Source organism: Idiomarina abyssalis, assembly GCF_019797805.1.
GTDB lineage: Bacteria > Pseudomonadota > Gammaproteobacteria > Enterobacterales > Alteromonadaceae > Idiomarina > Idiomarina abyssalis.
The window spans coordinates 2,476,097-2,533,767 of the sequence record NZ_CP081832.1 but is presented as its reverse complement, the minus strand read 5'-3'; the positions used below and the strand labels follow the sequence as shown (position 1 = coordinate 2,533,767).

General features: G+C 48.6%; 48 protein-coding genes (2 of these 48 running past the window's edge). 26 read left to right on the top strand and 22 right to left on the bottom strand.

Features of this window, described 5'->3' with window-relative positions; all coding sequences use genetic code 11:
• Positions 1-1,263 carry the 3' portion of a DNA helicase II gene (gene uvrD / locus K5X84_RS12155; protein ID WP_222236022.1) on the top strand. Its footprint begins 909 nt before the window's first position, so only the last 1,263 of its 2,172 coding nucleotides appear in the window; its start codon lies off the left edge, out of view; it ends in the stop codon at positions 1,261-1,263.
• A 75-nt stretch (positions 1,264-1,338) separates the two neighbouring features.
• Positions 1,339-1,761: an OsmC family protein gene (locus tag K5X84_RS12150; RefSeq protein WP_054490482.1), complete on the top strand. Its 423-nt coding sequence runs from the start codon at positions 1,339-1,341 to the stop codon at positions 1,759-1,761.
• On the opposite strand, the gene rarD is transcribed toward K5X84_RS12150, so the two are convergent.
• On the bottom strand, positions 1,738-2,673 hold the full coding sequence (gene rarD / locus K5X84_RS12145; protein ID WP_222236021.1) for an EamA family transporter RarD: 936 nt from the start codon (positions 2,671-2,673) through the stop codon (positions 1,738-1,740). The two genes, K5X84_RS12150 and rarD, sit on opposite strands and share 24 nt — an antisense overlap.
• A gap of 25 nt (positions 2,674-2,698) precedes the next feature.
• Positions 2,699-3,163 (bottom strand): thioesterase family protein, encoded by a 465-nt coding sequence (locus tag K5X84_RS12140; RefSeq protein WP_054490478.1) that lies wholly within the window; start codon positions 3,161-3,163, stop codon positions 2,699-2,701.
• 60 nt (positions 3,164-3,223) lie between these two features.
• Between K5X84_RS12140 and recQ the strand changes: the two genes are divergently transcribed.
• Genes recQ through K5X84_RS12125 form a run of 3 tightly spaced genes read left to right on the top strand, consistent with a single transcriptional unit; the run spans position 3,224 to position 8,114 of the window.
• Positions 3,224-5,068, top strand: coding sequence for a DNA helicase RecQ (gene recQ / locus K5X84_RS12135; RefSeq protein ID WP_222236019.1), 1,845 nt, complete (start codon positions 3,224-3,226; stop codon positions 5,066-5,068).
• A 9-nt stretch (positions 5,069-5,077) separates the two neighbouring features.
• Positions 5,078-5,338, top strand: coding sequence for a DUF3630 family protein (locus K5X84_RS12130; protein WP_054490475.1), 261 nt, complete (start codon positions 5,078-5,080; stop codon positions 5,336-5,338).
• Positions 5,331-8,114 (top strand): EAL domain-containing protein, encoded by a 2,784-nt coding sequence (locus K5X84_RS12125; RefSeq protein ID WP_222236018.1) that lies wholly within the window; start codon positions 5,331-5,333, stop codon positions 8,112-8,114. Before K5X84_RS12130 ends, K5X84_RS12125 begins: the two co-directional genes overlap by 8 nt.
• 36 nt (positions 8,115-8,150) lie before the next feature.
• On the opposite strand, the gene K5X84_RS12120 is transcribed toward K5X84_RS12125, so the two are convergent.
• Positions 8,151-8,624 carry an Hsp20 family protein gene (locus K5X84_RS12120; protein WP_199494850.1) on the bottom strand — a complete coding sequence of 158 codons (474 nt, stop codon included), beginning with the start codon at positions 8,622-8,624 and terminating at the stop codon, positions 8,151-8,153.
• Positions 8,625-8,867: 243 nt separating this feature from the next.
• On the opposite strand from K5X84_RS12120, the gene K5X84_RS12115 reads away from it, so the two are divergent.
• Both K5X84_RS12115 and K5X84_RS12110 read left to right on the top strand, forming a co-directional pair.
• Positions 8,868-9,872 (top strand): hypothetical protein, encoded by a 1,005-nt coding sequence (locus tag K5X84_RS12115; protein ID WP_222236016.1) that lies wholly within the window; start codon positions 8,868-8,870, stop codon positions 9,870-9,872.
• Between the two features lie 12 nt (positions 9,873-9,884).
• Complete coding sequence (locus K5X84_RS12110) at positions 9,885-10,709, top strand: mechanosensitive ion channel family protein (RefSeq protein WP_222236015.1); 825 nt, start codon at positions 9,885-9,887, stop codon at positions 10,707-10,709.
• Here the strand turns inward: K5X84_RS12110 and K5X84_RS12105 are convergent.
• On the bottom strand, positions 10,706-12,538 hold the full coding sequence (locus tag K5X84_RS12105; RefSeq protein WP_222236014.1) for an ABC transporter ATP-binding protein: 1,833 nt from the start codon (positions 12,536-12,538) through the stop codon (positions 10,706-10,708). The two genes, K5X84_RS12110 and K5X84_RS12105, sit on opposite strands and share 4 nt — an antisense overlap.
• Positions 12,539-12,652: 114 nt before the next feature.
• Between K5X84_RS12105 and K5X84_RS12100 the strand changes: the two genes are divergently transcribed.
• Complete coding sequence (locus K5X84_RS12100) at positions 12,653-13,078, top strand: DUF6746 family protein (protein ID WP_222236013.1); 426 nt, start codon at positions 12,653-12,655, stop codon at positions 13,076-13,078.
• Between the two features lie 4 nt (positions 13,079-13,082).
• Here K5X84_RS12100 and K5X84_RS12095 read toward each other — a convergent pair whose 3' ends face one another.
• Positions 13,083-14,189 (bottom strand): threonine aldolase family protein, encoded by a 1,107-nt coding sequence (locus tag K5X84_RS12095; RefSeq protein WP_222236012.1) that lies wholly within the window; start codon positions 14,187-14,189, stop codon positions 13,083-13,085.
• 7 nt (positions 14,190-14,196) lie between these two features.
• Positions 14,197-14,448, bottom strand: coding sequence for a hypothetical protein (locus K5X84_RS12090; protein WP_053953456.1), 252 nt, complete (start codon positions 14,446-14,448; stop codon positions 14,197-14,199).
• 94 nt (positions 14,449-14,542) lie between these two features.
• Between K5X84_RS12090 and K5X84_RS12085 the strand changes: the two genes are divergently transcribed.
• A complete protein-coding gene (locus K5X84_RS12085) occupies positions 14,543-16,396 on the top strand; it encodes a DUF885 domain-containing protein (protein WP_222236011.1) in 1,854 nt (617 codons plus the stop codon).
• A gap of 1 nt (position 16,397) precedes the next feature.
• Here the strand turns inward: K5X84_RS12085 and K5X84_RS12080 are convergent, their stop codons facing one another.
• Together K5X84_RS12080 and K5X84_RS12075 are read right to left on the bottom strand one after the other, a co-directional pair.
• Positions 16,398-17,048: a response regulator gene (locus K5X84_RS12080; RefSeq protein ID WP_222236009.1), complete on the bottom strand. Its 651-nt coding sequence runs from the start codon at positions 17,046-17,048 to the stop codon at positions 16,398-16,400.
• A complete protein-coding gene (locus tag K5X84_RS12075) occupies positions 17,045-18,190 on the bottom strand; it encodes a sensor histidine kinase (protein ID WP_222236007.1) in 1,146 nt (381 codons plus the stop codon). The genes K5X84_RS12080 and K5X84_RS12075 overlap by 4 nt, the downstream gene beginning before the upstream one ends.
• Before the next feature lie 126 nt (positions 18,191-18,316).
• Here K5X84_RS12075 and K5X84_RS12070 point away from each other — a divergent pair, with 126 nt between their 5' ends.
• Together K5X84_RS12070 and K5X84_RS12065 are read left to right on the top strand one after the other, a co-directional pair.
• Complete coding sequence (locus tag K5X84_RS12070) at positions 18,317-19,063, top strand: hypothetical protein (protein ID WP_222236006.1); 747 nt, start codon at positions 18,317-18,319, stop codon at positions 19,061-19,063.
• A complete protein-coding gene (locus K5X84_RS12065; RefSeq protein WP_222236004.1) occupies positions 19,060-19,923 on the top strand; it encodes a tetratricopeptide repeat protein in 864 nt (287 codons plus the stop codon). Before K5X84_RS12070 ends, K5X84_RS12065 begins: the two co-directional genes overlap by 4 nt.
• Positions 19,924-19,925: 2 nt before the next feature.
• On the opposite strand, the gene K5X84_RS12060 is transcribed toward K5X84_RS12065, so the two are convergent.
• From K5X84_RS12060 to K5X84_RS12050, 3 genes are all read right to left on the bottom strand, one after another.
• On the bottom strand, positions 19,926-21,035 hold the full coding sequence (locus K5X84_RS12060) for a sensor domain-containing diguanylate cyclase (RefSeq protein WP_222236003.1): 1,110 nt from the start codon (positions 21,033-21,035) through the stop codon (positions 19,926-19,928).
• An 87-nt stretch (positions 21,036-21,122) separates the two neighbouring features.
• Positions 21,123-21,737 (bottom strand): LysE family translocator, encoded by a 615-nt coding sequence (locus K5X84_RS12055; RefSeq protein ID WP_222236001.1) that lies wholly within the window; start codon positions 21,735-21,737, stop codon positions 21,123-21,125.
• Positions 21,738-21,749: 12 nt separating this feature from the next.
• A complete protein-coding gene (locus tag K5X84_RS12050) occupies positions 21,750-22,652 on the bottom strand; it encodes a hypothetical protein (protein WP_222235999.1) in 903 nt (300 codons plus the stop codon).
• A gap of 120 nt (positions 22,653-22,772) precedes the next feature.
• Here K5X84_RS12050 and K5X84_RS12045 point away from each other — a divergent pair, with 120 nt between their 5' ends.
• The 4 genes from K5X84_RS12045 (at position 22,773) to recD (ending at position 32,820) form a co-directional block, all read left to right on the top strand.
• The gene (locus tag K5X84_RS12045; protein WP_054490447.1) at positions 22,773-23,669 is read left to right on the top strand and encodes a glycosyltransferase; all 897 of its coding nucleotides are present in this window, start codon (positions 22,773-22,775) and stop codon (positions 23,667-23,669) included.
• Positions 23,670-23,759: 90 nt separating this feature from the next.
• The gene (gene recC / locus K5X84_RS12040) at positions 23,760-27,227 is read left to right on the top strand and encodes an exodeoxyribonuclease V subunit gamma (RefSeq protein WP_222235997.1); all 3,468 of its coding nucleotides are present in this window, start codon (positions 23,760-23,762) and stop codon (positions 27,225-27,227) included.
• Positions 27,224-30,937: an exodeoxyribonuclease V subunit beta gene (recB, locus tag K5X84_RS12035; protein ID WP_222235995.1), complete on the top strand. Its 3,714-nt coding sequence runs from the start codon at positions 27,224-27,226 to the stop codon at positions 30,935-30,937. The genes recC and recB overlap by 4 nt, the downstream gene beginning before the upstream one ends.
• The gene (recD, locus tag K5X84_RS12030) at positions 30,934-32,820 is read left to right on the top strand and encodes an exodeoxyribonuclease V subunit alpha (RefSeq protein ID WP_222235993.1); all 1,887 of its coding nucleotides are present in this window, start codon (positions 30,934-30,936) and stop codon (positions 32,818-32,820) included. Before recB ends, recD begins: the two co-directional genes overlap by 4 nt.
• A 39-nt stretch (positions 32,821-32,859) precedes the next feature.
• Here the strand turns inward: recD and K5X84_RS12025 are convergent, their stop codons facing one another.
• Both K5X84_RS12025 and K5X84_RS12020 read right to left on the bottom strand, forming a co-directional pair.
• Complete coding sequence (locus K5X84_RS12025; RefSeq protein WP_222235992.1) at positions 32,860-33,792, bottom strand: hypothetical protein; 933 nt, start codon at positions 33,790-33,792, stop codon at positions 32,860-32,862.
• Positions 33,793-33,851: 59 nt separating this feature from the next.
• Positions 33,852-35,012: a DNA cytosine methyltransferase gene (locus K5X84_RS12020; RefSeq protein WP_222235991.1), complete on the bottom strand. Its 1,161-nt coding sequence runs from the start codon at positions 35,010-35,012 to the stop codon at positions 33,852-33,854.
• A gap of 514 nt (positions 35,013-35,526) precedes the next feature.
• On the opposite strand from K5X84_RS12020, the gene K5X84_RS12015 reads away from it, so the two are divergent.
• Positions 35,527-36,585 (top strand): alpha/beta hydrolase, encoded by a 1,059-nt coding sequence (locus K5X84_RS12015; protein ID WP_244994794.1) that lies wholly within the window; start codon positions 35,527-35,529, stop codon positions 36,583-36,585.
• A gap of 22 nt (positions 36,586-36,607) precedes the next feature.
• Here the strand turns inward: K5X84_RS12015 and K5X84_RS12010 are convergent, their stop codons facing one another.
• Both K5X84_RS12010 and K5X84_RS12005 read right to left on the bottom strand, forming a co-directional pair.
• A complete protein-coding gene (locus tag K5X84_RS12010; protein WP_244994793.1) occupies positions 36,608-36,937 on the bottom strand; it encodes a hypothetical protein in 330 nt (109 codons plus the stop codon).
• Between the two features lie 260 nt (positions 36,938-37,197).
• Entirely contained in the window at positions 37,198-38,364 is a 1,167-nt protein-coding gene (locus K5X84_RS12005) for a methyl-accepting chemotaxis protein (protein ID WP_222235988.1), read from the bottom strand.
• 96 nt (positions 38,365-38,460) lie between these two features.
• On the opposite strand from K5X84_RS12005, the gene K5X84_RS12000 reads away from it, so the two are divergent.
• The gene (locus K5X84_RS12000) at positions 38,461-39,765 is read left to right on the top strand and encodes an anti-phage deoxyguanosine triphosphatase (RefSeq protein WP_244994792.1); all 1,305 of its coding nucleotides are present in this window, start codon (positions 38,461-38,463) and stop codon (positions 39,763-39,765) included.
• A 64-nt stretch (positions 39,766-39,829) separates the two neighbouring features.
• On the opposite strand, the gene K5X84_RS11995 is transcribed toward K5X84_RS12000, so the two are convergent.
• On the bottom strand, positions 39,830-41,767 hold the full coding sequence (locus tag K5X84_RS11995) for a S8 family serine peptidase (RefSeq protein ID WP_222235987.1): 1,938 nt from the start codon (positions 41,765-41,767) through the stop codon (positions 39,830-39,832).
• A gap of 336 nt (positions 41,768-42,103) precedes the next feature.
• Here K5X84_RS11995 and K5X84_RS11990 point away from each other — a divergent pair, with 336 nt between their 5' ends.
• Positions 42,104-42,760 (top strand): epoxyqueuosine reductase QueH, encoded by a 657-nt coding sequence (locus K5X84_RS11990; protein WP_054490416.1) that lies wholly within the window; start codon positions 42,104-42,106, stop codon positions 42,758-42,760.
• A 71-nt stretch (positions 42,761-42,831) separates the two neighbouring features.
• Here K5X84_RS11990 and K5X84_RS11985 read toward each other — a convergent pair whose 3' ends face one another.
• The 3 genes from K5X84_RS11985 to K5X84_RS11975 all read right to left on the bottom strand — a co-directional run bounded on the left by K5X84_RS11985 (position 42,832) and on the right by K5X84_RS11975 (position 46,643).
• Entirely contained in the window at positions 42,832-44,955 is a 2,124-nt protein-coding gene (locus K5X84_RS11985) for a TonB-dependent siderophore receptor (RefSeq protein ID WP_222235986.1), read from the bottom strand.
• 72 nt (positions 44,956-45,027) lie between these two features.
• A complete protein-coding gene (locus K5X84_RS11980; protein ID WP_222235985.1) occupies positions 45,028-45,498 on the bottom strand; it encodes a hypothetical protein in 471 nt (156 codons plus the stop codon).
• Positions 45,498-46,643, bottom strand: coding sequence for a PepSY-associated TM helix domain-containing protein (locus K5X84_RS11975; protein WP_222235984.1), 1,146 nt, complete (start codon positions 46,641-46,643; stop codon positions 45,498-45,500). The genes K5X84_RS11980 and K5X84_RS11975 overlap by 1 nt, the downstream gene beginning before the upstream one ends.
• Before the next feature lie 112 nt (positions 46,644-46,755).
• Here K5X84_RS11975 and K5X84_RS11970 point away from each other — a divergent pair, with 112 nt between their 5' ends.
• The 7 genes from K5X84_RS11970 to K5X84_RS11940 all read left to right on the top strand — a co-directional run bounded on the left by K5X84_RS11970 (position 46,756) and on the right by K5X84_RS11940 (position 53,037).
• Positions 46,756-48,894, top strand: a complete 2,139-nt coding sequence (locus K5X84_RS11970) for a TonB-dependent siderophore receptor (RefSeq protein ID WP_222235983.1) — start codon at positions 46,756-46,758, stop codon at positions 48,892-48,894.
• A gap of 106 nt (positions 48,895-49,000) precedes the next feature.
• Positions 49,001-49,921 (top strand): citrulline utilization hydrolase CtlX, encoded by a 921-nt coding sequence (gene ctlX, locus K5X84_RS11965; protein ID WP_244994791.1) that lies wholly within the window; start codon positions 49,001-49,003, stop codon positions 49,919-49,921.
• Positions 49,922-50,159: 238 nt separating this feature from the next.
• Positions 50,160-50,369, top strand: a complete 210-nt coding sequence (locus tag K5X84_RS11960; RefSeq protein WP_054490405.1) for a cold-shock protein — start codon at positions 50,160-50,162, stop codon at positions 50,367-50,369.
• Between the two features lie 128 nt (positions 50,370-50,497).
• Positions 50,498-51,331, top strand: a complete 834-nt coding sequence (locus K5X84_RS11955; RefSeq protein WP_222235982.1) for a putative RNA methyltransferase — start codon at positions 50,498-50,500, stop codon at positions 51,329-51,331.
• Positions 51,332-51,443: 112 nt separating this feature from the next.
• Complete coding sequence (locus K5X84_RS11950) at positions 51,444-51,680, top strand: DUF4160 domain-containing protein (protein WP_054490401.1); 237 nt, start codon at positions 51,444-51,446, stop codon at positions 51,678-51,680.
• A complete protein-coding gene (locus K5X84_RS11945; protein WP_054490399.1) occupies positions 51,661-51,900 on the top strand; it encodes a DUF2442 domain-containing protein in 240 nt (79 codons plus the stop codon). The genes K5X84_RS11950 and K5X84_RS11945 overlap by 20 nt, the downstream gene beginning before the upstream one ends.
• Before the next feature lie 3 nt (positions 51,901-51,903).
• Positions 51,904-53,037, top strand: a complete 1,134-nt coding sequence (locus tag K5X84_RS11940) for a GNAT family N-acetyltransferase (protein WP_222235981.1) — start codon at positions 51,904-51,906, stop codon at positions 53,035-53,037.
• On the opposite strand, the gene K5X84_RS11935 is transcribed toward K5X84_RS11940, so the two are convergent.
• On the bottom strand, positions 53,034-54,809 hold the full coding sequence (locus tag K5X84_RS11935; RefSeq protein WP_222235980.1) for an SLC13 family permease: 1,776 nt from the start codon (positions 54,807-54,809) through the stop codon (positions 53,034-53,036). The two genes, K5X84_RS11940 and K5X84_RS11935, sit on opposite strands and share 4 nt — an antisense overlap.
• Positions 54,810-54,914: 105 nt before the next feature.
• Here K5X84_RS11935 and K5X84_RS11930 point away from each other — a divergent pair, with 105 nt between their 5' ends.
• Positions 54,915-55,940 (top strand): Vgb family protein, encoded by a 1,026-nt coding sequence (locus tag K5X84_RS11930; protein ID WP_222235979.1) that lies wholly within the window; start codon positions 54,915-54,917, stop codon positions 55,938-55,940.
• On the opposite strand, the gene K5X84_RS11925 is transcribed toward K5X84_RS11930, so the two are convergent.
• Together K5X84_RS11925 and K5X84_RS11920 are read right to left on the bottom strand one after the other, a co-directional pair.
• Complete coding sequence (locus tag K5X84_RS11925; RefSeq protein WP_222235978.1) at positions 55,941-56,771, bottom strand: DUF4198 domain-containing protein; 831 nt, start codon at positions 56,769-56,771, stop codon at positions 55,941-55,943.
• Between the two features lie 2 nt (positions 56,772-56,773).
• On the bottom strand, positions 56,774-57,671 hold the 3' portion of the coding sequence (locus K5X84_RS11920) for a PepSY-associated TM helix domain-containing protein (RefSeq protein ID WP_222235977.1). 170 nt of this gene lie beyond the right edge of the window; only the last 898 of its 1,068 coding nucleotides appear in the window; its start codon lies beyond the right edge, outside the window; its stop codon occupies positions 56,774-56,776.

Here is a 57,671-nt window from a genome sequence, read left to right as displayed (position 1 = left end):
GGTAAGGACTTATGGACTGACGGTAACGATGGCGAGCCCATTAGCCTTTATGCCGGTTTCAATGAAATGGATGAAGCCCGGTACATTGTTGCCCGCATTGAAGAATGGAGAGATCAGGGCGGTTCGCTGCAAGACGCGGCTCTTTTGTACCGAAGTAACGCACAATCGCGTATTTTAGAGGAAGCTTTGCTGCACGCACGTATTCCCTATCGTATTTATGGCGGTTTACGTTTCTTCGACCGTCAGGAAATTAAAGATGCACTCGCCTATTTGCGAATTCTGGGTAATCGGGACGATGACGCCGCTATTGAACGAGTGATCAACACACCAACCCGGGGTATCGGAAACCGAACTCTGGAAATGATCCGTCAGGCCGCCCGCGAACGTGGCGAGTCTTTATGGCAGGCTTCAAAGTACATGGTGAATGAAAAGCAGCTGGCCGGTCGTGCGCGCAATGCGGTTGGCTCTTTTCTCGATTTTATGGAAGCTCTGGACGACGAAACCGAAGAGTTTTCGTTAGGTCGCCTGAGCGACGAAGTCATTAAGAAGAGCGGCCTTATGGCCATGTACGAAGCCGAAAAAGGCGAAAAAGCGGAAACCCGGGTAGAAAACTTAAAAGAGCTGGTTACGGCTTGCGAGAACTTTACCCTGGATGACGCCGAAGAGGACATGACCCCTTTGAACGCTTTTCTGGCGCACGCAGCTCTTGAGGCTGGTGAAGAGCAGGCCGATGAATATCAGGACGCGGTGCAGCTAATGACGTTACACAGTGCCAAGGGTCTGGAATTTCCGTTGGTATTTATGACCGGCGTGGAGGAAGGCTTGTTTCCGTCCCAGCAGTCTATGGATGAACCAGGAAGGTTGGAAGAGGAGCGGCGACTTTGCTACGTGGGAATGACCCGCGCCATGCAAAAGTTAGTGCTTACTTACGCTGAGCAGCGCCGTATTTATGGTCAGGAATTGTTTCACAAAGTCAGCCGCTTTATAAGCGAAATTCCGCCGGACACGCTGCACGAAGTGCGCATACAAACCAAAGTTGAAAAGCCCAGTAGTTATAGCCGATTTAATAACGCAGCCAGCCATGAGGCCTTTGAGCAGACCGGGTACTCACTTGGGCAACGTGTACGCCACCCGAAATTTGGCGAGGGTACGGTATTGAACTACGAAGGCACCGGGCCGCAATCCAGAGTCCAGATCAATTTCGATAACGTCGGCAGTAAGTGGCTGGTTGTTTCGTATGCGCGCCTGGATCCCGTCTTCTGAAGTGTAAAGTAGTGATCAAAAAATGCGTTCTTCGACTATGTTTAAAGTACATACATACTATGTCGGAGGCATTTTATGAAACGCTCTGCAAATGCACAGTGGAAAGGCAGTATTAAAGAAGGTTCAGGTGTTGTTTCAACGCCAAGTGGTGTTTTAGACAGTACCCAATACTCATTTAAGAGTCGGTTTGAAGACGGCAAGGGCACTAACCCTGAAGAGCTTCTTGGTGCTGCGCACGCAGGCTGCTACGCCATGGCGTTTTCGTTAATGCTGGGAGAATCTGGCTATGAGCCGGACAGTATTGACGCCAAAGCCGAAGTCTCCTTAGAGGAAGACGGTGATGGCTTCAGCATTGCGAAAATTCACTTAACCGTTAAAGCCAGCATTCCGGATATTGACGAAAGCAAATTCCAGAAACTGGCAGAAAAAGCGAAAGACGGCTGTCCGGTCAGTAAGGTGTTGAACGCTGACATCTCAATGGATGCCAGCCTCAGCTGAAGCTAATCGCTTCTTCGCCTTACGATCCCGCTGGCGCTGTATTATTGAATCGAAACTGTACAGTGCCAGCGCACTCCAAATAATAATGAAGGTAACCAGCTTACTTTCTTCTAAAGGCTCACCGTAAACCGCCACCGCTAATATGAACATTAATGTTGGCGCAATATACTGGAAAAAGCCCAGTGTCGCATAACGTAAGCGTTGTGCTGCCGCCGTAAAACACAGCAGTGGAATAGTTGTTACCAGCCCGGCCGCTACTAAAAGCAGATTTAAGGTCCACGGGTTAGCGGTTAAGTCACTGCTGGCTGACTGTGCGAAGCCAAATAGGTAAATCAGCATAACCGGCAGCAAAATAGCCGTTTCGAGCCACAGCCCGCAAATGGAATCGACCGGCAGACGTTTGCGAATGGCACCATAAATGGCAAAGCTAGAGGCTAAAGCCAGGGCAACCCAGGGCACAGAGCCAAAGGTAATAACCTGAATAGAAACCCCTACCACCGCCATACCAATGGCAATTAACTGTAACCGACGCATACGCTCGGCGAAAAAGGCCATACCAATAGCTACGTTCAATAGTGGGTTAATGTAGTAGCCCAGGCTGGCGTCCAGCATATGGTCGGTGTTTACCGCCCAAATAAACAAAAACCAGTTGCCGCCCAGTAAGCAAGTGGCAAGAGTCAGACGCAGTACCAGTTTGCGGCTTTTCAGAATAGGACGAATGCGATCCAGCCGCTTCATGGCAACGATCAGCACAAACACCATTAAAAACGCCCAAATAATACGGTGGGAGAGTATCTCGAACGCAGGCACCTGCTTTACCAGTTTGAAATAAACCGGTGCAATGCCCCAAAAGGTGTAGGCAGCAAGTGCGAAAAAAACGCCATGCCGCGCCCGAACTGCGTCATCGGACATAGTGGGAATCCTTATTTAATCTGCGTTAGCCGACCAGGTAAGTACCGGTTCCAAACGCTATGTGCGTGCCTTCTTCGTTGTGCAATTCCATCCGCGCTACCGCCACTTTGTTGCCTGAGCGGATAATGGTTGCGCTGGCAATAAACTCAGTGCCACGGCCCGGACGGAGGTAATCAACCCGAAGGTCAATAGTACCACAACGGCTCAGCCGCTCCATTAAATAAGCTTCAGAAGGTGACTCCAGTCTGTCGACCATGCCGGCAATAGCGACCAGTCCTCCGGCGGTATCCAGCGCCGTAGCCGTAACCCCGCCGTGCAACATACGCTGTGGTACATTGCCCATAAGCTGGTCTTGCCATTTAAATCGAATTTCACCACGGGCAGGGTTAAATTCCGTAATTTCCAGGCCAAGCAGTGCCTGGAACGGAACCTGAGTGTTCATAAACTCGGAAACTTTTGTCAGTATTGTTTGTGTATTCATTTTCGGCATGGTGATTAACGAACAGGACGCTTACAATAAGAGCATGTTACTCGGGAAGTCAATATAACCATGCACAGCAGTACCGCCGAAAAAACGCAGTTTGATCCGCTTCAGCAGCAGCTTGAGTCTACCTTTGGCTACCATCAGTTTCGCGATGGTCAGCAGGATATTATGCAGGCCGCTATGCAGGGGCGTGACTCGCTGGTACTGATGCCAACCGGTGGCGGCAAGTCGCTTTGTTACCAGTTGCCGGCCATTTGTGGTGACGGCCTTACTCTGGTTATTTCGCCGTTGCTGTCATTAATGCAGGACCAGGTCGAGGCACTTAAGGCATTAGATATTTCAGCGGCAACGCTGCATTCGGGGGTAACATCACAAGAATCCATGGCAACAATGCAAGGGCTACAGAGCGGTGACATTAAGCTGTTGTACGTAAGCCCTGAGCGAGTTTTGCAGCCCTCCTTTATTGAGCGGCTGCAGTCATTAAAGCTCAATTTTATTGCGGTGGACGAAGCGCACTGTATCAGCCAGTGGGGGCACGACTTCCGGCCTGAATACGGCAAACTCGGAGTACTGCGTAATTACCTGCCCAATGTGCCTTTTATGGCATTAACGGCAACTGCCGACTCTGCAACCCAGCACGACATTATTGAACGACTGTGTTTGCGCGAACCTTTGGTGCACCGCAGTTCATTTGACCGCCCCAACATTCGTTACGTGGTACAGGAAAAGTACAAGCCGCTGAAGCAGGTTCGTGACTACGTTAAAAAGCAAAAAGGCGCCGCCGGTATTATTTATTGCGGTAGCCGCAAGAAAACCGAAGAGCTGTCTGAAAGTCTTCAACAAGCTGGCGTGCGCGCTGCGCCCTACCACGCCGGTATTGAGCATCAGATAAAGGAAAGTACCCTGCGGCAGTTTCTGCGTGACGACATAGACGTTGTTGTGGCAACAGTGGCCTTTGGCATGGGTATTAATAAGCCGAACATTCGTTTTGTCATTCATTTTGATATTCCACGCAGCGTGGAGTCTTATTATCAGGAAACCGGGCGTGCCGGTCGCGACGGCCTGCCGGCAGAAGCGCTTATGCTTTATGACCCGCGCGACGCGCAGTGGATACGGCGGATGATAGAAGAGCAGGAAAATGAGCAGCGACGCCTGGTTGAGGCGCAAAAGTTTTCAGCAATGCAAGCCATGGCAGAAGCCCAGACCTGTCGACGCCTGGTGGTGCTGAATTATTTTAATGAATACTCGGATAAAGAATGTGGAAACTGTGACTTGTGCCTGGATCCGCCGCAACGCTATGACGGTCTGGAAGATGCCCAAAAGGCGCTGAGCTGCGTGTACCGGGTAGGCCAACAGTTTGGTATTAACCATGTGGTTGAGGTTTTACGCGGCTCAAAAGCGCAACGGGTTATCGAGCTCGGACACGACCAACTTAGTACCTATGGCCTGGGCAAATCGGAAACACAGGAGCATTGGTTTTCAGTCTTACGACAGCTGATTCATCGAGGACTTATTCTGCAGGATATACGCCGTTTTGCGGCGCTTCAGCTTACTGACGCAGCGCGTCCGGTGTTAAAGGGTGAAGTTCCGTTGGAACTGGCCAAGCCGAGAATCGAATTAACCGCTACCAAAACCCGTATTACCGACCGTGGCGACTATAATAAAATATTGTTCCGGCGTTTACGTAAATTACGTAAAGACATTGCCGACCGTGACCAAGTGCCACCATTCGTTGTCTTTAGCGATGCAGCATTAGTTGAAATGTGTGTGCACTATCCCACAACAGCCAAAGATATGTTAGAAATCAATGGCGTTGGGGAAGTGAAACTGGCACGTTATGGTGATGACTTTATGCACGCCGTGGAAGCCTTTCTGTCCGGAGCCAGCGAGCGACAATTATTTAACGGGTAATAAACAGCAATGGAAGACAATGTCATTACGTTAAAAAGTACACCACCGGAAGCCGAGCTTGAGCTTTGGGTTGATGAGCTTTGTGAGCGTATTGGAGCCACTGTTCGTGAAAGAGAACAAGCGGCAGATCAGTTTTGCTGGCGCTTAAGTATAAACCAGCGCCACTGGTTATTGTTTTACTCTGAAATTTGCGATGCCACCTGGCTGCAGGCATTGGAAGAGCCGCAGCCTGCGGTACAAGCGAAATTGGCGGAGCATGGCTATGTTTAGATATTGGTTGGTCGGGTTATTATTCGCTTTAGGGTTAAGCCAGTCTGCGGCTGCTCAGGAGCCGCTTACCGTTTCTCCGCAAACTTCCAGACTCATGCTGAATGAATATCTGAACTATCGTGTTGTGGATAAGAGTTTAAATGTTGAAAATATAGCGGTGAATGAACCCCAGCGATGGCTCAGCCCTTCACAACTGCAGGACCATAATTACGCCGGTGAGCGACCAAATGTCTGGGGCGTTATCCCTCTGTTTAACCGCAGTAATGCCCCCCTGACTTTTCATCTTAAGTTCGGCGATCCTTATTTGGAAAAAGTTGGTGTCTACTTACTGGATAAAGAAGGCCAAATAACAAGCCAAAGCATCAGTCGTTTTTCGACGCCAATTTTACAGCGAGAGTATTTATCGCACGAGCAGGTGCTGCCCGTTACCATACCTGCAAACGAAATTGTCTGGCTGGCCGTATCGGTTCAGCAATGGCCAGAGCAAATGCCTTCCGTAAGCTTATGGCAACCCGGAGACTTGCAGCTGCGCCTGCAGCAACAACAAACTGCGCTGGGTGTTAATGCTGGTATCCTAATTTTATTAGCTCTGGCTGCAGCCACCTCGGCGAGGTTATTTGGTAGTCGTCTGTTAATTGCGTTTGGCACACTAACACTAGCCTTTACGTTGTCACTGCTGCTGCATAGCGGTGTCTGGATCACCTATTTTACGCCATACTCGCCGGACATAGCGGCAGTTTTGAAAGGCTACATTAGCCAGCTACTGATTGTTGCACTCAGTTGGTTTATCTGGGAGTGGTCGCGTTTTCGTTTCAAGCTATCGAGGTTTAACCGAATTGGTTACTCGGTAATGTTAATTGCTATCGCTATGACCATTTTATTGCCGTGGCTTCCGGAGCCTTGGCAGTTGGCGCTTATTTCCTGGGAAATTAACGCACTACTACTCTGGGGCGGTGTTGTCGTTGGGCGCAGTTTGCAGAAACAGCCTGTGTCAGGGCATCGCTGGCAAACCGCACTAATGGTACTCACCGTATTATCCGCCTGGTTATTAGTCTCTCCTCGTTATAATCCAATTTGGGAAGGGCTTTCAGGGCTTCTTTTGTATAGTGGTCTGACGCTGGTCACTATTATGTTTTTACTGGCATTAGAGCGTTACCGTCTCAGCCGTTTAATGCAACGTATTAGCCATTTAAAGCAAAACCGAAAAGCCTTGCGGCGCAGGTTATGGCGGCTGTTGAAACGAACCGGGGAAGGTTGGTTTCAGATGAATTCTGACGGCAGTATTAAGCAGGTTAACCGGCAAATGATGAGAATTCTCGCGGCGCACTCCGAAGAACAAATTCGGGCCAACTGGCCTAACGGGTTTAATATTGATGGTCAGCGGCAATTGGTTTCTATTGAACGTCTTGATGGTCGAAAAGTGTGGCTGGATATCGAGCTTTTCACTGATAATACCGGGCGTATAGCAGATGTTACTAAACGCATGGAAGCGGAAGTTCATTTGAATTTCCTGGCGCATCACGACGCCGTTACCGGGCTGCTCAACGTGCGGGAATTTCGGCGTTTATTACAAGACAGGCTGGATAAGAAAAAGACTTCAAGTGTGACTATTATTCGCCTCACAGGCTTGCAGATTATCGCTGACCAAGCGGGCTCCGACGGGCGTGATCAGGCTATATTGCAGTTGACCTTGTCGCTTCAGCAAAAAGCTCCGAAAAGTGCACGGGTTGCCCGTATTAGTGAAACGGAAATTGCCTTGTTAAGCCGTGAGGATGAGCAAGCCGCGTTTGCACAGGCTCATCGTTTGCTTCAGTTTTGCCGTGAGTTCCGTTTCAGCAGTGATAAGCGCATATTTCAGCTTACTGCACACGCCGGTATTTCCTACAGCGCAGATGAGGACGTTGCAGCCAGTACGTTAATGCGACAAGCGCGTGAGGCCGTTCAGCTTGCTATGCAGCAAGGTGACTACCGGGTGCATTCCTACAGTGAAGCCGATCAGAAACGTTTAATAGGCCAGGCCGAGGCGGAATGGGAAACTCGGTTGAAAAAGGCTTTAAGGGAAGAAGACTGGCAATTGTTTTCGCAGCCGCTTATCAGTGCGTCTAAAAGCGAAGACAAACACTGTTTCGAGGTATTGCTGAGGCTACCCGGCTCAGGCTCTGATGAAGCCATTGCACCGCAACAGTTTCTGAGATCAGCATTGCGGGCGGGTGTGATGGGTAAAGCCGACCGCTGGCTAGTTCGCGAAGTTATTGAGCACTTTAACGAACAACCGTTTCAGGCAAACAGAACCTGGCGTTGCCACATAAATTTGTCGGCGCAAAGTCTGGAGGACGTCGACTTCATTCGTTTTCTTGAGCAAATTCTTAAGCAGTCGGTGCTGCAACCGGAACAATTAATGTTTGAAGTGGCTGAGCCCGATGCCGACAAGTATTTTGATGAAACCTACCGTCTGTTCAAAGAGCTTCAGGGGCTGGGGGTTGGTACAGCGCTGGATCAGTTCGGAACGGGCTTTAATTCATTTCGTTTAATGCGGCAGCTGCCGTTAACGCAAATTAAGGTCAATCGCTTTTGGGTGCAGGACATGCTGGTGGACGCTGTTGATGCAGAACTGGTAGCTAGCTGTGTTCGTATCGCTAAAGTGCTTGGTATTGAGGTGTGTGCAGTAGGCGTTGAAAGTGACGAAGCGCGCATTAAGCTCACTCAGCTGGGTGTAGACTATGTCCAGGGGTTCGTCTGTGGGCACCCAGTAGAGTGGCAACGTCAGGAAAAATAGGGCGGCTAATTGCCGCCCCTCATCCAGTGCTTAAGTTTAAGCAGCATTTTCCTTACTTTTGGAACGATCTTCCAGCAGGTCTTTAGTCGAGCTGCCAATGTTGATGCGTTTCGGCTTCATGGCTTCAGGAATGTTTTTCACCAAGCCGACCGTTAACAGACCGTTCTTTAAGGCTGCGCCTGTGACTTCAATGTGCTCAGCCAGGCTGAACTTACGTTCGAAGGCACGGTTTGCAATGCCGCGGTGCAGATACTCGCGTTTTTCGTTTTCTTCGGCTTTCTTGCCGGTCACACGAAGCACGCCGTTCTCTACTTCAATTTCCAGATCATCCTCTTCAAAACCTGCAACCGCCAGGGTAATGGCGTACTGGTTTTCTGCTACCAGTTCAATGTTGTAGGGAGGGTATCCGGTTGCACCAGTATCTGAGCGTAGTGCCGAATCCAGCAAAGATGCCATACGGTCAAAACCTACACTGCTACGATATAGAGGGCTTAAGTCGATAGTTGCCATAATAGTCATTCTCCTAAGAAGCAATAACGTTAATTGTAATAAACAAGTGACACACCATGTGTCGGTTACCATGTGTCGGTTTAAGGCGGCTCTCTCAGAGACACCGGCCTTAACTCTTATATGTGCACTGGTTAAATTGGTTTCAAGAGTCTATTTGCAAATTTTTCATTGGACTCTGCTTCAGGGCACTCTATTATCGTTGTTAAGCACTCACTTATTTTATCCGTGAAAAGGGACCTTAGAATGGCCGAAGAGCCAAAGAAAACGTGGCAATGGGTTACTGTTGATGAATATGAAAAGCCAGCCGTTCCTACCGTCATTAAGGTAAAAAAATGGTGGGGAAAATTTATTCGATGGATAACCCCTGAACAAGAGCAAGAAAGTGAGGATGACCAGTCGAGTGCGCTAGAGCTCAGTTTTGACGACGCAGCAGATGCTTTGGAACAGTGCTTTTCGGACTGGCTGGAGGACGACGAAGATAACAGCTTACGCTGGATAATCGCACCACCTCATTCAGGTGTTGAAGAAGCCGTAAAGAAGTGGGCTGAGAAGCATAGTCTCAGGGAAATGAGCCTGCCCGACAGAGAATCACTTTGCGACCCGGATGATTCTACTCTGCCTGAATTTTTGTCCAAGTCCGATGATAATAAGCCCTGGATAATGCCTCAGTTAGCGCATGGCTTCCTTCGCCAAACCAATGGGTTGCGGTGGGTGCGTGAATTCTTTTCTACTGTGCTTTCAGGCGAAGCAGGCAAAGGCGTTATTGTTTGTGACAGCTGGGCCTGGGCTTTTCTTGAAAAAGTCTGGCCGGTTCCGGTAAGCCAATTGTGGACTTTGCAGGGGCTGGATCAACCGGCGCTGGAGGAGCTTGGTTTGGCTCGTGGCGATGGTCGTTTGCGGGCATTAGCGGCGTTAAGTCGTGGTAACGCAGGTGTGGCTGCTGCCTATTCCGATCGTTACCAGCGCAGTAGCGAGAAACCTTTTGAAACACCCAGCATGCCTTCAGAGATTAACGATGCCACGGCTTTTGTCTGTTATGCTCTGCTGTTACACCGAGGTTTGAATAAAGGGCAGTTGGTTAAAGTGTTGCCAATCGTCTCCGGTAGTCAGCTTGAAATTCAGCTACAGGTTCTGCATCAGAGAGGTTTGATAGAGCTTGAGCAAGAGCTTTGGTATGTCACTGCACGCGGTTACCCGGTTGTCAGAGAATTGTTGGCCTCCAGGGGCTTTTGGTTAGACCGGTTTTAACGGGAGACATTAATGGAAACACGATCAGTAGACGACGTTACCGGACTCTTTAAATCGCTGGACGGCTTTGCGATTTTTGAGATTGCAGTGATTTTCGTTTTTGCACTAGCGATAGTTTGGCTGACTCAGCGTGTTCTACCTTGGGTTGCCTCCCACCTGCATGGTAAGCGCCGACTGTACACTTTGGCCTTAGTACCAATGATTCGCATACTGGTATTGGTTGTTGCTCTGGTTATGATCATGCCCCGGATCATTGAGCCAACGTTGCAGAACATGGTGGCAACACTGGGTGCAGCGGGCCTGGCTATAGGTTTTGCATTAAAAGACTATGTGAGTAGTTTAATTGCCGGAGTAGTGGCTATTCATGAAATGCCCTACCGACCGGGTGACTGGATAGAAGTTGACGGTAGTTATGGCGAAGTTACCCATATAGGCATGCGTACGGTCGAGTTAGTAACCAATGACGACACCGTTATTTGGGTACCACACTTAAAACTCTGGGATAACCTTATTCACAATGCGAACAACGGCGGCCCCAGTTTAATGTGCATTGCTGAATTTTATACTCAGCCAGAAGCCGACGCCTATCAAATACGAGATGCTCTGGAAGAAGTGGCTCTGACCAGCCCGTATTTACAGCTGGGCAAGCCCATAGCGGTAACAGCGGCTGAACAACCCTGGGGCACCAAATACCGCTTAAAAGCCTACCCGATAGACCCCAGACAGCAGTTTCAGTTTATTACTGACATGACAGCCCGGGGTAAAAAACGCTTAATGGAACTGGATGTACGCTTCGCCAAAATCGAATCAGACGAAGCGTACGAGCTAAAGCACTAAGCTTCTTTTGCTAAAAAACCACCCGACTGATGACGCCACAACTTAGCGTATAGACCATCCTGGGCAAGCAGCTGTTCGTGGCTGCCCTGCTCAATAATCTCACCCTGATCCATAACCACCAGCTTATCCATAGCAGCAATAGTCGATAAACGGTGAGCAATGGCAATAACGGTTTTGCCCTGCATCAGTTGGTATAGGTTTTCCTGAATGGCATTTTCTACTTCAGAATCGAGTGCCGAAGTGGCTTCGTCCAGAATCAGAATGGGGGCGTCTTTTAGCATGACGCGGGCTATGGCAATGCGCTGGCGCTGGCCGCCGGAGAGTTTCACGCCACGTTCACCCACGTGGGCATCCAGGCCGGTGCGGTCTTTGCTGTCACTTAAGTCCGCAATGAATTCTTCGCAATGAGCGCGTCGCACCGCATTCATGAGTTCCTCTTCACTGGCTCCCGGGCGACCATACAAAATGTTGTCACGCACTGAACGGTGTAGCAAAGAAGTGTCCTGAGTTACCATACCAATATTGGCGCGCAAACTGTCCTGCTGCACTTTATGGATGGCCTGGTCATCAATACGAACTTCACCGCCTTCAACATCATAAAAACGCAGTAACAAGTTCACCAGAGTGGATTTTCCGGCACCGGAGCGGCCAACAATGCCGACTTTCTCACCGGGTTTAATGTGCAGATTAAAGTCGTCCATTACGCCATGCCCCTTGCCGTAATGGAAACGCACATGATCGAAGGCTATGTCGCCGCATTCTACTTTTAAAGGCGGTGCGTCAGGTTCATCAACAATGCGTTGAGGTACGGCAATAGAGCCTATTCCGTCCTGAACAGTACCTATACTTTCAAACAGGGTCGACATTTGCCACATGACCATTTGTGACATACCAAATAAGCGCAGAACCAGGCCAATAACCACGGCAACAGCCCCCAGAGTGACGGCATTATCCATCCATAACACAATGGCGGTAGCGGCCGAGCTGAACAGCAGTGCGCAGTTAATAAAATAAAGGAAACCATAAAGCTGAGTGACCAGGCGCATTTGCTTGTGCACCGTGCCTAAAAAGGTATCCATACCGTCATGGGCGAAAGCCGCCTCACGCTGAGAATGCGAAAACAGCTTAACGGTTTGTATATTGGTGTAAGAGTCGACTATGCGACCGGTCATATTAGAGCGAGCGTCAGCCTGTTCGGCAGAAACTTTACCCAGCTTAGGCACAAAGAAACGCAGCAGCAGTGCGTAAAGAATAAGCCAGCACGCCAATGGCAGCATCATACGCCAGTCGGCATTGCCAATAATGACAAACATCCCCAGAAAATAGACGACGACATAGTTCACTATTTCAATAAAGGTCATGATGCACTGGCGCAGGGCGAGCGAGGTTTGCATCAACTTGGTGGCGACCCGGCCGGCAAACTCATCCTGGTAGTAGCTCATGGACTGCTTCATCAGGTAGCGGTGGCCCAGCCAGCGGATACGCATAGGGAAGTTGCCAAGCAGTGTCTGGTGGGTCAGTAAGGAGTGGAACCAGACCAGCAGAGGAAGGCCTAACAAAACCAGAGCGCTCATACCTAACAGCGGCCAGAACTGGTCGCTTAACAAGGTCTCTTTGTCCTGAGCGGCAAGCCAGTCGACAATCTGCCCTAAAAAGCCAAATAGCCAGACTTCAGCTACGGCAATGGCAGCCATAAGTAGCGCCGTAACCGCAAGAAAGGGGGTCGCACCTTTCGTATAATGCCAGCAGAAAGCAAAAAAGCCGGTAGGAGCCTGAGTGGGTTCCTCCGCAGGGAAAGGGTTTAATCGGCGCTCGAACCACGAAAACATTGCGTCACTCCTTGATATACATCAAGCTAAGAATATCAGGTTCGCATTCATTCAGCTTGTAAAAAATGGACATTTGAACAATAATGAGAACCATTAACAACTAATGAGGTTTTTATGAAAGCGTTAACAATGATACTAGCAGGCGCAGCACTGTTTTTTAATGTAACCGCAACGGCCAGTGACAATGATGACGAGCAGCGTTACGACCATTTTAAGCCTGAGGCTTCTGAAAATTTAGAACAGGCTATTATGAACCTGACGGAATATAACGCTAAATTACAGGAAATTGTGAATGGCGATTTAGACTCACAGGACATGGTGAAAGTACACGAGCTGACTTACACACTGGAAGTGGCACTGGCCCGTTTAAGTAAAGAGCTCGACGTAGCGGCAAACTCTCTGGAAGAAGTGCATTTAGGCTCTGAGGCAATGAACAAACAACGTGTTAAAGGCTTTGGGAAAAGCTACTTAGACACCCTGAACCACGTGTTAGGCGAGCATAGCAAACACCATGAAGGTGATCACAAAGAGCACCACTAAAAGCCTAAAGCGTTTCTAAAAACGCCTTAAAATGTCGCAGCCAGAAGCTTTGTGGTTGCGACATGGCGTTTCTTCCAATTGAAATCTCACAAATAGCTTCACCATTGATCTCTGCTCTTGGCAGCGGTAATAGCATGACGCCTGTATTGCTGGCGTAGTCTGTTATTTTCTCGCCGAGCGTATTGGCCGGCAGAGCAAAATGAAGGTGAAACATCGCGGCTTGCGGTATTTCCGGATTTACCTTTAGCATTTCTAACTCGTTGAGTGCATCGCCGAGTGCTTTGGCGTAGTTAACCGCGTCCGGCATAATGGGTAAATTCTCTCTTAAGCCGTAACGGGCAGACAAAACCTGCGGGTACTGGGTAATGATATTGCCACCGGCACGGCGAGCCCAGATTTTGGCTTGCTCTATGAAGGCTTCTGAACCCGCCAGAATAGCCCCCGAGATAGCCCCTAAATCCTTATAAAAACTCACATAAACTGAGTCAAATAACTCACAGACTTCGGGCAATGAACAGTCATAAGCGGTTGGTACCTGCCAGAGCCGGGCTCCGTCTAAGTGCATGGCTATATTGTGCTGGCGCGCCCATTGCGACTGCGCGACCAGATCGTCCCAGTCGGGTAATTGCCCCCCAATTTCACGCATGGGCAGTTCCAGTAAAACGGCAGCCAGATCCTGTGTTTGCACGGACTTTAAATCGCTAAGTGTTATCGGTTTATTGGCAAAGCCTGTGGTGGTCCCGTTAAGCTGCCACAAGGCTTCAAACCCCATTTGTTCGTGCAACATCAAGTGTGACGTTGGGTGTAATGCCACGCCATTACGCTGACGCTGGTCGGCATGTATACGCAGGGCCAGTGGCTGCGCCAGAGTTCCCGTAGGTAAAAACAAAGCGGCTGGCTTGCCCAGTAATTTTGCAACGTCGTCTTCAAAGTCGTTAATGAGCGCCCCACTGCCATAGACGTCTCTTTTCTCATTGCCCTGAAGTTGTTCAGACAATAATTTGAGCTCATCCGCCATGCCAGGCTGGGATTGACGCAAAAGAGATGTGCTCGCCTGCTCGGCAGCGTGCTGGTACGCCTGTTTTGTTTTTACCGTTATTGAGGTTGTCATGGTTTTCCTACTTTGAATGGACTTTACCGCCAATAATTTTGTAGGCAGGAGTGCCACGTATCATAGTTTCGCGCGCAAACTCCTGCCCACAACCGGGGCAATGGCACGGCTTAGTAGTGTGGTCTTCAACAATACGCTCAATAAAGCATTTTACCAAAGCGCCTTTGCCACCCTTGCGATATTTAAATATGGGCGTTTTGCACTGCAGACAAGAAATCTGCACGGTGCGAACCGGCCCTTTCTTGTTAGGTTTCGCCATAAAACAGTCGGTTACAATTTAAGCATTTCCATTAGTGTAACAAGCACGCTATAGTTTTTCTTCCTGTATCAAAAGAAGAATAAAGGACACTGCTATGCGTTATTCCATTGTCGCCCTGGCTGTTTTGGGCTTATTAACGGCCTGCGGACAACCGCAGCAAAACAATTCTGAACAAAATTCACAAACGGCGGTTGAGCAAACGGCGCAGTCAGAAACTGAGCGTCTGAATCAGTGGTTTGAAGAAAAGTACGAACAACAGCTTCAACAAAGCCCCATTCAAATGACCTTTCTGGGTCGCAAAGACCGCTACGGTGACATTGACGATATGACCGTCGCTGCTGAGAAAAAGCAGCTGCAGTGGCTGGAAAATAGCGTTGAAGAGCTGAAAGCGAACTTTGACTACGACAAGCTGAACCTTGAAGCTCAGACGTCTTACGACGTTTGGGTTTACCAATACGAACAAGCCAAGCGTAATGCCGAATTCCGTGGCATGGACTACGTATTTGACCAAATGCGTGGCGCACACACCTTCTTGCCGCAGTTTTTAATCAACTTCCATCGGGTTGATGACGCGGAAGATATGGAGGCTTATATTTCTCGTATTAAGGGTGGTGCAACGGCCATTGAGCAATTATTGCAGCGCGCGAAAGAACAAGTAGAGAACGGCGTTCGTGCTCCGCGGTTTGCGTATGAGCAGGTTATTAAAGAGGCAAAAGGCCTGACTTCAGGCGCCCCTTTTGACGAAGAAGGTGACTCAAGCCTGCTTGAAGATGCTAAGAACAAGCTCAGCACGCTTCAGGAAAATGACGCGATCTCCGCCGAACAAGCCGATAAATACGAAAAAGAAGTACGTAAAGCGTTATTGGAGCGTTTCCGCCCGAGTTACGAAGCCTTAATCAGCTTTTTGGAAAGTGACATTGAGAATACCGACGAAGTCGCAACCGGCGTGCATCGTCTGGAAAACGGCGAAGCTTACTATAACGCCCGTTTGGCCAACTACACGACGACTGACTTAACCGCTGATGAAATTCATGAGATAGGCCTGAGTGAAGTCGAACGCCTGACCAATGAGATGATCGCGATTAAAGAGAAAGTTGAATTTGATGGCGATTTGCAGGACTTCTTTGATTATATCCGCACCGACGAGCGCTTCTTCTATCCGAACAACGACGAAGGCGCGGAAATGTATCTGGAAGACTCGCGCGAATATCTGGCGTACATTAATGAGAAGCTGCCGGAATATTTTGGTATTTTGCCAAAAGCCGACTTGGTGGTGAAACGGGTTGAGCCTTTCCGTGAACAAGACGGTGCGGCCCAGCATTATTACCCTGGTTCGCCTGACGGTGAGCGTCCGGGCATTTACTATGCGCATTTGTCGGACATGAGTTCCATGCCGAAAAATGAAATGGAAGCCATTGCCTATCATGAAGGTAACCCGGGTCACCATATGCAAATTTCTATTGCTCAGGAACTGGAGTCGGTACCAGAATTCCGTACTCAGGCTGGCTTTACGGTTTACAGTGAAGGCTGGGGCTTATATTCAGAACAGTTAGCCAAGGAAATGGGGGCCTATGAAGACCCTTACTCTGACTTTGGTCGCTTAACCACCGAAATTTGGCGTGCCGTGCGCTTGGTTGTGGATACCGGCATGCACGCTAAAGGTTGGACTGAAGAGGAAGCGGTTAAGTACTTCCAGCAGCACACGCCGATTGCTGAAGGCGCTGTGCGTTCAGAAGTTCGTCGCTACCTGGTCATGCCGGGTCAGGCAACGGCCTACAAAATTGGCATGATCCGCATTCTGGAACTGCGTGAAGAAGCCAAAGAGGCCTTGGGCGATAAGTTTGATATCCGTGGCTTCCACGACACCGTTTTGGGTGGTGGCGCATTGCCGCTGCATATTCTGGAGCGTCGTGTTGACCAATGGGTTGAAAAGCAGAAGAACGCCTAACTTACAATAAACCTAAATCAATGGCCTTTAACACAGCTCGGGTGCGGTCACGTACCCCGAGCTTGGCCATAAGTGACGACACTTGATTCTTAACGGTCCCGGTCGATTTAAACAAGCTTTCCGCTATTTCATTATTGCTGAGCCCCGCTGCTATTAACCGTAAAACGGCAATTTCTTTATCTGTCAGCGGCTCAACCAGAGTCTGTTCACTATCATTTTCAGGCGCTTTGCTTTCTTTTAAGCCTTGCACGATACGTTCAGTGATAGCGGGCTGAAGCCAGGTTTTACCATCGGCTAAAGCTTCAATGGCGTCCACCAAAACCTCCAGCGACACATCTTTTAATAAGTAGCCTTCAGCGCCGGCTTGAATGGCTTTCATTATAGATTCGTGGTCATCAAAGGTTGTCAGCATTAAAACCGGTGTTTGGAAGCCTTTTTTTCGCAAAAGCTCGACGGCCTCAATACCATTCAAGTCAGGCATGCGAATATCCATGAGAATTACATCAGGTTCACTCTCTGTCGTTAGCCTAACCGCCTCTCTGCCAGAGCTAGCCTGCGCGACAACGGTAACATTGTCGGATAGTGACAAGAGCGAACTCAGACCTTCCCGAACTAATGTTTGGTCATCAACTAACAGAACGTTAATGCTCATACATCACCCTCAAGCGTTAGCTGAATGCTAAAGCCTCTGCCCTTTGTCTGCACGCTCAAATCAGCACCAATTTCATTGGCGCGCTCTCGCATACCGGTCAGTCCATTTCCGCCCTTAAAATGCTGAGTAGACCCATTATCTTCAATAAAAAGGCAGAGTTTATCTCCCTGGCGAGATAAAGAAATACTCTGACGATCACCATTGGAGTGCTTCAGGAAATTGGTCACTGCTTCTTGCGATATTCTCAGAACAGCGTCAGCAATATCGATGGATTGAATACCAAGTTTTTTCTGGCAAACCACCTCAACTCGCTTGTCCGCCGAGTGATAAGAAAGAGACTGTAATGCGTTTTCAATGTCCAGCACGGCCGAATCACGTAAATCGGAAACCGCTTCACGAACATCGGAGAGCAATAACTTGGTAATGCTCTGACTCTTCTCCAAAGTGGGTTTTAGTTCATCATCTGCTTTTCGAGCTGCCACCTGTAGGTTAATTGAAAGCGCCGTTAAGTGATGGCCTATTAAGTCGTGAATATCGCGGGCTATGCGAGTCCGTTCATTCTGTTTACTCGCTTCCTGAAGCAACATTTGTGTTGCGCGAAGTTCTCGATTGATAGCTTGCTCTCGCTCCAGTGCTTTTGTTTCTCTCAGCCGGGTGCCCATGGTCACAATGGAGAACAAATTAAATGCCCAAAACAGAATGGCGGATATCCAAGCATAACTGTCGCCCCAGCCAAACTGGTAAATCAACCACAATGGAACCGATAGCGGAATAGAGAGAAGAACAGAGTTTCGAATACTGGTGTAATAAGGCAGCTGTGCCATGCAAATCGTCATCAATATGGCGACAACACTATAGGGTATTAAGTAATACAAACTGAAAATAGCCACTAATTGAATAAAGACAAGACTAAGGCGTAGCCAAGGCTCGTTTTTGTAAGGCTGCTCCCGTGTGGCTATTGTGAAGCACACAATGAAGACCAAAAAAAGTACCGCGGAAATAATCCAGTACGAACTGAAGAAAGGCGTTTGCTCTCTTTGGCCCAGTAAGTAGAGACAAAACGAGGACAGCAGCACCCAGGCCAGCACTGCAACCCACTGCTCATGATCTAAGTATTTGGAAGTAACAGATTTTATATTCATTAGTTAAGTATGCCCGCAGCTCGGCATTTCGCAATAGGTCAAAAGTCACGTTTCATAAAGTGACTTCTTGCACTAACCGACACCGTTGAACCGCTCTAACCTGTAAAAAAAACAGGAGGGCTTATTATGTTGACGCTGCACAGCTTTTTACTTTATTTACACATCGTGTTTGGTGCCATAGCGATGGCACTATTTTGGGTGCCGGTAGTGACAAAAAAGGGAAGTCTGAACCATCGCCGGTTTGGTAAGGCGTATGTCTGGATCATGAATACGGTTGCTGTTTCGGCCATTATTATGTCGGTTATGGTGCTGGTTGCTCCTGCTTATTTTAAAGCGGACATCATTGCCAATAGCCAAAGACCTGACGCCGTTACAGAGGGGATTCGCTTCTTTTGGACATTGCTGTTGTTCCTTTCCGTGTTTACTTTTGCCTCAGTTCGGAACGCAACCGTTGTTTTGCGGTCGAAACGAAGTCGCGATAACTTGCGCACATTCAGCTACTTATCGATGCCGGTTGGTTTGGCGGTGATGTCTCTGGTGTTGCTATGGCAGAGCATGAATACGCCTGCTATTCAGTTTGTCAGCCCTTGGTTGCACATTATTTTTGGCATTTTAGGGTTAGTAAACGTGTATCAAATGTTGCGTTTTGCATTTTCGCCCTCAGTTAAGAAGAATGCCTGGCTGATAGAACATTTAAGTTCAATGTGTGGTTCAGGCATAGCGGTTTATACAGCGTTCTTTGCTTTTGGCGCGCGTCATGTGCTGGCTCACTTGGGGCAGTGGCAATTGTTATTCTGGGTAGTGCCGGGTGTTGTAGGTACGGTGCTTATATTTTTATGGTCACAAAAATACGAAAAAGGAGAATTCTCGTGAGGTGGCTTTTATTCTTACTTACAACATTAATTTTTGCGCCCGGCGTTTATGCCGAGGTGGAAACGAAGCAGGTTATTCAGCAGCAGTTGGCTGATGGCTCATTGGATAGCGCTGAAAACAGCGTCGAAGAATGGGTTAAAAATGAACCGGGAAACGCTGAAGCATGGCATACCCGTGGGGTGGTGATGGCGCAACAGGCACAAAATGCCTTTTTCAGTGCGATGAGCTACGCCGGCAAGTCAGTGGACTCCTTTGAGAAAGCAGTTGAGCTGGCGCCTGAGAGTATTAAATACCGTAGATCCCTAATGCAGTTTTATTTAATGGCGCCCTCTATAGCCGGCGGTGATGACGAAAAAGCGCTGGCTCAAATTGAGAAAATGATGGCGTTAGACCCGGCACAAGGTGCGCTCGCGAAAGTTGGGTATTTGCGTAAGCATGAAAAGATGACAGAAGCTGAGTCTTTGCTGGAAGAAACCATAGCAGCACACCCAAATAATGCGGACGTTTTGCTGTATTCAGGCTTGCAAAAACAACGCGCAGGAGAATTTGATACGGCTCTCAAGCTGTTTGATAGAGCGGTAAATGGCGTTTCAGATGACGGTTCTGCAGTCAGTATGGCGTTGTATCAGATTGGAAAAACCGCCGTTTTAGCCGAAAACCAAATCGAAGCTGGAATTGCAGCGTTAAATAGCTACTTAGAGGAAGATGTAACATCGGATAATTTGCCTGAGCCGCACTGGGCCCAGTTTAGAAAAGCACAGCTATTGGCGCTAAAAGGCGACACGGAAACTTCGGAGCAACTGCTTGCAGAACTTAAAGGCGTTGACGATAAAGAGCTGCAAAAACAGTTGGCGCAATAAGGTTAGTAATCTAAATACCCTCTGTTACGACCATCAGACTTGGCGCGATAAAGCGCTGAGTCTGCTTTTGAAATCATTCGGCTAATTAAGGCTTCGGTATTTTCGTCAGCAGTCGGTGTGTGCAAGTAGCCGCCAATACTAATACTTAGATAGGGCGCAACCTGCGACTGCTCATGTTCTATTTTGAGATTCCGAACAGCCTCCAGCAATTGCTGAATACTGTCCTCGGTTTTTTGCTCGTCGGTGGCTGAAATTACCGCAACAAACTCTTCTCCGCCATAACGCGCCAGAAAATCTGTATTACGCTGCAATTGATCAAACATCGCGTCGGCGACAGATTTAAGCGCCTGGTCTCCCTGCAAGTGACCGTAGTGATCGTTGTAGGGCTTAAACTGGTCGATATCAATGATGAGCAAAGCCAGTGGAGTTTTGTGACGAGAAGCACGCTGAATTTCGTTAGTAATGCGTTCGTCAAAGGCGCGACGATTGGCAATGCCGGTCAAACCATCCTGTGCTACTTGCGCCTGCAGCATACGGTTGGCTTTTTCCAGCTCCCGCTGGGTGTGGATGAGCTCTGCATAGGTACGTTGCCGTTCAAGGGTATTGGCTATCATGTCGGCAACCAGGCTCAAGCGACGTAGGTCTGTTGGCTGCCATTGGCGTTTTTTCTGCACCATATCGCAGCCGACAAAACCCAGAAGTTTGTGGTTAGCGACCATACCAATACAAATAACGGATTTTATGTCTTCGCGGTCAAACTCTGCTTTTTCGGCATTAGCTTCAGGGGGAAGCGTCTGGACATCATTAACAATGCAAACGTGGTTTTCTTTCATTTCTTTAAAAAACCAGGGTAAATCGTCAGCTTCGATTGCCTGCAGACTATCAATATGTGCCTGGTGACCGTCACGAACCCACTCATGGGTATTGGTCATGTGCTTAATATGGTCATCAAACTCAAATACGTAACAACGGTCTGCCTCTGTGTAGTCGCCAATAGCCGCAATAACTTCTTCAATACATTCGTAGGTTTCTGTGGGCTCACTGTTAATTAGGCGAGTCGACAATTCTGAGATGAGTTGATCAAAAGATACTTGCTTGGTTTTCACGTCCATGACTCATCCTTATTGCCTTTATGGTCAATAGTTAACCATATCGTCAGGTAAGCGTAAATTGTTATTTTTATGTTGTTCAAATTGAGGCTAACTAAAATAGAACTGCCATATATCCAGTACGACCGGTATAACAGAAAAGACCAGCAATAAAGCCATGGAGATATTAAAAATTCTTTGTGCCCGGTGGTTGGTGAGTAACTGCCTCAGTCCGGCGCCGGCCACCAGCCAAATGCCTACACAGGGAAACGCCACAGCCAGAAAAGCCGCTGTTATTTCCATTACTTCTGACCAAAGCGTTCCTGCAACTGTGGTAAATGCTGCCACTGCGCCAGTTGCCATAACCCAGGCTTTGCCGTTTACCCACTGAAACAAAACTGCCTGCCAGAAGGTTAATGGCTTACGGTCACCCTTTTCAATTGCCTTGGGGGTTTGTGAGCCGATGACCCAGGCCAGCCAAAGCAAATAGATAGTACCGGCAATTTTAATCATTTGGTGCAGAAGCGGGAACTGCTCCAGCACTGAACCAAAACCCATGCCGACCACCAGCACCATAGCCGGAAAGCCAAGACAAATTCCGAGGAAGTGCGGCATGCTGGACTTAACACCATAATTCACGCCCGAAGACATAATCATAATATTATTGGGGCCGGGCGTAATAGTTGTCGAAAAAGCAAAGAAAAATACCGCAATAAAAATTTCCATTCTCTGATCCTTTTACTTCTTCTCTAAGGTTGGCGGCAGACCAAAATGTGCGATTAAATTCTGTAATTGTGCGTCATTGCCGCCATCTTCGCGCTTATTAAACTGCCACAGCGAACTGCCACCACTGCCTTTCCAATTAATAAGCTTGGGGTTGTTGCCCACCCGGCGAATAATACAATTATTCAGGCTGGCTAACCAAAACCACCATAAATCATCCGCATAAGGAGCCAGAGAAGAAGCCAGTTCTTGATCGTTTACGCGTTTATCAAAGCACCCTGGCGGGAAAAGAACCCCGGCGCCACTGGTAAAAAACAGGCGCGGGTCAGGACCCCGTACCTCTGTTTTCGGGTACCATTGCCTGTAGGGGCGTATTTCTCCGCTTGTTGCACGGCGTAAGTAATGTGCCCGCCAACACAAAATCTCCTGGTCATTACCCGTATACGCATTGACTAAGGTTGCCAGCCAGCTAGGACGGTAATAGATGTCATCATCAGCGGTCACATGAAAGGCATCGGGAAAGCTTTTAAGTGCCGGGATCAGCTTTTTATAGGAACGGGTGTCGGTACCCACTGGCGCAATGGTTAAGCCGTATTTTTGCAGTACAGTGACACTTGCCGGAAGTTTGGCAATGTCGTCCTGATACAACCATAAAATGACTTTGTCCGCTTTTACCGTCTGTAACAATAGCGACTTTAATGTCAGGTGCAGCCTGGCAAAGCGATCAGGAAAAGAGGTTAGGTTCACTATCAACTGACCGGGCAATGCGTGTTCCGACTGAATTAAGGTGTCGCGCTGTTGCCATTGCAGTTCAGTTATTGCCTGGGCGTTTCGTTTAAGACTTGAGCCGGCCAGCGATTTATACTTTCGTAACCAGCGATAGCGCAATTGTGTGAAAAAACCTTTAACTAAATTCATCGGTTTAACAACTAACCCCTTCGTTCGTTATAGAGTGGTTACAAAGCGTCCAGATCTTCTGTAGCCTGTGTTGAAAATACCATAGTACGTTCAAAGAAAGCGAATGCGAGGTAATGCTGAATGGCACTAAGAAGTTGGTTACAGCAAAGTAAAGAGTTCATATTGCGATTTGCGGTATCCAGTCCCGTTCCGGCTAGTTGGCTATATGATGTACCGGAGTCAACCGAAATTGAAGATCTGACCAGCACACCTGAACATATTGAAATTGTCAGTCACTGCTGGAACTATTCGCATTTGTTTGTGTATCAGTTGAAGTCGCTGGTGGATAATGCCCCAGAGGACTTTAAAGTTACGCTGACCGGTTTTTATTGCCCCGAAGACAAAAACACCGTTGCTTTAATTAAAGAGTATGAATCGAAACAGGTTGATAATATCGAGTGGAATTTTATCGCGCTCAACAAAGGCGACTTACTACGCCGTGGTATAGGCCGTAATAAAGCTGCAAAAGAAACGAAAGCCGACTGGATTTGGTTTACCGACTGCGACTTACTGTTTGGGGAAAATACCTTCCCAAGCTTAAAACAGACCTTACGCAAAGAGTCCTGCATTCTGGCGTTTCCGGAACAGGTTTCCCGAACCTCTTTACTGAGCGAAGAGCATGATGTTCTGTGTAATGGTAAAGAAACCTCAGTTGAAGAATGTTTGCAGCAGGCGGATTTTACCACTCATACCTTTTCAAAAGCCTCTGGCCCGGTGCAGATAGTTCATGGTGACACGGCACGCCGCTATGGCTATTGCGAGCAGATAGACTGCTATCAGCAGCCGAAAGATCGGTGGGTAAAAACTTACGAGGATCGCGCGTTCCGCTGGTTATTGGGTACGCACGGAAAACCATTAAACATTGAAGATGTATCGATAATTCGTCATGTAGAGAAGGGACGCTATAAAAAGAACTCGACCTTCTCAGAAATGCGTAAAGCGAACCGTCAGGCCAAAGACAAACTACTGGCGAAATAAGCGCGTCGATAAGTTGCTCTATAACTAGTAAGATAATTCCCTATTGATTAGGATGGATGTCTTACAGTAACTCTACAGGGAGAGCAGCGAGTGAGTGAATTGACCCCCGGCTTTATTGTCGCGCATGGACATCGGCTGGAAGACTTAACCGATGTGGCGGTTACATTCACCCAAAACTATCCGCTGGCGCCGCTGGAGCAGGAAACCGTGCTGGTACAAAGTAACGGTATTGCCCAGTGGCTGAAAATTAATTTAGCTCAGGCCAGCGGCATTGCTGCCATGATAGATGTCACCCTGCCGGCGCGGTTTCAGTGGCAAGCATACAGAGCCGTGCTCGGTGACGACATTCCCAAAACCTCCCCCTTTGATAAAGACCGCTTAACCTGGCGGTTAATGCGCTTGTTGCCCGAGCTTATTGAGCACAACCCGCATTTTGCACCGCTTAAGCACTATACCTCCGACGACAACGACGGGCGCAAGCTGTATCAGTTGAGTGGACGGCTCGCCGACTTGTTTGATCAGTACGCGGTTTACCGTGCTGACTGGCTGGATAACTGGGTGCGTGGTCAGGACGTGCTGGAGCAGGAACAACCAGTTGAAGCCGAACAGTTGTGGCAGCCGGAGTTATGGCGCGCTGTCAGCAACGATATTGGCATAGACGACTACTGGAATAACCGGGCGGAGCTGCATCAGCGCTTTATTGATACGGCAAAGGCGTTAACTGAACGCCCTGCAGGTTTGCCGCCACGGGTGGTGGTGTTTGGTATTTCCTCGCTGCCGCAGCAAATGCTGCAGGTGTTGGATGCCATTAAAGGCTATACCCAAATTCTGTTGTGTGTGCATAACCCATCGCAGTACCACTGGGCGGATATTGTCGATGGCAAAGAAGCCTTGCGGCAGGCGGTTAAAGCCTCTTCGCGCTTAAAGCACAAACCGGAACTGCCCGACGACCCGAATGACGACGAACTGCATCAGCTGGCGCATCCGTTGCTGGCGTCCTGGGGTAAGCAGGGTCGGGACTACATTCGCCTGCTGGATTTATACGATGAAACCCTGGCCAAACAGGAAGCGTTTAACACCATTAAGCTGGAGCTGTTTGAGCCCCACAACACGAACCATTTATTAGCTCAGCTGCAGGACGATATTCTAAACCTGCGGCCGGTACAGGAAACCCGCGAGCTTTGGCCTGAGCCGAATGCCACCGATAAGTCACTGCAGTTTCACGTCTGCCACAGCCCGCAGCGCGAGCTGGAAGTGCTGCATGATCAATTACTGGATGCCTTTGCAAAAGACCCGGAACTCAAACCACGCGATATTATGGTGATGCTGCCCGACGTCAACACCTACGCGCCATACATTGATGCGGTATTTGGTCGGTATCATAACCGCTTTGGCGAACGTGACTCGCGTGCTATTCCTTATACCATTGCCGATCAGGGTGAACGTCATCAGCGACCGTTAATGATAGCGCTGGAATTGCTGTTGCAAGTTGATCAGTTGCGTTTTACTCAGACCGATTTATTCAATTTGTTGTCGGTACCCGCGGTGCAGCAACGCTTTGATATGAGTGACGATGACCTGCCGCAGTTAAAGCGCTGGGTAAAAGAAGCCGGCGCGCGCTGGGGACTTAATGCCGAGCAGCGCGGGCAGTTTTATATGCCAGCAGCGGAAGAAACCAACAGCTGGTGGTTTGGCTTAAAACGCATGATAGCCGGTTACGCCATGGGAGATTTGGCTGACGTTAGTTTAGAAAACGATTCACCCTGGGCCAATGTAGAACCTTATACCGAAGTGGCCGGGCTAAGTGCCGCGCTGGTGGGGTGTCTGGCGGACGTGGTGCGCACACTGGAACAATGGTGGCAGCGCGCGCAGGGTGAGCACAACTTGCCGGAGTGGGTCACTCAGGGCGAGTGGTTGCTGGAACAATTTTTCGAGGCCGAAGAAGACAGTGACCGCTTACTGTTAGCCAAACTGAGTGACGAGCTGTATCAGCTGCGGGACATTTGCGTAGAGGCGGATAACGAGTCACAACTGCGCCTGCCCATATTTAAAGACGCCTGGTTGGAGCGCGTGGACCAGCAGAACTTGAACCAACGCTTTTTGGCGGGGGCGGTAAACTTCGCCACCTTAATGCCCATGCGGGCCATTCCGTTTAAGTATGTGTGTGTGCTGGGCATGAACGAAAGTGATTACCCACGTTCAACGCCGCGTGTGGACTTTGATTTAATGACCGACCGGTATCGGCCGGGCGATCGCTCGCGGCGGGACGATGACCGCTATTTATTCCTGGAGGCTATGCTCTCAGCCCGCGACTGTTTTTACTTGAGCTGGGTAGGTTACAGCGCTAAAGACAACAGCGAGCGCACGCCGTCGGTGCTGGTGGCGCAATTGCGTGATCACCTGCAACAGGGTTGGGAAGTGGACATTAACAGCCTGACCGTTGAGCACAAATTACAGCCGTTTAACCCGTATTACTTTAGCCAGGAAGACCCGGACTATTTTACCTATGCCAGTGAATGGGCGCAGGCGCATCAGGGCTCGTTGGCTTCTGCGAGCCGCCCGGCTTCGGGAACCGCCCCGGACGACGAACTGGAACGCACCCTGAGCATTAACGACATTAAGCGCTTTATTGAAGAGCCCGCCCGGCTGTACTTTAACTGGCGACTGGATACTTACTTCAGCCGCAACAGTGAAGATCTGGACGACAGCGAAGCCTTTGTCATGGATAACCTGCAAAGCTGGTCGTTAACCACGCGTCTGGTGGACTCGGGCAAGCGAGCGCTGCTGGCAGGGGCTGGTATTGAAGCCTCGCTATTAAAAGAACTGAACCGGATTAAACGCGAAGGGGCTTTAGGTATTGGTGCAATAGCCGAGCAAAATGGGTTTCAGTTGCTGGAGCAGTCGCAGGAGATACTGGAAACCTATCAGCAGAGCATTGCCGGTTACTCGGGTGTGAATGAGTTTCCGGTTGAGGTGTTTTTTGAGCACAGCGGGCTGACTATTGATGACACCCTAACCGGGCTGCATACCAATGAAAGCGGAGAGCGCCTATGGGTGGTTACCTCGGCCAGCAATATTGCTGCTAAAAACGGTAAAGGCATTAACAGCGGCGGCTGGAAGCACGCCAGCGCGTATTACCTTGGTCTGTTGTTATTGAATTTACAAAAGCCGACACGGCTTTTAATTGTGTCCAAAGGTGGCTGTCAGTTGCAGGTGGCGGCGGTGCCGGCTGAGCTTGCAGTACAACAACTGGAGCAAATACTGGAACTGGTGGCTCTGTCAGCGCAGCAGCCGCAGCCCATGCATCTGGACGTAGCCATGACCTGGCTAAGCGCAATGGACAAGAACGGCCAGGACGAAATGCTGGCGCATGAAGCCGCCCGACAGAAATACGAAGAAGAAGGCTTTCAAGACCCGGCGCTGGTCACCAAAAGCGATTATTGTGGGCGCGTTGCCGAAAGTTACCAAGCCATTCAGGCATCACCGCACTTCCGCCGCTTTATGGACGAACTTTATGACCCTATGCGCTTAACCCTGGTGCCGGAGGAAAAGTCATGAGCCAGTTACCGTCACATACCTCAGGACATACGCTAGAGAACCCGCTCGATTTTCCGCTGAACAGCAGCCGCTTAATTGAGGCCAGCGCCGGTACCGGTAAAACCTACACCATTGCTGCGCTTTATGTGCGTTTGGTTATTGGACATGGCTCGCATAACGGTATGGAAGAAACTGCGTTTGACCGCGAACTGGTGCCGAAAAATATTCTGGTCATGACCTTTACCAAAGCTGCCACCGAAGAGCTGAGTGATCGTATTCGCGCACGCTTAGCCGAAGCCGCAGCTTACTTCCGTGACCCGGAAGCCGTAGAAGGTGATCCCTTCTTAGCCTGCCTGCGCGACGACTGTGCAGCGCAGGGGCAGAACCTGATGCACTTGGCGCGGCTGTTGGATTTAGCCTCGCAGTCCATGGACGAAGCCGCGGTGAAAACCATTCATGGCTGGTGTCAGTCCATGCTGAAAGAGCACGCCTTTGCCAGCGGTAGCCTGTTCAGCCAGGACGTTGAAACCGACAACGAAGAGCTGCGCCTTCAGGCCGCTGAAGACTACTTCCGGCGTTTTATTTACCCGGCCGACGCTGAACTCAGCGCCCGGCTGTTGGAGGACTTTAAGTCACCCGAAGCTTTGTTAGGGCTCACTTACAGTTTGAGCAAAAGCGGACAGGCACCGGTCAATGGTGACTTGCACAGCCTGTTGAAAGAAGCTGAAAGCGCGCATCAGCAACGAATGGTTGATATAAAGCGGGAAGTTGCGCCTATTGTGCAGGAATTGGTTGATAAAACCTCACAAGCCAAGGGCACGGCAACCAAACTCAAACAGTTTCAGAAGTTTGCGGACTGGTGCGGAGATCCTGACTTAGTTGAGCCCGACGCCACCGCGGCTAACTGGAAGAATATAGGCACTGACGAGCTACAGAAGTTTGCCGAGGCCAAACTTGGCGGCATGCCCCAAAGTTGGGCCACTTTAGGCGAGCTGCAGGAACGTATTAAGCGCAGCAAAGTGCAGCAGCAGGAAGAGCTGGCTAAAGTAAAACAACACGCGGCTTTCTGGGTCAGTAGCCGCTTTGCCGAACTGCAAAACCAGCGTGCCGAAATGGGCCACGACGACATGCTGACCCGTTTACGGGACGCGCTGAAAGGACCCAGCGGCGAAGCTTTAGCCGCCGCTATTCGTAAGCAGTACCCGGTGGCTATGGTGGACGAATTTCAGGACACCGACCCGGTTCAATATGAGATTTTTAACCGCATTTATAATTTAGCTGAGCCGCACCCGGGCACCGGAATTTTCTTAATTGGTGACCCGAAGCAGGCCATTTACAGCTTCCGTAACGCCGATATTTACACCTATTTAAAAGCCCGGCGTGACACCGAAGGCCGGCATTATAATCTGGCACGAAACTTCCGTTCGTCGCAGGCCATGGTGGATGGCGTTAATGCGCTGTTTGAGCGCGCCGAAGAGCTGCCGAGCGGCGCGTTCCTGTTTAAAACCGAAGCAGAAAACCAGCTGCCCTTTAACCCAGTGGGTGCAAATGGGCTGAAGCGCACTTTCAAGCATTGCCTGTTATCCAGCAACTTAAAAACCGCACCGGCGCTTCTGTGGTCGGTGTCCGGAGAGGAAAAACGCAATAAAGACACCTTCTTCCGCGCAGCGGCGAACCATCACGCTAACCTGATTGCCTCGCTGCTTAATGACCCGCAGGCGGGCTATTACAACGGCGACGATAAACTCGAGCAGCGCGTCAAAACCAGTGACATTGCGGTGCTGGTAAACAACTTTAACGAAGCGAATGCCATTAAAAAGGCGTTGAGCGATCGCGGGCTGAAAAGCGTTTATTTGTCGGACCGGGAATCGGTATTTGCCCAGCGCGTAGCGAAGGATTTGCTGGCGCTGGTGAGTGCCTGCGCCGAGCCGCGCGACCCGTCGCTGATACGCAGTGCTCTGGCGACACAGTTACTTGGCCTGCCGCTGGCGGAGCTGGAACATATTCACAGCCACGAACGCGAGTGGGAAGAGCGGGTTGAGCAGTTTTTAAGTTACCACGACCAGTGGCAGCGACAGGGCGTACTCGCCATGTTGCACAGCCTGTTACACGACCATCAGGTGCCGGCTAAGCTGCTGGAAGACCGCATTCACGGCGAACGCCAACTGTCTGACGTGCTGCACATTGCCGAGCTGCTGCAACAACAGAGCCTGGTACTGGACGGTATTCCGGCCCTGGTGAACCATTTTGCCGAGCAGGTGAACGAACGCCACGGTTTCGGTAACAACAGCCGTACTCAGAGTGACGAGCAGCAGCTGCGCTTAGAAAGCGACGACGAACTGATAAAAATCATCACCATTCACAAGTCGAAAGGCCTGCAGTACCCGTTGGTGTTCATGCCTTTTGTGGCCTACACCCAGGCGGAAGCCTACCGGATAAAACCGCCGGCGGTGTACCACGATGAAAACGGTGAGCTACAGGTATTGTGGTCAAAAGACGACGACAACAAGCAGCGCTTGAGTAATGAGATCCTCGCCGAAGACTTACGCAAAATGTACGTAGCCGTTACCCGCGCGCAATACGCCACCTTTATTGCGCTGGAAGCTGTGAAAGAGCATCGCAACAACCCGCTCTTTTACTTGCTGAACGGTGGTGAGTCGTTAACCGATGAGCTGTACAACGAAGTCAGCGAACGCTGGCAACAGGCGCCGCATACGCAGTTAACGCGATTGGAAGACGACGAGCCTTTAGTCCGTGCGCTGGAGCAGGAACAAACAACGCCTAAACTCACACCGCGCAGCATGCCCGCAGGCCGCAAACTGGAGCGTTGGTGGGTGGCCAGTTACAGCGCGCTGAAGTACGAAGGTGCCGTGACAAAAAGCCTGCAGGCACCGCAGTCGCCCGACGAAATGAACCTGTTGGACGAGCGCGATGATGACGAAGCGGAAGTCGCCAGTGCCGCCGAGCCAAGTCCGGACAGCATTCATCATTTACCCAAAGGCGCGGGGCCGGGTACGTTTTTGCATAATTTACTGGAAGAATCGGCCAATATCGGCTTTGCGCAAATAGCAGGTGACGCTGCCGAGCGTACCGGGCTGGTAGAGGGCTTTTGTGTCAGCCCGTATTGGCAGGAACACCAAAACAGCCTAGAGCACTGGCTGGACGCCTATTTGCACAACCAATTCCCCATTAATGACAGTGGTGACCGCATTAGCTTAAGCGCTCTGGAACAATACAAAGCCGAGCCGGAATTCTGGTTCGGTGCCAGTGAAGTTAACGCACAAAGGCTGGATGCTCTGGTTCGCGAACACATTCTGCCGGGCCACGAACGCCCTGCACTGGAACCTAATGTGCTGAACGGCATGCTCAAAGGCTTTATCGACTTGGTGTTTGAGCATAACGGCAAATATTACGTGGCAGATTATAAGTCCAACTGGCTGGGCGAAGACGACCACGCTTACACCGAACAAGCCATGCGCGAGAAAATTCTGCACAGCCGTTACGACTTGCAGTACGTCATTTATACCTTAGCCCTGCACCGCTTATTAAAAGCGCGGCTGGGTGAGGCGTACGACTACGACACCCATGTTGGCGGCGCAGTGTATTTGTTTTTACGCGGGCACAGAGCAGAAACCGGCGGAGCTTTTTGTGACAGGCCACCGCGGGCATTAATCGAACAGCTGGACGAGCTTTTTGTGGGTAAGAACGTGTCTGATAAGGAGCCGACATGAGCGACGTGACATCGAACACCTTATTTGATGCCCTCAGCCAATGGCGTGATGCTGGCTGGGTGCGGTCTATTGATCTTGCCTTTGTTGAGTTCCTGCAGCAAGCGGGAGAAAGTCAAAACGCCGTTTTGCTGGCAGCTCTGTGTGCCTCGCACCAGGCCGGGCGCGGACATACCCACATTGACATGCAAGCGTTGCAGAGCGAACCCGAAATGGTGCTGAACCTGCCGCCCGAAAACCGTTACGCGCCTGACTGCGCAACGCCCGGCCAGTTGTTCCGCGAGTTTGGCGAGCGCATGCTGGAAGCCCTGAGTCATAGCACCTGTGTGGATACGGACGGCGCGGGAAATCATCCTCTGGTGCTTAACGGCAGCAAGCTGTATCTGCGCCGTTACTGGCAATACGAAACCTTTATTGAACGTGACTTGCAGGCGCGCATGAACGACCGCCCTGTGACCAACGACGACCTGCTGAAAACCACCCTGGCGAAGCTGTTTTTGCCTGCTGAGAACGGCGATATTAATTGGCAGCGGGTAGCTTGTGCAAATACCGTGCGCAACCGTTTTAGTGTGGTGACCGGCGGCCCGGGTACCGGCAAAACCTACACCGTGGTGCGACTGCTAACCGCATTGCAGCATCAGACATTAACTCTGGGCTTACCGCCCTTGCGCGTATCGCTGGCAGCACCCACGGGTAAAGCCGCCGCCCGGCTCACCGAATCCATAGATACCGAGTTAGAAAAGTTAAAAAACAACCCACAGCTGGCAACCTTACTACCTGCGCTGGACTCGATAGAGGCAGAAGGTAAAACTCTGCACCGTTTGCTGGGTGTTAAGCCGAATTCGCGAGCCTTTAAACACCACGCGGAGAATCCATTACGCACCGACGTGGTGGTTGTCGACGAAGCCTCGATGATAGACATTGAAATGATGACCGCGTTGCTAAAAGCCACGCCCAAGCACGCACGGTTAGTTCTCATAGGCGACAAAGATCAGCTCGCCTCAGTAGAAGCCGGAGCCGTGCTCGGCAATTTGTGCGCCGGTGCAGACGAAGGCCACTACCACAGCGACACCGCACAATGGTTGCAGCAGGTTGCCGATACACCCGCCTTGCCAGCAGAGTTAATAGACGAGAACGGCGAAGAGCGTCTGCAACACGTCGTGAAGTTTCGTAAAAGCTATCGCTTTAAAGGGCCTATTGCCGACCTGGCCAACGCCATTAACCGACAAGACAACGCCGCAACAAAACAGGAACTCGAAAAAGCCAAAACCGCCGATGAAGACTACCCCGTTAGCCTGCATGAAGTCAGCAGCCTAGACGACCCAGCCTTCGAAGCTCTTATCAGGGGTAGCCTGACGTTACACGTCAGGAACAATGCCGACACAACAGCTGATGCCAACAACATCAACGAAATCGCCCACGAAGCCTTGCAAAACCTAAGCAACTTCCAAATTCTGACCGCCCTGCGCGAAGGCCCATGGGGCATGAAAGCCGTGAACCAAAAAGTCGGCGACATACTCGGCGTAAACGCTAACACCTGGTACGAAGGCCGACCCGTTATGGTCACCAAAAACGACTACGGACTCAAATTGAACAACGGCGACATCGGCATCGCCATAAAAGACCCCGAACACGACTACCTGCGTGTGGCCTTCCCCGACCAGGAGCACGGCGTACGCTGGGTATTGCCCAGCCGCCTAACGCATATAGAAACCGTGTACGCCATGACCGTACATAAATCCCAAGGCTCCGAATTCAAACACACCGTGATGGTACTGCCCGACCACGACAGCCCCGTGCTAAGCAAAGAACTGCTGTATACAGGCATTACGCGGGCTAAAGAGCGGTTGAGTTTGGTGGGTAGATTTTTTTTGGTCAAAAGATAATATAATTTATTGGTATAAAACTGATTTTGAAGGTTTCATTTATAACTCAGTGTACTCATCATTAAGTGAGAGAAATCTTCCTTTGAAGATCGATGGCTCAGGGCCGCCTTGATCAGTTAAAGTCCTAACAAAAGTCGAGTAATTCGTGAATAAAATTCTATCTTCGTCGACATTTAGCTGAATAGGCCCTGGGACTTTAGGGGCATTCTCATCTTCTGTTATACAAAGTAGACAAAGTGTCCAATTGTGCTCTCTCAAGTCCCTTAAATTTGCTCTAGAAACCCTAGGATATAAATAATCATAAATTAGCTTACCAACAGCAAAAACAATTTTTCCTCCTGTTTGGTTAACTATGTTCCCTTTTACTAGGAATTGCTCTTGTTGTCTTCTCCAAGCATTTGTTTCTATGCTGTTTGGTTTTTGGATGACTTGTCTAAGCAAGCTGTTGCTTCTTGTAGGAGTTTTTGCCCACTTTTTAACATGGTCAGATATTTTTTTTGTCTCACTGGTCTCACCTCCGCCTTGCATTTCTAAAAGTATTTCGTCTACTTTGGCTCCGGGAGCAGTATTTCTCATTATATAGTCAGCTTTGTAACGACCGCCTGTTTCCATTATAGGTATGGATACTTCCCTGTTGACTACAACTTGGTCTTTCGTAAAGTTGCCTCTATAAATAGTTTGAGCAACTTTCCATAGAATATTTTTTTGGTGATCTTTTAATCCTGCAGGTTGTGATTTTCCATTAACCTTTTTATTTCTCGGTGTTGCACATAACCGGTGTTCGCAAACAATCCATAATGTAGAGTCAGCAGGTTTTCGAACACTACAAACTGGTTGTTGCCCTTTTTTAACTTTAGTACATATGCCGTCCATAAAAGGGCATTCAACAATCGATTTTAATTGAACTGGTTTAATCACGGGTTGATCAATATCCGTTCTTTGACCCAAGTACTCGGCTACACTTAAAGACATAGAAAACCTTGGTTGGAAAAACCAATCAAAATTATCAGTTTAATTAGCTAAGTCAAGAGTTATCCTGGATTTGAAGAATCAACTACTATAATTCTAGAGGCTATCCATTCTACTATCGGGACAGCTACAGCATTACCTATCGCTCTGTATCGACTAGAGTCCAATTTGCTGGAAAGCCCTGAAGTTTCTCGTATTCTGAAGGCATCATTCGTCGAACATACAGCGTCGGCACTACCTCTTGAGTCGAGCGTGTATGTTTCTCCGTCATTTCTATATCCTTTTGCTTGAGGTCCTGCGGTATGCTTTCGACCGATACCTGCGTGTTGGATAGAATAGCAATCTGCTGCTCGAATGCGTGAAGCATCTCGGGGGGTAGCTCTTTTTTTCTCGCCAATGCCCGGTTTATCAGTGATTGTAGTTGCTCCTGGTTCAAAAAGTACTTCCGAGGAGCGGAGGTTTCCAAGACTTGCGACAATATACACACGTCGACGTCTTTGGGGTGTTCCAAAGTATTTTGCGTCCAAGACTCTCCACGAAACGCCATACCCGAGTTCATCCATCCGTTCGAGGAGGAGTCGGAAATCTTCTCCACCGTTGCTATTAAGTAGTCCGGGAACATTTTCAATAATAACCCAGCTAGGTCTTTTTGCTTCAATAAGCTCTGAGTATTTGTAGAATAATCCACTTCTTTCACCTTCTAGCCCCTTTCTTTTACCTTGATTAGCGAGAGATAGATCCTGGCATGGAAACCCTCCACACCATATATTGCTATCGGGAATATCGTCCGCATTGAGTTGTTTTATATCTGCTGCAAGCAGAGTTTTCGGCCAATTTTTTTTAAGGACTTGCTGACAAAATTTATTAATTTCGCATTGAAAAACAACACTCATACCTGCTCGTTCACATCCAAGATCAAACCCTCCAATTCCTGCAAAAAATGAAGCTACACGATAAGGGTTCGTGCTCTTGATTTGGTTAGCAGAGGAATACAAACTTCCTTGCTCCATGATATGCTGAACTATATTCGGAGTTTTGTTAGTTTTCACCCATATAAAAGCATCTAGTGCTCTTCTGGATATTCGATACCCAGAGAAATTGCTGTCTTTTTCTGCCGGTAATTCGTTGAGCCGAATGAATCGTCTAGTACTGTCTATGTCGCTAGCTAATCCATGTTCTTTTAAAATTTCTGTGGCGTGTTTTACATCAAGAAAATTTGTCATCTGTTTACCTAATGAATCAACTTAGACGTTTTGTTCAATATGATGGTAGCAAAGATACTATATAAATATACAGTAAAAATTGATTTTTTTAGTAAGAAATTTCTTTCTTGCTCTTTACGTTTTATTTTAATTATAAAAAACAGTTGGTTATATTTTCCGTCTGATTGCCTTGTCCGTTCTCGTACAACTTTTTAATAGTAAGTGGCCTAATATTTTTCGCGAAAGAATACGCTCGGGCGTTTTACAAACTAAGCCCAAAATCACCTTGAATACAATAGGGATACTATTTTTAAGTAGGCTCGTAGTTATTAGAGTGAAATAACTAAAAGTCTTCAGCAACACGTCTACATTTTCGCCCTCAATTGCCCCCACCCAAGAATAGTTCTAATATACCCCCACTACCCAGTAACTTACTGATCTCATGCCTCTTTCTTATAAAAAACTAACTCAAGCACTCACCTGTCTATTATTTCTTTTTACCATTGCCAGCGTGCACGCATCCGAAATCTTCACAGTGAAGTCTAAGCTCCTTGATGAAGGGATAACGGCGCGTGTTGCGTTGCCGGAAAGCTATGAGCATTCAGACAGTTTTCAGTATCCGGTGCTGCTGGTTATGGACGGTTCAACGCAGTTTGAGCACATAGCGGGTAACGTTAACTTTCTAAGTACGTTTTCTATTGTGCCGGAAATGATTGTTGTCGGGGTCAGTGCGAGGAATCGCTTAAAGCGTTTTACTCACACAAAAATGGAAGCCTACGCTGACCGCTCTGGCGGTGCTGAGCAGTACACCCAGTTTTTGCAAGATGAGTTGATGCCAGCGTTGCAGAAAAAGTACAGAGTGTCGCCTTATACGGTGGTTACTGGGCATTCGCTGTCAGGGCTCTACACCAGTTATCTGGCGACTCACCACTCAGATTTTATCAATGCTGCAATATCGGTGAGCCCAAGCCTTTGGTGGGATGACTTTGCGCTTATCAACGACATAAAAGCGGCAGAGCAAGAGGCAGAAAAGCCGTCGGTACGTTGGTTTGTCAGTATGGCGAATGAGCCTAACGAAATGGCCGAGAGCTATGAGCGTTTATTGAAGGTGCTGGAAGCGAAGCCGGAATCGGCTTTTAACTGGGAAGCAAAGCAGTTTCCCAACGAAACCCATGACAGCACGCCATTAATTGGCAATGTCGAGGGGCTTAAATCCGTTTTTCGAGGGTTTAACGCGGTGCCGAATATTGAAATTAAGTCGCTGGAGCAGTTGCAGGCGTTCTATGCTGATTATGAAAAGACCGTGGGCTACGACTTTCCTATGTCGGTTCAGCAATACAACGTGTATGGCTTAAAGGCCGCTTATGAAGGCCAAGTTGACTGGGGGCAGGCTATTCTAGAGAAAGGCGTTGAGGTATTCGACCAGTCCGAAGTTTTATGGGACAGCCTGGCAACGGTTTATGCAATGAATGACAACAACGAGAGTGCGCTAAAGGCCTCGAATAAAGCTGTGCAACTCGCACGCGAACATCAGTCAAAGTACATCAGTGAAATTGAAGCGCAGAATAGTGATTTGAAGTCACGCAATAAATGATGCAGCCTGCGGCAAGTGATATTCAGACTTGCCGCAAAACGTCCAATACACCCTGGGCTAATGCCTTTTCCTGTGGTGACGCGTCGAAGTGTTCGTTGGCTTTGACGCGATCCTGCCAATGCTTCACAAAGTTTATGGGTTCATCCGGGTCAATTTGCTCAGGTTCTGACATTAAGGTGTTTTGCTGATCGGTTTTAGCCATATGAAAACCCATGCGATTGCGTTGCCGCGCGCTAATTGCGCTGGCCAGGAACAACTGATTTGCCAGCTTACTCATGTCGTTAGAAACGAAATAATGTTCATAAACTGTAATACTGACTTTAACGGCTACTCTTAAGTTGCTTCGGTTCAACTTTGATACTTAATGGAGAAATATAATGCTTTACGATATTGGTGAAAAACCAGGAAGAGGTACTTATCAGTGCACAAGTTGCAAAAAATGGGAGGTCACACTTGATGATGATAGTGATAGGCTCCCCCCTTGCGGAGAATGTGGTTCAGGTCAGAATATTAAATATAAAAAAATTAAGTGACATCATATTTCAATAAGCAATTCATCTTATGTCTCCTCTCCGAATGTTTAGCTATTCAGAGAAGAGACACAATGTCTGACTAGTCGTCTAACTTATCCATTTGCTGAACGATGTCACTACTCAAGTCGTTTAATTCATCAGTATTTTTGGATAGTGTATCGGCTTGTTCGTAGGCGTTGTCGCATAAGTCGCTGAGAACCTGAACGTTCTGACTGACACTTTCCACTGCGTCGTTTTGTTGTTGACTGGCTTCGGTCACCATATCAACTTCAGCATTAATTTCTCTTACTGCTGTCAGAACTGTGTTAAACGAATCAATGGTTGCTGTAGAAATTTCTTGTGCTTCTTTTGAGGCTTCAAGAGCTTGGTCGCTGATTTCTCCGGAAGACGATATAACGTCTCGTAGTTCGTTGGTCATACTGACAATATCGCCTGTGGTTGCCTTGGTTTTTTGAGCTAATGAGCGAACTTCGTCGGCGACAACCGCAAAGCCTCGACCATGTTCTCCGGCCCTGGCAGCTTCAATAGCAGCATTCAGAGCGAGCAAATTGGTTTGTTCTGTCACGCTTTCTATAAGCTCTACAAACGAGGTGATTTTTTCCGCACTTTTTTCCACTTGCTCAAAGCTGTTGTCGAACTTTTCAACTGACGTTACCAGTTTTTGTAATCTCTCCGCTAGGCTATTCATTTGCTGTTCAGAGGTTGTACTGGCCTCAGCAACTGAGTCAGTATTACTATTAATTCGCTCAATTGTTGCTGTCATCTCGTTCATGCTGGTGGAGATTTCTTCGATGGTTGAAGCTAGGCTGCTGGATTGCTCGCTCAGTTTTTCACTGGTAGTGTGAGAGCGGTCGGAGACAGAAGCCGTTCGCTCTGCCAGGTTACTAAGTTTTTCGGTTGTTCCATCAATGTGGCCCAGAATACGGCTAAAACGTTTTAATGCACGGTTTAAGGAACGTGCGATTTGGCCGAACTCATTGTCGCTGCTTAAACTGACTCTTGGGTCGAGATTTCCATTACTGACCTCCGTGGCCATATTTTTCAGTTCTTTCATGGCTAAGTTCAGGAAACGTCGGGAGATGACAAAAAATACCACTGATAATGCGGCGATGATAATGCCCGGTATAATAAGTGCTTGGCGGGCGATATCGGTGAATAAGGAAAGGCAAAGAACAACGACTAACGTGATCAGAAATAAAAGGTTGATTTGGTTTATTCTGGAAACAGATAAATTAGATAACTTCATTTGATCCCTCAAATTATCGTATATAAATGGCGTGATTAAATTTTCGAAAAAACTATATATTTATTTCGATTTTTTAGAAGTTTTATGGGGCAGGATGTGAAAAATACTCGGCAAATGGGGCTGCACCAACGCCGCTCAGGAAAAACTACGACCTTTAATGCCGCTACGCCGGACAGCGATGCTCAGCGTGACAGGGCGCGTATTATTCACTCGTCGGCGTTTCGCCGCTTGCAGGCAAAAACTCAGGTGTTGGGTGTGGGCGAAAGTGACTTTTATCGCACGCGCTTAACGCATTCTATGGAAGTGGCGCAGATTGGTTCGGGCATTTGTGAGAAGTTAAAGCAAAAGTATGCAGAGAACGACTCTATTTCGACGCATATCCCGTCTTACTTTCAAATTGAAGCCATTTGTCTGGCGCACGATATTGGTCACCCGCCGTTCGGGCACGGTGGCGAAGTGGCGCTGAACTACCACATGCACAGCAGCGGTGGTTTTGAAGGTAACGGGCAGACGCTGCGTATTATTTCAAAGCTGGGTGAATATTCCGACCACGACGGGTTGGATTTAACCCGACGCACTTTACTCGGCGTGCTTAAGTATCCGGTGTTGCATAGCGAAGTTAGTACTCGCTCACTGTCTGACGAAGATCACCTAAGTGCTTTTAAACCGCCCAAATCTATTCATGACGACGAACAGGATGTGCTGGACTGGATACTGGAACCGCTGACGCCCAACGACAAAGCGACCTTTCGCTCCACTAAAACGAAAGGTGGCAAAACCAAAGCGCAGTATAAAGCTTTTGATACCTCCATTATGGAACTGGCAGATGATATATCGTACGGCGTGCACGATTTAGAAGACTCACTGGCGCTGAATTTGGTTACAGAAAAGCAGTGGCGCGAAGACGTACTGGCTGTGCTGGACGACAACAGCGTTATTATGCAGAAAGAACGGTTTTACACAGAAGCACTTTTTTCAGGCCAAAGTCGGACACGCAAGCATGCAATTAGTAAGCTTGTCGGGCACTTTGTGGAGGCGATAGAAGTCACAGAACAAAACCAGTTTGAATCGCCCTGGTTAGATCTTCAGGCCCAGTTGCCTGAGCACATTGAACATACTCTGCAAGCGTTGAAGGACTTTGTGTTTAAGCATGTTATTCGCAGCTCTTCGGTGCAGGTTCTGGAGTACAAAGGCCAGATGATGATAATGAAGCTGTTTCAGGTACTGAGCGAAAACCCAGAGCAGTTGCTTCCAAGTTCTACTCTGCAAAAGTATAAAAACGCAGAGAACCCCAAGCGGGTTATTTGCGACTATATTTCGGGAATGACGGACAACTACGCGACCAAGCTTTACGGTAAATTGTTCAGCCCGGACACCGGTTCGGTATTCGATAAGGTTTAATATCGGTCAAATAAAAAGGGCGCCAAAAAGGCGCCCAAAACGTTACATTTTACTCATTAAAGGTTTATTGCCACTCGACTAATAAGTCTACGCCTGAGTAGTTAGTGTAGCCTTTAAGGCTAATGTACCAACGGTCTTCAGCCGGGTTAGCAATATTACAAGTTTCGTTATTACCTGAACGGTAAGGACGGCACTCGTAGTTTGACTCGGTTGGCTGGCTGCCCTGACGAACATAAAGGTCAGCGTCGCCGCTTCCACCAGACATGGTTACGTCAAGTGATGACATGCCTGCAGGAATATCTACGTAGTAGTGAGTCCACTCGCCGCTGTTGCCAGAGAGGTCAGTAGCAGAAACAGAGTCACCTCCGCCGCCGCCAGTGCTAGGTTCTGTGAACGAACCAGTCAGGTTCAGACCAGAGAAGCTAGAGTAAGCATTGACCATGACATAGTAAGTACCGGCTTGTACGTTAGAGATAGAACAAGTTTCGGTATTACCGCTTTGGTATGGACGACAGTCGTAGCTAGACTGAGTTGGCTCTGAACCGAAACGAACGTACAGGTCAGCATCGCCTGAACCGCCGTTAATGTTAAAGCTTAAGTCAGTTGCACCGGCTGGAACATCTAAGGTGTAGTACAGAGAGTCACCTGTTGTAGCGGACAGGTTGCTAACGGTTTGACCGTTCGTCAGTTCGCTGCCTGTTGGTGGCTCTGGATCTCCACCGCCGCCTGAGCTGTCACAGCCATTAGCGTCGATGTAGTCGATAGCGTCTTTGGTTTGTGCTAAACCGTAACCGAATTTAACGTCACGTCCTGCTGCACCTAGGTCCTGCGCTGTGGTGTTAAGAACGCCACGAATTTCTTGTGCGGTACAGGTTGGATGATGTGACCAAACTAGCGCTGCAACACCAGCTACGTGAGGTGACGCCATAGACGTACCGCTCATAGTACCGTAGTTACCTTGCTGGCCAGTGCCTTCTGGGTAAGTGGAAAGAACATCGACACCCGGGCCTGAAATTTCAACTTGGCTGTTTTTCTGCGAGAAAGACGCCAGGTTTTTACTGCTGTCTACTGCCGCAACTGAAACAACGGCGTTGTATGATGCAGGGTAAGACATTGGGTCTGTTTCGCTATAAGCTGAACCGTCGTTACCAGCAGCGGCTATAAGCAGAACGCCCTGGTTATGAAGGTCTTGCATAGCGCTTGCTTCGGTCTGGCTTGATCCGCCACCACCCAAGCTCATGTTAACGACGTCTGCGCCATTATTAGCACAAGTTTCAATCGCTGAAACCAGTGAAGATGAATAACCCCAGCCGCTTGAGTTAAATACTTTTACAATGTGCAGGTTAGGGTTGCTGCCAATAACGCCACGAACGCCCAGGCCGTTATCTAAAGCGGCAATAGTACCAGCAACGTGTGTGCCGTGAGGGCCACCATTATCATGCCAGTTGCCTGTGCCGCTATCGTTAGTACCGTTGATGGTGCCGCCTCGTGTACCCATGTCTTCGTGCGGCAGCTCTAAACCTGAATCGATAACACAAATTTTCTTACCACCGGCAGATGCAGCTGCAACGCTGTCATCAACTAAGTCAGCCTGAACTTGGCCGATGCCGTAAGGTACGTCTTGAGCCATGAAGCGACGTTTTTGGTCAACTTCAACGTATTCAATGTTAGGGTTTTTCTCAAGGCGCTTTTTCTGTTTTTCGGTAAGTTCAGCAGCAACTGCCAGGTTATGGCGCATGCTGAGTTTTATTTTACCGCCGGCCTTTTTGACCATGTTGTTTGCGCGAGAGATAGCAAGTTCAGAACGGCCCCGGTTCCCCATTTTCTGTACGGCGTTACCATTATTCTTAAATTTAATAATGTACCGTTGTGGAGCGGCGCTTTCGATTTGCTTCTGGTTGTCAAGTAGTGGCTGAGCTTGAGAATGCTCAGGTGGTTTTGCAAAAGCAGATGAAACCGACACTGCCAAAGCAGACAGTGTAAGAACACTTAGTTTATTCATAACGTAATATTCTCTTTTTGTTTTTATGTGGACTTCAAGGAGTCCTTCAAAGAAGGCAGCAGAGGATACGTCGTTTGGCTGCACGAAAATGACGTCGTTTGACATCATTTGTTGCATTTAATAACAAAAAATAAACGATTTAAAGGGTGAGAATGTAAAGATTGTTTAAAGATTTTACAAAATTTCAACATATGTAGCGCTATAACCTAGGCCTGATATGGCCATTGAGGTATTTGCAGGTTTCAGGATTTTTCGTTCGATAAACGGGTGAAGACGTGATCACCCCCGCCTGTTTGAGTTATAATTCGCACAAATTTCAGCCGCGAAGAGAGAGTTATGGCTAGAAACAAGAAAGAATCCATTGTTTTAGAAACGCCTACGGGCTCTGACCACGTGCTGCTGCACTCTTGCTGCGCACCTTGTTCAGGTGAAGTAATGGAGCGTATGGCTGAAGCAGGCATTAAGTTTACGATTTTCTTCTATAACCCAAATATTCACCCTGAAAAGGAGTATTTGCTGCGTAAAGAGGAAAATATTCGCTTTGCAGAAAAGCTTGGTGTGGACTTTATTGACTGTGACTACGACACCAAAAACTGGTTTGAGCGGGTGAAAGGCCTGGAGTGGGAACCTGAGCGTGGTGAGCGTTGCAGAGTCTGCTTTGATATGCGTTTTGAGCGTACCGCGTTGTATGCGCATGAAAACGGCTTTGACACCATTACCAGCTGCTTAGGTATTTCACGCTGGAAGAATATGGAACAGATTAATGATTGCGGTCAGCGTGCGGTTGCGCGTTATCCCGGTCTGCATTACTGGACCTTTAACTGGCGTAAAAAAGGCGGCTCCGCTCGTATGGTAGAAATTGCCAAGCGCGAGCGTTTTTATCAGCAGGAATATTGCGGCTGCGTTTACTCATTGCGCGACACCAACCGCTGGCGCCTGCAAAATGGCCGCGACCGTATTCAAATTGGTGTTGAGTACTACACTCCTGAATAAACTCCCCCATAAAAAAGCCCCGAACGCTGGGAAGAAAGGCGTCCGGGGCTGCACGTGAAACTTACTAAGTCTTAAAAGTTATAACGGAAGTTAGCCATAATCGTGCGTTGCTGGCCATAGAAACAGTCGCCGCGTGCACCACATGAGGTAATCACTGTTCTGTCTGTCAGGTTGTCAACATCCAGGCTCAAGCTGTAGTTATCCCAGTCGTAACCAATCATGGCGTCGAACACCGTGTAACTTGGCGTTTCTAAGTACAGTGGGTTGCCGTTATATACCACGTTACCGTCAGAGGTGTTCCCTACATAGCGAACGCCGGCACCAACTTTAAAGCCATTCCAGTTGTCCGGACGGTAAGTTCCCCAAACAGAAGCTTGATGATCAGGAGTGGCTGACAGTGGCTTGCCGACTTTAGATGGGATGTTGCTCTTGCTAACAGCCGCATCGGTGTAGGCATAGCTGGCGTAAACGTCCAGAGAGTCCCAGGCAAGTTGCGCTTCAAACTCGACACCTTCAATCTCTACTTCGCCTATTTGCACCTGGCCGTCCGGGTTTGGTGCATCAGCATCGTTCACCGGAGTTGCCCGGTTCTCTTCGGTAATTTTATAAGCGGCAATGGTTAACAGGTGCTCTGTACCCTGAGGCTGGTACTTAATACCGGCTTCCCACTGTTTACCTTCTAATGGTACATAGGGATTTTCGTACGCATCCCGGCCAATAAGTGGAGAGAAAGACTCGCTGTAACTAAGGTATGGAGACAAGCCTCCGTTCATAAGGTACATGAAGCCCAGGCGACCGGTTGTCGCATACTGATCGGTAGCGCTTTCGTCTTCAGGATTATTTGTTGCACGGTCGCGACGTAAAGCGGCTGAAATTAACCATTTGTTGTCTATACGCATGTTGTCCTGCATATACACACCCGTTTGCTGGCTGGTTAAAGAGGCATAGTCAACAACATCGGATTCGGTCGGCAAGCCTGTTGCCTGGCCGTACACTGGCGCATACAAATCTAACGGGTTCATGGCACCGTAAGCGTAGTCGTTATCGGTGTAAGAGTCTTGAAAGTCCAGGCCGAAGACTAAGTCGTGCTCAACAGCACCAGTAATAACAGAGCCGTGCAACTGCAGGTCGCTGGTCCAGGTTCTTGCATCAGCACGAGACAAGTAAGAAACGCGGTTAACCGTGCGGTTGTCATCGGCGAAAACTGGTGGCCAGCCATACATCGTATTGTAGTCGGCATGACTGTCGTTGTAGCGACTTGCTAAGCGCAGACTCCAGTCCAGGTTTATATCGTGTTCCACAATAGCGGTTAACGCGTCCTGCTCAGTATCGTATTTATCGAAGCTCGGCTCTGACACAAAGGTGGAGCTGTCAATTTGACCAAACTCGTTCGGGAACAGGGTGCCCTGCCACGGAAAAAACTGTGTACTGGAGCCTGATTCGTTACGCTGAATATTGCCGATCAAAGTAATTTTAGTGTCTTCAGAAGCGTGCCAGCTTAAGGAAGGGTTGAGTACCAAGCTGTTGTCGGGCACAAAGTCGGTTTGGGTGTCGCTGTTGCGGTATAAGCCAATGAAGCGCCCGGTTAACGACGCATCATCGTTTAAGGCGCCGGTAATGTCGCCAGCTACTTGCTTGCGCGAATAGTTGCCCAATTGTGCCCAGAACTGCCCTTCGGTCTCTGCCTGAGGGCGCTTGCTGACTAAATTAATAATACCACCGGTAGAGCCTTGTCCGTATAAGACCGAGCTTGGCCCTTTCAGTATTTCAATTTGACCTAACGAGTAGGGGTTAATACGCACGTTGTTGTAGTAGCCGAACAACGACTTAAGGCCATCTAAATACTGTACTGGAGAGACGCCACGAATTTGTGCCCAGTCACCGCGCGTATCAACGCCGTAAGGTCCGTTGTATAAACCCGCTACATAACCAATGGCGTCCTGCACTGTTACAGCACCTAAGTCTTCAATACGGGTTTCGGTCAGAACTGAAACCGATAAAGGTGTTTCAATAATCGGGGTGTCAGATTTCGCGCCGGTCGCGCTAACGTAAGAGATAAGACCGCGCGAACTGACTTTGATGGTTTCCATCATCTCTTCCTGAGTCTTTTCAGGGCTTTCTTCTTGTGCGTGAACGTTGGTGGCGGTTAAGGCGGCCAGGATGCTGGCCGCCAGTAAGGTCTTGTGAATGTTCATTGTTCCCCTCAAAAATTAACTGCTGTCTAAATTGAGGCGGATCGTAAATGAAAATGATTCGTGTTTAAAGTTTTATTTTAACCAATTTTCGGGAAGTTGCCATGAGGCCTTATGCACATTGCCGTCCCAGGTCTGCAATGTCACCCAAACGCGGTGTTCAGGTTGATATTGTTGTGGCGCAATAGCATGCACATGTTGCAGTAACTCACTGCCATGCAAAATGCCGACGTCATCTTTTTGCAAGGCTTCCAGGGCAACCGGTTCTTCGCCGATACTGACGTAGCCCTGGCGTATATTGCTGACTTCACCGTCATTTACATAGGCCGCAAAGTCTTTTACCCAGTCGTCGTGGTGTGCATACGGCGCATCGTTATTTAACGGCTGTATGGCAACTTCAAAAGGTCCGACTGATTTTTCTTCCCAGACATCCGGAAATACAGGTGGCTGCAGCTGCTCATATAAAAAATAAATAGGCAGAATGAGAATTAAGCCGCTGAGTTTGAATTTGTTGCGGTTCCAGAATGTATTTTTGCGACGCGCCATTACTGAGCCCCCTCGCTTTGCAGCTGTTCTTGAGCGGCAGCTCGTTTCTCTTTCGATGCTTTAACAGTACGCGAGCCCCAGATTAAAAATCCGGTAATGGACATGGCTGACAATATAAGGCCAAAAATAAACCAGATGGCTTTGGTCCAGATACCGCCAATAGTGCCGTAGTGCAGGGGATCAATAATATGCTGGATGGTTTGCAGCGTATTCATGTTTTCCGGTGAAACGGCACGGGCTATTTCGCCGTTCCACGGGTTAATATCAAGCCGATAGGAGTACTGATCGTAAAAGATAAAGTCGCCGCCACCCATAATTTTGAACATGTCGCGGTTGTGCTCCGGCATCATAATAAAGCTGGGTCTTATATCCGGGAAACGCTGCTCAGCAATTGTCAGGGCTTGTTCAAAGGAAACCGGTGGTTGCGCTTTTTCACCCATGGGAATGTCAGAGACTTCCACTAACGGTGCATGCCCTTCAATATCGATATCGGCATGCCAAAGTACTTGCTGGGTGAAATACCAGAGACCGGTCAGGCTCATAACAATCAGGAACCAGATAGACCAGGCACCGCCGTGCTTATGTAAGTCAGTTAATAGTGTTTTCTTGCCCTGCTTAGCGCGAACTTTAGGTTGTGTATAGGCACGCCAGAATTTTTTGTAAATAACCAGCCCGGTAACTAACGCACCTATCATGACAAATGACATGGCTGAAACTAAATAGTAGCCAACGCTATAGCCTTCTTGCCAGGGGAATAGCAGCCAGCTATGCAACGAGCGCATAAAGTTAATAAAGGTAATTCCCTGGTTCACTTCCTGAATTTCGCCGGTGTACTGGTTTACGTAAGCAATGCCATTCGGAATATTCTCGGCCGAGAAAATAACCGCATTAATAAGGTAAGGCTCAAAAGTCATTACTGTAGTGACGTTGGCGGTCGGGAACTGGCTTTTAACTGCAGCAACAAGTTCTGAAACAGGTTGAGCAGGCAAGCTGTCTGGGTTGACGGCGCGTGCATTCTCGTTAAATAGCCAGGTGAGCTCGTGACTGAAGACCGCAATGGTGCCAGTAATACAGATAAAGCAGAACAATACCCATATAGGTAATGAGCACCATCCGTGTAATTTAAACCATTGTCGTTGCGTCATTTTGAGCCCCCTGAAAAATTTTCCGAAATGATATTGTAAATACGAACAATTATCAAATACAATGTTGGCTGATAACAATTCGCATTTACAGTCTGTAGTCGGGAGACAATTCATGAAGGCATTCGCCAAAAGCTTTTTAGCGACAGCAGTAACATCGGTGCTGTTAACTTCTACTGCGTTTGCGGTGCAGTCAGAAGGTTCAGACCAAGCTGAACAAAATACCGAGACTAAAGAAAAGATTTTTGAACACATTAAAGTGACCGGAAGCCCGCTTGACCGTGCGACAACGGCAACAGGACTGCCGTTAACTCTGCGCCAGACACCTCAGGCTATTTCAGTTATCGATCGCGATTTTATTGACGGTTTCGCATTAGATACTGTTGCAGATGTTATGCAATTTGCCCCGGGTATTCAGGCGCAGCAGGCTGAAACGGACCGCTTTTTCTTCCGCTCTCGCGGGCGTGACGTAACTAACTTCCAGTTCGACGGTGTACCCATTGCTTATAACAGTTTCTTTAGTGAAGCCTTAGCCGACTCGGTAGTATTTGAGCGAGTGGAAATTGTGCGCGGCGCAACCGGCTTGTTAACGGGTGCCGGGGAACCTTCTGCAGCAATTAACCTGATTCGTAAGCGCCCAAAAACAGAAGATGGCGGCTATGCGAGTGTTGGTATTGGCTCCTGGAGTAATTATCGCTTCGAGGCTGACCATTCTCAGACATTGACCGAAGACGGTAATGTGAAAGCGCGAGTGGCCATGGCCTATGAAGAAGGCGAAAGCTACGTCGACTTATCGGAAAAAGAAAACGCACAAATTTACGCGGTAGTAACGACCGATTTAACGACCCAAACGCGCTTGACGGTAGGTGCAGACTACAGTGAGCGGAACCCCAAAGGCAGCATGTGGGGCGCATTACCGCTGTTTTATGACGACGGCACTCAGGCGGATGATCTACCTGTGAGTACGACAACCGCTTCGCCATGGAACAGATGGGACAGAGAAAGCACTAATGTGTTTGCGCAACTAGAGCATGCGTTTGATAACGGCTGGGATCTTCAAATGGATGTTGAGCGCCGTGAAGGTGAGATGGACGGGTATCTTTTGTACTTTTCTGGCTTCCCGAATAAAGAAACGGGAGAAGGTCTGAGTGCGTCTCCTAATCACTATGTGTCCGACCGGGAGCAAACGTCATTCCGTATTTTAGCTTCGGGCCCTTTTGAGTTATTGGGTCGCGAGCACCAGTTAACGGCAGGTGCTCTCTATGCTGAGCAGGATGTTAATGCTACGTCTTATGGTATTACCGATACTATTGTGGTTCCTAGCTTATTTGACTGGGGGAGTGGAGTACCTCAACCTAACTTCAGCGATACACCAGCATATAGCACGCTAGAGTCTCATACTCAGGAAGGCGTTTATGCTGCCGCACAGTTTAGTTTAACGGACGAATTTACCGCGATAATTGGTAATCGTTTAACCAACTACGATTCATTGTCTGAGTCACCCTGGGCAACAAGTGACTACGAGAACTCAAGCGTCAATACGCCTTATCTCGGCCTTGTTTACGATGTTACTGACATTATTTCCACCTACGCCAGCTACACCGAAATTTTCCAGCCCCAAAATGCATTTAACGCTGACGGCGAGCTGATTGGCCCAGTTGAAGGATCTAACGCAGAAGTTGGTGTTAAAGGTGACTTCTTTAATGAAGCGCTCTCGGCCAGCTTCGCAGTGTATAAAGTGAAAGAAGATAATCTTGCAATTAGTGACCCTGATGCAACTGGGCCTATACCAGGCACTGAAATTGACCCTTCTATTGGAGTTGATGGTGCCGAAAGTGAAGGTTATGAGCTGGAGCTAAACGGTAAACCAACAGATGCGCTGAACATTTTCTTCAGCTATACGCATAATGAGTCGACGGATCGCGACGGTTCGGATTATGCACCGTATTTACCGGAGGATATGGTCAAGGCGAGCGTGCTTTACACTGCTACCGATGCACTGAAGCTCGGTGTAAACGCGAACTGGCAGAGTGAAGTCTCGAACCCAACAGTTATAGGGATGCCGACGTTTTATCAAGAAGGCTATACTGTAGTAAACGCTATGGCTAACTATCAGTTAGGTAAAAACTTGGATCTAAGCCTGAACGTCAACAACCTGTTCGATGAGAAATATTACTCGAGTATCGATTTTTATGACCAGGGTTTCTTTGGCGCTGATCGCAATTTTGAGCTAAGCCTAAAGTACGCTTGGTAGGAATTGGCACGTTTATTTAATGGAGGGCAGTGCAACAACACTGCCCTTTTCTTTTGCCCGTTGCTAAGCGTCAGCCAAGTTGCTATAACTGCGCGCAAATTCTGCAATGTCTATAAACGCAATGAATCAGTCGTCCGATACCGTTGTTATGGTGCGCCCGCATCACTTTGCTTCAAATCCTGAAACTATGGCGGATAATGCCTTTCAGTCGATAGCGCAGCAGGGACTCAATGTCGCCAAGGCCGCTTACGACGAAGTTACAAAGGCGGTCGAGCTGTTACAGAGTAAAGGCGTTAAAGTACACCTGTTTGAAGATACCGGCACAGAAACACCCGATTCGGTCTTTCCTAACAACTGGTTCAGTACACACAGTACCGGAGAGCTGGTGCTGTACCCCATGTATTGCAATAACCGTCGTAAGGAACGTCGAGCCGATATTATTGAGTTTCTGCAGGAAACTTATGGATACGAAAAAACGCTCGACCTTAGCGTGCTAGAGCAAGAAGAAGTTTTTCTGGAGGGTACAGGATCGGTGGTTTTCGACCACGATAATCAATTGGCCTATGGTGCCCGCTCAAAACGCATGAACAAGAAAGCCTTGGAGCAATTGTGTAATGAGTTGGGCTATCAGCCAATGGCCTTTGATGCCACCAGCAGTGACGGTAAACCGGTGTACCACACCAATGTGCTTATGGCGGTTGGCAGTGACTTTGTTATAGCGTCTGTGGATATGATCCGCAATAAGGAAGAGCAACAGACTTTTGTTCGTTCGGTGAAGAATTCGGGCAAAACCTTAGTGCCATTAACAGAGCAGCAGATAAGCAACTTTGCAGGTAATATGCTGGAACTGGAGGTTAATGGCCACAAACTCCTGGCTATGTCTGAAACCGCTTATCGCTCATTGACCACAGAACAAACTCGGCAACTGGAGCAGTGGGTTGAGTTACTACCGATAGCGGTTCCGACCATAGAACTTGGCGGAGGCTCAGTTCGTTGCATGCTGGCGCAGGTGTTTAGAAAGCCATAAAGAATTATAAAGGTGATTTATAAAATAAATAAAAACTATTGTTTGACATTATATAGAATGTGCGTAAAGTAGCCGGCGTTGGATAAGAAACAGTTAGTTAAACACTCCTCTACGTCGCTTTACTCTTAGTAATACCTTCGTCCTGCAGTTTTAAGTTTCATTTTTTACCCCGCATGATCATCGCAACTGGGAACGCCCGGAGCGATTACTTATTTTATAAAATTTCAGGATATTTATTATGTCTAATACAGTAAACGGTGTTGTTAAGTGGTTTAACGAAGCAAAAGGTTTTGGTTTTATCGAGCAGAAAGGCGGCGCAGACGTATTCGCTCATTTCAGCGCGATCGTTAGCGACGGTTTCAAAACGCTAGCTGAAGGTCAAAACGTTTCTTTCTCAGTAACCCAGGGTCCTAAAGGTCCTCAGGCTGAGAACATCCAGGCAATTTAATTTGCATGGACTAGCTTCTAGGTAAGCTAAAAATTATGAAGAGCAGCCCACGGGCTGCTTTTTTTGTGTCTGAATTTTAAGAACAAACCGCGTAGAATGATGACAGAACATGCGAACCGGAACCCAATGTGACTCAGTCGTTAACTGATTTGATCTGCCCACTTGATGGCAAGCCGCTGCGCTTAAATGAGCGAAGCTGGCGCTGTGAGGATGGCCACAGCTACGATGTGGCGAAACAGGGGTACGTGAATTTATTGCCGGTTCAGAATAAGCGCTCTAAGGATCCTGGCGACAGCAAGGCCATGGTGCAGGCGCGTCGGGAGTACCTTGAGCAGGGATACTACGAGCCTCTGGTCCGGGCTTTGGCGAACACAGTGTTGGCGGAAGGTGATCAGGCGGTGCTCGATGCGGGCTGTGGCGAAGGCTATTACTTGCGCTATTTGGTTGAACAAGCTGAGCAAAAAGGCATTGATTTACGTGTAGCGGCTTTGGATATCTCCAAATGGGCGGTACAAGCGGCGGCAAAGAAAGACAAGCGTCTGAGCTGGATGGTGGCATCGAACGTTTTTATCCCATTAGCCGACAGTAGTGTCGATACTATTTTATGCGTATTCGGATTTCCGGTAGAAGCTGAATTTAAGCGGGTTTTAAAGCCCGGAGGCCGGTTGATTATGGTGGACCCTGCCGGTAGCCATTTAAAAGAGCTGAAAGCCATTATTTATTCTGAACAGAAAAGTAAAAATGAGGCGCTGCCGATAACCGATTCCGCTTTTGAGTTGACCTCTGAGCAACAAGTAACTTTTCCGGTATCCTTGGCATCAAATCAGGCGATAAAAGATTTACTTACTATGACTCCCCACCTATACCGAAGCAGCGCTGAAGGCCGTGAGCGCATCGAAGCTCTCAGCTCATTAGAGCTGACAGCCGATGTATGGGTGCGGGTTTTTAGCTACGAAAATTAGTGCCGGATGAAATGAGCTGGCAAATGATTACGTACTTTTAGGTTATTTCATAACGTTCTATTGTTTGGTTTTTTCTAAGCTTGGTTTCTTTATAAAGCCTGGAAACTAAAGCATGCCGACAATACTAAGAATTGGTGCTTATCGCTTTTTCTTTTATAGTAATGAAAACGGTGAGCCTCCTCACATTCATGTGCAGCGAGACAACAAGCTGGCAAAATTTTGGCTTAAGCCTGTTTTGATGAGCAGTTCGATAGGCTTTTCATCGTTTGAGCTTAGGCGTATAAGCAAAATTGTCGTTCAACATAAAGAAGAGCTTCTGGAGGCCTGGGATGAATACTTTAGAGATTGATCGCCATCCTGTAGCAGTGAATGTATCCGTTACCGAAGCAACGCTTGAGGTCGAGCTAGCTGATGGACGTAAAATTTCTGCACCCATTGTCTGGTTTCCTCGTTTGGAAGCGGCCACGGAAGAGGAGCGTAAAGATTGGCATCTGCTGGGAAATGGCCAGGGAATTCACTGGCCACAATTGGATGAAGACATTAGTGTGTTGGGGCTTTTAAGCACCTAACGCATGCAAACAGTTATACACTCAACAGTAACCACTATACCTAAGGCTGACTGGAGCCGGTTATTTAAGAGTGATTACCCTTTTACTTGCTATGATTTTCTGTTGGCGCTTGAGCAGGGCGGTAGTCTAGGACCGCAGCGTGGCTGGTTGCCTCAATATGTAGCGGTGCATGATAACAACGACAAACTGATTGCCATTATGCCCTGGTTTAAAAAGACCCATTCCTATGGTGAGTATTTGTTCGACTGGGCTTTTGCTGAAGCCTACGAGCGTTATGGTTTTCAGTACTACCCCAAACTTATCAATGCTATACCTTTTACCCCGTGTCAGGGGCCTCGTCTGGCTACTGCCGAGAGCGTTAATGCTGCTGATGTTCTGCTGGTTATTGAATCGGCGTTGATGCAGGAGCACGATGTCAGCAATTTGCAGTGTTTGTACGTTGAGCCGAATGTAAGCGAGGCTCTGGCAGAACAAGGTTGGTGGCAACGCTTTGATATCCAGTTCCTCTGGCAGAACCGAGGTTATAGTTCCTTTGACGACTTTCTCGGGGCTTTGGTGTCACGCAAGCGCAAGTCTATACGCAAAGAGCGGCAAAAGGTGTCAGAGCAAAATGTCGAAATGCGAACCTTACAGGGTACCGAATTAACCGCAGATTTTTGGCATCAATTCATTGTGTTTTACCAGCGCACCTATTTAAAACGCTCAGGCCATGGCGGTTATTTAACCCCGACTACCTTCAAACTTTGGGGTGAACATTTAGCTGACCATATTGTGGTTTTTGCGGCTTACCGAAATGACGAAATGCTGGCGGCGTCATTATGCTTTAAAAGTGAAGACACGCTTTACGGGCGTTACTGGGGTTGTCAGGAAGAGCTTGAGTTTCTGCATTTTGAAGCTTGTTATTATCAGGGTATTGAATACTGCATAAACCATAACCTTAGCTACTTTGACGCTGGTGCGCAGGGCGAGCACAAGCTGCATCGAGGCTTTGAGCCTGTGCTTCGAGAAGGTTTTTACCGGTTTATGCCGTCTCCTCTTAACGACGCCATTGAACAGTATTGTCGGGATGAAAGCACCGCGTTACGCGAACATCTAAAAACATTGCGAACTTACCTGCCTTATAAAGACCGCGCTTAATACAGCGGCCATACCAGCAATATCATGACCAGAGCGACGGCGGCAACAACCAGCGACAGCGGCAAGCCCAGCCGCCAGTAATCGCTGAAGTTATAGCCGCCCGGACCCATAACCAGAATGTTCGACTGGTGTCCTATTGGCGTTAAGAACGGAACTGCGGCTCCAATAGCGACGGCCATCAAAAATGGATCCATACTGGCACTGAAGCTACTGGCCATGCTGATACCTATGGGAGCCATAAGTACCGCAGCTGCTGCATTATTGACAATATTGGACAGCAACATGGTGACTATAAGTAGTAAGCCGACGGCCACAAATTCCGGTGACCCCTGGCTGATATAAAGTACGGCATTGGCAATGGTGTCTGCGGCGCCACTGCGTTCCAGCGCAGACCCCAGTGGTATGGTTGCGCCTAACAATACGATGATAGGCCAGTCTATAGAATGATAGAGCTCTCGCAGGGGTAGAATATTGGTTATAACCATAAGGCCTGCGGCCAGTGAAAAGGCGACAGGAACCGAGATTAAACCAAACGCAGCCGATAAAATGGTTGCGGCAAAAATACCCAAAGGCAACATTAAACGTTTTGACGAACCAATGCGCAAGCTGCGCTGTGCCAGCGGGAAGCAGCCAAAGCGCTGAAATACGTCATCGAGGATCTCTGCGTCTCCCTGCAGTAATAAAACGTCGCCCGGCTTAAAGCGAATATTGGCCAGTGCGGTGCCCAGCTTCTGACCTTCTCGGGCGACGCCAAGCACGTTGATGCCGTAGCGGCTGCGCAGTTTAATATCGGCGGCAGAGCGTCCAATAAGCCGCGAGTCGTGTCCGACAATTCCTTCTATTACGGTAATGTCATCGGATTTTAAGAAACGGTCATCGATTTCTTCTTCGGCATTAAGCTCAAGTCCGGTGCCGTCTATAACTTGCTGGATAGTTTCCGCGTTGGCTTCAACTATTAATACGTCTTCAGACTTTAGCCGCAAATAACGAGCCGGTGCTGACCAACGCTTGTCACCGCGCTGCAGCGCAACAATAACAAAGTCGTCTTCTGTACGGTTTTCAAGTTCGTACAGAGTTTCGCCTACAAAGCTGGACCCTTCGGGCACGTACAGTTCTGTCAAATAGCTGCTTACATCGTAAAGCGATTCTGACTTTGATTTACCGGCCTTTTCCGGTACCAGCCAATGACTGAGCAACCACATGAAAAGCAAACCGGCTATAGCAATACTGAGGCCAACGGGCGTAAATTCGAAGATACCAAAGGTTTCACCCATTGCCTCTCTGCGTATGTCGGCAATGATAATATTTGGCGGCGTACCCACCATTGTAATGGTGCCACCCAGTAAGGAGCCAAAAGCCATCGGCATAAGCAGTTTGGACGGGTTATTGCCGCTGCTGCGGGCTAACTGAAGTGCGACCGGGATCATTATGGCCATGGTACCGGTGTTACTGATAAACGCAGAGCAGAAAGTTGTGACGGAGGTTAGGGCTATCATCTGCACCCAACGCTTATCGCCAATGTTTTTCATGGCGGAAGCCAGTGCATCAACCACACCTGAACGCCACAGTGCCTGGCTTATAATGAGTACGGCGGCCACGGTAATGACCGCGGGGTTGCCAAAACCACTGAATACTTCTGCTGTTGGCACCAAACCAAGAATAGCTGCGGACAATAGCGCCATCATAGCTACCAGGTCATAACGCCATTTATCGATGACGAAGAGCACCAGCATAGCAACTAATATGATTCCGATAAGCCATTGATCCAGCATGTAAGACGCGCCGTTTTAGAGTTAAAGGTTGAAGATTGCACAGTGTTGGGTTTGACGCAATAGCGTCTATACTTAGATACGAATCTATTTCGGGAGGCCATAACGATGAAGTACCTAAGTTTAACAAGTGCAGCAATTATTGGTCTGGCGGGAGTAAGTAGTGCGCCGGCAAAAAGTGATGATCACAAAGACAGCAGGCTGGCGAACGCAGAAATTCAGGAGTGGCAGGTTCCATGGGAGGACTCCCGTCCGCGTGACCCTTGGGTACACGACGGAACGGTTTGGTTTGTGGGTCAGGGAAGTCATTACGCCGCCACCTTTAACCCAAAAACTGAAGAATTTAAACGCTACGATTTACCCGATGGCGCTGGCCCGCACACCGTTATAGTGGATGACCGCGGTGCCTGGTACGCCGGTAATCTTATGAATCATATTGGGTTAATTGACCCTGCAACAGGTGACATCGAGAAGTTTGAGCTGCCGGGTGATGGCACTCGTGACAGTCATACCATGGACTTTACCTCCAACGATGACATTTGGTTTACGGTGCAAGGTGGTAATCAAATTGGTTTTCTGGAAACCGGCGATGGTGAGATGATGCTGTGGGACGTTCCCACGGACTCGGCCAGGCCCTATGGTTTAATCGTCGAAAATGACAAACCCTGGGCAACGCTTTTTGGCACCAATAAACTGGCGACCATAGAAAACGGCAAGCTTCAGGAAATAGAGCTGGATAGAAAAGATAACCGACCGCGCCGGCTGGGTATGACTGACGATGGCACTATTTGGTATGTCGACTACAACAAAGGGTATGTTGGCAGTTACGACCCGGTCAGTGGCGAGAATAAAGACTGGCGGGCACCCGCTGAAGAAAATTCGCGCCCTTACGGTATGGCTGTGGATAAACGTAACGACGTCTGGTTTGTAGAAACCGGTGTTCAGCCTAACCGGCTGGTGGGCTTTGATACAGAAACCCATGAGTTTTCAGAGCCGATGGAGCTGGAAAGTGGCGGCGGTACCGTTCGTCATATGTTCTATGATGAAAGCACCGACTCCATTTGGTTCGGTACCGACGCCAATACACTGGGCGTGGTTCGTTTAGAGGAACCACCCGTTGTAACAGCCGATTAATTACATCGGTAATACTTCTAGTACCGCAACATAGGAGCCCTGGCGTTTACTCGCCGGGGCTTTTCCATTGTTGTCAGTGTACTCGGCTTCTAACCAGTACATGCCCGGTTCATCCAGAGTAAAAGTCACCTCACCTTTCTTGTCGGTTTTCAGTTTGGTGGGTTGTGACTGGTCGCGGTAGCGCTCCCCGTCTTTTACCAGAACAATTTCAGTACCCGCCGCTGCTGTGCCATCAATATTGAACTTAAAGGTAATGTTTTCGCCGGTGTATAAGTCATTTGGGTGAGTGACCGGTTCCAGTTCCAGACCTTTACCAGTTGGACCCAAAGTGTCATAGGTTGGTGCACCGGAGGTAACAAAAGTTTCTACACGATGTGAGCGTTCACTAACTTCCAGGTCTTTGGCGTTCTGAGGTACTTCCTTATAGAAATCCTCATTGGTTTTTTGCGAGCCACGAGGTGGCCAGTATTGGCGTTCACCTTCATCGTCTACCCAACGTGCCGATAAGCCTGAGCTGGCTGAGTAAACGGTATATGTGCCTTCTTTTTCCAGCTCAACATCGAATACAGAGCGAAGCTTGCCCTTGTGGCCATTTTCTAAAGTCACGGCTGCACCATCGGGTGCCATGGCTTTTACACGGTCCAGTCCCAACGGGTAGTGGTCCGGATAGAAAATGCCGTTAGCAATAGCGGCGTCAAAAGTAATCCATTCCGAGTCGCCGGATACAATGGTTGCACTCGGCTTTATCCAGACACGATGGGCTTCACTACTGGCGCTGGCGAATAAGGTCAGAACGGCCAGACTGGTGGTCAGTACAGAAGATAATTTCATGGTTAAGGCTCCAGTTTTAATGACACGCGACCAAGCTCATGCTCGCCGGTGTCTGAGATGGATATTGGGCTTTCAATTGGTAAAGACAATGGCAGCCGCAACATTTCACGGCCTCCGAGCTCGCGTGCGGCTTCGACGTATAAGTAATACTGGCCGGCTTCAAGCTCCGGTAATTGAGTCAGTAAAGGTGTTAAGTCCACACGGTTAGTGCCCGGACGACGCGTTGCACCCGATACACCGTCAATCGGCATGTCGGCCATGCGACCACTGCGTCGCCACCATTGGCGCATGTCTTTCAGCCACTTCTCACCTTCGTTGTCTTTCAGGTTTACGTCGTACCAGACGGCAATGTCGACGACTCGCTGGTGACGCTCGTTAGCGAGCCATACCGCCAGGTAAGGTGCGTGGTATTCGGCAACCGATAAGCGAGGAATTTCCACGGTGAGTTCATTGTCAGCGGCATGTGCTGAACCCATAATGGCAAATAAGGGAATGATGAATCCGGCCAGAACTAAAGGCCAGGTGGACTTTCGCCCTTTGCTGTATTTTTTCAAAAGTAATAACCCTGTAACAGTGAACAGAATGCTGGCAATGGCAAATACATCAATAAAGAGGCTCCAGAAAAGCCCGGTGTTACGCGCTTTGTGGAGATCATTGAAGTAGGCAATCCAGCCGCGATCGGTGGTTTCTGAATAAAAGGCACCGCTGGCTAAGTCGACGCTGAACCAGCTATCCCCGCCAGGTCGGGGCATTGCGACGTACAATTCGTAGTCATTCCATTCTATTTCGGCATTTGAACTGATGCTGTTTTGCGTCTTATCTTCGTACCAGCGGTGAAAAAAAGTTGGCAGAACGTCATTCCCTGACGCATTCACCAACCGGGCCAATTCCGTTTGTGGG

Excerpts from the sequence above, each read along its gene's own strand:
- K5X84_RS12140 (WP_054490478.1), bottom strand. The coding sequence starts at position 3,163 with ATGCCGAAAATGAATACACAAACAATACTGACAAAAGTTTCCGAGTTT.
- recB (WP_222235995.1), top strand. The coding sequence starts at position 27,224 with ATGAGCCAGTTACCGTCACATACCTCAGGACATACGCTAGAGAACCCG.
- K5X84_RS12130 (WP_054490475.1), top strand. The coding sequence starts at position 5,078 with ATGGAAGACAATGTCATTACGTTAAAAAGTACACCACCGGAAGCCGAG.
- K5X84_RS11950 (WP_054490401.1), top strand. The coding sequence starts at position 51,444 with ATGCCGACAATACTAAGAATTGGTGCTTATCGCTTTTTCTTTTATAGT.
- K5X84_RS12070 (WP_222236006.1), top strand. The coding sequence starts at position 18,317 with ATGTTGACGCTGCACAGCTTTTTACTTTATTTACACATCGTGTTTGGT.
- K5X84_RS11945 (WP_054490399.1), top strand. The coding sequence starts at position 51,661 with ATGAATACTTTAGAGATTGATCGCCATCCTGTAGCAGTGAATGTATCC.
- K5X84_RS11930 (WP_222235979.1), top strand. The coding sequence starts at position 54,915 with ATGAAGTACCTAAGTTTAACAAGTGCAGCAATTATTGGTCTGGCGGGA.
- K5X84_RS11990 (WP_054490416.1), top strand. The coding sequence starts at position 42,104 with ATGGCTAGAAACAAGAAAGAATCCATTGTTTTAGAAACGCCTACGGGC.
- K5X84_RS12115 (WP_222236016.1), top strand. The coding sequence starts at position 8,868 with ATGGCCGAAGAGCCAAAGAAAACGTGGCAATGGGTTACTGTTGATGAA.
- K5X84_RS12095 (WP_222236012.1), bottom strand. The coding sequence starts at position 14,189 with ATGACAACCTCAATAACGGTAAAAACAAAACAGGCGTACCAGCACGCT.
- K5X84_RS11940 (WP_222235981.1), top strand. The coding sequence starts at position 51,904 with ATGCAAACAGTTATACACTCAACAGTAACCACTATACCTAAGGCTGAC.
- recD (WP_222235993.1), top strand. The coding sequence starts at position 30,934 with ATGAGCGACGTGACATCGAACACCTTATTTGATGCCCTCAGCCAATGG.
- K5X84_RS11975 (WP_222235984.1), bottom strand. The coding sequence starts at position 46,643 with ATGACGCAACGACAATGGTTTAAATTACACGGATGGTGCTCATTACCT.
- K5X84_RS12005 (WP_222235988.1), bottom strand. The coding sequence starts at position 38,364 with ATGAAGTTATCTAATTTATCTGTTTCCAGAATAAACCAAATCAACCTT.
- K5X84_RS12020 (WP_222235991.1), bottom strand. The coding sequence starts at position 35,012 with ATGACAAATTTTCTTGATGTAAAACACGCCACAGAAATTTTAAAAGAA.
- K5X84_RS11935 (WP_222235980.1), bottom strand. The coding sequence starts at position 54,809 with ATGCTGGATCAATGGCTTATCGGAATCATATTAGTTGCTATGCTGGTG.
- K5X84_RS12125 (WP_222236018.1), top strand. The coding sequence starts at position 5,331 with ATGTTTAGATATTGGTTGGTCGGGTTATTATTCGCTTTAGGGTTAAGC.
- K5X84_RS11925 (WP_222235978.1), bottom strand. The coding sequence starts at position 56,771 with ATGAAATTATCTTCTGTACTGACCACCAGTCTGGCCGTTCTGACCTTA.
- K5X84_RS12085 (WP_222236011.1), top strand. The coding sequence starts at position 14,543 with ATGCGTTATTCCATTGTCGCCCTGGCTGTTTTGGGCTTATTAACGGCC.
- K5X84_RS12075 (WP_222236007.1), bottom strand. The coding sequence starts at position 18,190 with ATGAATATAAAATCTGTTACTTCCAAATACTTAGATCATGAGCAGTGG.
- K5X84_RS12060 (WP_222236003.1), bottom strand. The coding sequence starts at position 21,035 with ATGGACGTGAAAACCAAGCAAGTATCTTTTGATCAACTCATCTCAGAA.
- rarD (WP_222236021.1), bottom strand. The coding sequence starts at position 2,673 with ATGTCCGATGACGCAGTTCGGGCGCGGCATGGCGTTTTTTTCGCACTT.
- K5X84_RS11980 (WP_222235985.1), bottom strand. The coding sequence starts at position 45,498 with ATGGCGCGTCGCAAAAATACATTCTGGAACCGCAACAAATTCAAACTC.
- recQ (WP_222236019.1), top strand. The coding sequence starts at position 3,224 with ATGCACAGCAGTACCGCCGAAAAAACGCAGTTTGATCCGCTTCAGCAG.
- K5X84_RS12150 (WP_054490482.1), top strand. The coding sequence starts at position 1,339 with ATGAAACGCTCTGCAAATGCACAGTGGAAAGGCAGTATTAAAGAAGGT.
- K5X84_RS12105 (WP_222236014.1), bottom strand. The coding sequence starts at position 12,538 with ATGTTTTCGTGGTTCGAGCGCCGATTAAACCCTTTCCCTGCGGAGGAA.
- K5X84_RS11995 (WP_222235987.1), bottom strand. The coding sequence starts at position 41,767 with ATGAATAAACTAAGTGTTCTTACACTGTCTGCTTTGGCAGTGTCGGTT.
- K5X84_RS12090 (WP_053953456.1), bottom strand. The coding sequence starts at position 14,448 with ATGGCGAAACCTAACAAGAAAGGGCCGGTTCGCACCGTGCAGATTTCT.
- K5X84_RS12120 (WP_199494850.1), bottom strand. The coding sequence starts at position 8,624 with ATGGCAACTATCGACTTAAGCCCTCTATATCGTAGCAGTGTAGGTTTT.
- K5X84_RS12080 (WP_222236009.1), bottom strand. The coding sequence starts at position 17,048 with ATGAGCATTAACGTTCTGTTAGTTGATGACCAAACATTAGTTCGGGAA.
- K5X84_RS12100 (WP_222236013.1), top strand. The coding sequence starts at position 12,653 with ATGAAAGCGTTAACAATGATACTAGCAGGCGCAGCACTGTTTTTTAAT.
- K5X84_RS12045 (WP_054490447.1), top strand. The coding sequence starts at position 22,773 with ATGGCACTAAGAAGTTGGTTACAGCAAAGTAAAGAGTTCATATTGCGA.
- K5X84_RS12055 (WP_222236001.1), bottom strand. The coding sequence starts at position 21,737 with ATGGAAATTTTTATTGCGGTATTTTTCTTTGCTTTTTCGACAACTATT.
- ctlX (WP_244994791.1), top strand. The coding sequence starts at position 49,001 with ATGTCTATAAACGCAATGAATCAGTCGTCCGATACCGTTGTTATGGTG.
- K5X84_RS11970 (WP_222235983.1), top strand. The coding sequence starts at position 46,756 with ATGAAGGCATTCGCCAAAAGCTTTTTAGCGACAGCAGTAACATCGGTG.
- K5X84_RS12050 (WP_222235999.1), bottom strand. The coding sequence starts at position 22,652 with ATGAATTTAGTTAAAGGTTTTTTCACACAATTGCGCTATCGCTGGTTA.
- K5X84_RS12025 (WP_222235992.1), bottom strand. The coding sequence starts at position 33,792 with ATGTCTTTAAGTGTAGCCGAGTACTTGGGTCAAAGAACGGATATTGAT.
- K5X84_RS12110 (WP_222236015.1), top strand. The coding sequence starts at position 9,885 with ATGGAAACACGATCAGTAGACGACGTTACCGGACTCTTTAAATCGCTG.
- K5X84_RS11985 (WP_222235986.1), bottom strand. The coding sequence starts at position 44,955 with ATGAACATTCACAAGACCTTACTGGCGGCCAGCATCCTGGCCGCCTTA.
- K5X84_RS11960 (WP_054490405.1), top strand. The coding sequence starts at position 50,160 with ATGTCTAATACAGTAAACGGTGTTGTTAAGTGGTTTAACGAAGCAAAA.